Consider the following 55,656-nt stretch of genomic DNA (forward strand, 5'->3'; position numbering starts at 1 on the left):
GAGGGACCGAGCCTCCGACGCGGGCACCGCCCTGCCGCCCAAAGCCCGCCCGGTCGGTCACCGAACAGACACCCTCAGTGCCAGGCAGCAGGTGACGGATTAGAAACACAGCTTAGGAATAATAGCAAGAGAAATCGTCAGGGCCGCATTAGGATCGGACGTAGCGTGCCCGGCACGGCCTGTTCGCGAATCGGCTTTGACCGCGGGCGCCCTTCTCGGGCAGAGGGGAGCGATGCGGCCGGCGATCCCTCGAACGACCCTCGTCCTCGGAGGCGCCCGATCGGGCAAGAGCGCCTATGCCGAGCGCCTCATCCAGGCCTGCCCTGCACCCTGGCTCTACCTCGCGACGGCGCAGGCCTTCGACGACGAGATGCGCGAGCGGATCGCCATCCACCGCGAGCGGCGACCTGCCGGTTGGGAAACCAGCGACGTGCCCTTCGACCTGCCCCAGGCCGTGGCGGCCGCGCGGGGGCCCGTCCTCGTCGACTGCCTGACCCTCTGGCTCACGAATCTGATCCTGGCCGAAGCCGACATCGAGGCGGCCGCGCGCGCGCTCGCCGAGGCCTGCGCCGCGGCGGCCGGTCCCCTCGTCCTCGTCTCGAACGAGGTCGGCCTCGGCATCGTGCCCGACAACGCGCTCGCCCGCCGCTTCCGCGACGAGGCGGGCCGCCTGCATCAGCGCCTCGCCACCGCGAGCGACCGTGTGGTGTTCATGGTCGCGGGCCTGCCCATGGTCGTGAAACCGTCCTCGGAAGGACTGCCGGATGCGCGTATCGCCGATTGACGAAACCTCCGGGCGCCTCCGCGACGCTCAGCGCAGGAGTCGCGGGTCCCCTCTCCTGCAAGGAGAGGGACAGGGTGAGGTGTGGAGGCTTTCCGGAGAGGTCACACACCTCACCCCAACCCTCTCCTTCCAGGAGAGGGAGCCCGTCGCGTTGACCGCAAAACACGAACACGCACCCTCGGAGCGAGGCACGTCCGGAGCCACGGCATGAGCGACGACGAAGCGCGCCACCGCGAGAAGATGGCCAAGCGCAAGGCGGTGCAGGACGCGGAGGTGGCGGCCAAGACGATCGAGAAGGGACTCCTCATCGTCAATACCGGCCCCGGCAAGGGCAAGACCACGGCGGCGCTCGGCCTGATGCTGCGGGCGCTGGGCCACGGCTGGCGGGTCGGCGTGGTGCAGTTCATCAAGGGCGCCTGGGACACGGGCGAGCGCCGGGCGCTGGCTGCGTTCGGCGACCGGATCGCCTGGCACACGCTGGGCGAGGGCTTCACCTGGGAGACCCAGGACAGGGCCCGCGACATCGCGGCGGCCGAGCAGGCCTGGGCGCAGGCGCTCGCCCTGATGGCCGATCCAGGCATCCGGCTCGTGGTGCTGGACGAGCTCAACATCGCCCTGCGCTACGACTACCTGCCCCTCGACGCCGTGGTCGGCGCCCTGCAGGCGCGCCGCCCCGATCTCCACGTCGTCGTCACCGGCCGCAACGCCAAGCCGGCACTCGTCGAGGCGGCCGACCTCGTCACCGAGATGGGCATCGTGAAGCATCACTTCGCCTCGGGCGTGAAGGCTCAGGCGGGAATCGAGTTCTGACGCGCCGCTCAGAGCCGGGCCGGGGCGAGGTCGGGCAGGGGAAGCGTGATCCGCACATGCGTGCCGGGCAAGGCGGGCAGCCACTCGATCGTCGCGCGGACCTGGCGCACCATCGCTTCGATCAGCGTGGTGCCGAAACCGCTTCGCGGGCGGTCGCCTCCCGGCATGCCGGTCCCGTCGTCGCGCACGGAGATCTCGCAGGTGCCAGGACCCCGCCTCACGTCGATGCGAAGCGCGCCGCCCCGTCCGGGCGGAAACGCGTGCTTGAGGGCGTTGGTGACGGTCTCGTTGATGACGAGCGCGACGGGGGCGGCGGCGTCCGGGCCGATCATCGCGCTCTCGACCGCGAGCACGAGGGCGATGTCCTCCCGGCCCGCGGCCGTGACGAGGTTCGTGGCGATCTCCCGGATGAGGTCGCCGATGTCCACCGAGTCGGAGTTCGTGGCGTCCTGCAGCCGCTGATGCACTAGGCCGACCGCGTCGACCCGCTCGACCATGTCCTGCAGGGCGGCCTGCACGCCGGCATCCGGGGCGCTCGCCCGCTGGATCAGCAGCATCGCGCTGATCATCTGGAGGTTGTTTTTGACCCGGTGATCGGCCTCGTGCAGGAGCAGGGTGCTTCGGCGCAGCGCCTCCTCCAGGTGCCGGGTCCGGCGCCGCACCAGGCGCTCGACGTCCGCATCCCGCCGCGATCTCTCCCTGGGCGATCCAGGGTAGACGGAGGCCTCACCCTCGGCGCATGCCCGCACAGCCTTCATCCGCCAATCCACAAGTCCGCAACAAGGCGGCGCTTCATTCAGCTCACTTTAACGTTACCAGGCTTCCCGGCACAGCAACAAGGCCACGACCCAGATCTCGCGCGATATTCCCCAACGTTTATTCGAGTCTCGTCACGCACGACTGGCATTTCCACGGGGATAAGCGAAGGGTCAGGCTTAACATTAATCAATCATTAACCCTTGTTTTACGCCAGGAGACGAACGGAGATTCTGGAGCACGTGCCTGCTACCGCATTCATGATTCAGGGAACCGGCTCCGATGTCGGCAAGTCGCTGGTCGTCGCCGGCCTTGCCCGCGCCTTCGCGCGGCGCGGGATGCGGGTGCGGCCGTTCAAGCCCCAGAACATGTCGAACAACGCCGCGGTCACGGCCGATGGCGGCGAGATCGGGCGGGCGCAGGCCCTGCAGGCGCGCGCCGCGGGCATCGCCCCCTCCGTCCACATGAACCCGGTCCTGTTGAAGCCTCAGAGCGAGACGGGCTCGCAGATCGTCGTCCAGGGCCGCGTCGCCGGCACGGCCGGTGCCCGCGACTACCAGGCCTGGAAGCCGCGCCTGATGGGACACGTGCTCGACAGCTTCGAGCGCCTGCGCGCGGAGGCCGACCTCGTCATCGTCGAGGGCGCGGGCTCGGCCTCGGAGGTCAACCTGCGGGCCGGCGACATCGCGAATATGGGCTTTGCCCGCGCCACCGGAACGCCGGTGATCCTCCTGGGCGATATCGACCGGGGCGGCGTGATCGCGAGCCTCGTGGGCACCCGCGCCGTGCTCGACGAGGACGACGCGGCGATGATCCGGGGCTTTCTCGTCAACCGCTTCCGGGGCGATCCGAGCCTGTTCGACGACGGCATGGCGCTGATCGCGGCGCGCACGGGCTGGCCGGGCTTCGGCCTGATCCCGCACTTCCCTGAGGCCGCGCAGCTGCCCGCCGAGGACATCCTGGGGCTTGCGGGCTCCCTCCCCCCGGCAGGCGGGCGCGTCGTGGCGGTGCCGATCCTGCCGAGAATCGCGAATTTCGACGACCTCGACCCGCTCCGGGCCGAGCCCGGACTCGGCGTCGTGCTGGTGCGGCCGGGCGAGCCGATCCCGGTGGCCGACCTCGTGCTCCTGCCGGGCTCGAAGACGACCATCGACGACCTCGAATTCCTTCGCGCGCAGGGGTGGGACATCGACATCCAGGCCCATGTCCGCCGGGGCGGCCGGGTGCTCGGCCTCTGCGGCGGCTATCAGATGCTGGGTCGCCGGATCGACGATCCCCACGGCGTCGAGGGTCCGCCCTGCTCGGTCCCCGGCCTCGGCCTCCTTGACGTCGAGACCGTGATGGCGCCGCTCAAGCGCCTCGAGGCGGTGCGCGGCACGAGCCTGGCCGACGGCCAGCCCTTCGCCGGCTACGAGATCCATGTCGGGGCGACGTCCGGCCCCGACGCGGACCGGCCGCTCCTGCGCCTCGCCGACGGTCGGCTCGACGGCGCGACCTCGCCGGACGGGCGGGTCTGCGGCACCTACGTCCACGGCCTCTTCGCCGACGACCGTCAGCGGGCGGCTTGGCTCGGACGCCTCGGCGCGACGGCGGGCGGCGCCGGTTACGAGGCCGGGATCGAGGCGGTGCTCGACCGCCTCGCCGACCATCTCGAGGCCCATGTCGATTGCGAGCGCCTCCTCGCCCTGCGCTGAGGCTCAGGGCAGGGCGTAGGCGCGCGGCGCGCCGTTCGGGAGGGAATCGAAGAAGACGAGCAGGCGGCCGGGCTCGACCAGGGCGATCGCCTCGGGCTTGCCCTCGTCCTCCGCCTCGCGCAGCTCCGGGAGCCGGCCGAGCCGGGTCGTCGCGCCGGTCAGCGGGTCGAGGCCGATCAGGCCGTAGCCCACCTCCTGCTCCTGCGCCGGCCCCGTCAGGACGAGGAGCCGGCCGTCCGGCAGGGGCGTCAGGTCGCGGATGCCGGTGCGCTTGCCGGTCGCGATCGGGATCAGTCTCGGCTCGGCCTGCAGGGCGGCGTGGCCGGGCGCGAACAGGGCCTCGACCGGCACCGTGACGAGGAAGGCCTCGCCGTCCAGCGTCGGCGCCCGCAGGCCGGCATGCAGGGTCCCCGCGACGACGGCGAGGCCCTCGACGTTCAACCCCCGGGAGTGCGCGCCCTTGGACCGCGACTGGAGGTCGACCGCGAAGAACTCGCGCAGCGGCGCGGGCGCGCGCAGGGCGTCGGAGAAGCGGTAGGTCGTCTCCACCGGCTCGCGGCCGGTCGGCGGGCTCGATCCGTCGAAGCGGATGCGGGCCAGGACGAAGGCCGAGAGCTTGAACGTGTTCCCGCGCCGGGAACAGCCATGCGAGCCGATGACATAGAAGTACGGGGCCGCGTAGGCGATGCCCTCCCCGTCCAGTTCCGAGAAGCGGCCCTTCCCCTCGGAGCAGCGGTGCTCAGTCGGCGCCGTCCCGAGTGTGGCCGCCGAGGGCTCCGCGCCGACGAGCCGGATCTCCGGCCCGGGCCTGATCGTCGTCCCCTCGATGGTGACGAATTGCGCGCCCGCGTTCTCGTCGTTGACGAGGAGGCAGTGCCGGGGTCCGGACGCGGCCGGCAGGCAGGCGATCCCGCTGATGTCGTTGGCGGGTTCCGATCCGCCGCCGGCGAGATCCTTGGACAGGATGTACCCGGGTCCGACCTGCGCCAAGGCGTCCTCCCGGGCCGCGGCCGATCCCGCCCCGATCGCCAGGACGGCGAGACTCACCGCAATCCCCAACCCTCTCCGGATCATCGCCCGCCCTCCCGTGAGGCCGGGCTTGTATCAGGGAATGCCCGCGCTTCCAGCGAGGGCCGCGAGGCCTACGACGAGGGCGAAGAGGAGGAGGCAGGCCGTCCGGTAGAGCGCCAGCGCCCGGTCCACGTCGCCGGCCCGGGCCTCGGGTCGCCCGTCCCCCATCCAGGCATCGTCGACGCGGACGCTCCCGTAGATGCGGGGTCCTGCCAGCCGCAGGCCGAGCGCGCCGGCCATGGCGGCCTCGGGCCACCCCGCATTCGGCGAGCGATGGGCGCCGGCGTCGCGGGCCACGGCGCGCCAGGCCCCCGTCGCCGAGGCCTTCCGGTGGAGCAGGGCCGCCGCGATGATCAGCCCGGCCGCCAGCCGGGAGGCCGGGAGGTTCACGAGGTCGTCGAGGCGGGCCGAGGCCCAGCCGAAGGCCTCGTGGCGCGGCGTGCGATGGCCGATCATGCTGTCGGCGGTGTTGATCGCCTTGTAGAGGACGCCCCCGGTCAGCCCGCCGGCCCCGATCCAGAAGGCCGGGGCCACGATCCCGTCGGAGAAGTTCTCGGCCAGGCTCTCGATCGCGGCGCGGCAGATCCCCGCCTCGTCGAGGCTGTCGGGATCGCGCCCGACGATCATCGCGACGGCGCCCCGGCCGCCTGCCAGCCCGTCGGCGCGCAGCCCCTCGGGCACGCGGGCGACGTGCTCGTGGAGGCTGCGCTGCGCCGGCAGCGTGGCGCAGAGCACGCCGGTCAGGAGGAGGCTGATGAGGGGCCCGCCGGCCCCGGCGAGGGCCGTCAGGGCGAGCGCGGCCGCGCCGGCGACGGTGAGCAGGATGAGGACGGCCGCCACACCTCCTGCCCGTCGCGCGGGGGGGCTGCCCCGGTTCAGCCCTCGGTCGAGGGCGGCGATGAGCGCCCCGATCCACGTGACAGGATGGCCGAGCGCCCTGTAGAGCCGGTCCGGATAGCCGGCCGCGGCCTCGAGGGCGAGCGCGAGGGCCAGGATGGGAAGCGTGTCGGGCGGATGGATCAGGGCGGTCCAGGGCATCGTGTCTCGCGAGGGCGCGCGCCGATCGCGCATGGCGGCGACCTCGACGCGGCCAGGCTGCTGTTTCCGGGCGCGCCCGAGCCCTGGATCGATCTCTCGACCGGCATCAACCCGGTCCCCTACCCGCTGCCGCCGATCGAGGCCAGCGCCTTCCGCCGCCTGCCTCCGGCCGGGGCGCTGAGCCGCCTGCGCGAGGCGGCGTCGGTCGCCTATGGCTGCGGCGATCCCGCCTGCCTCGTCCCCGCACCCGGCACCCAGATCCTGATCGAGGCGCTCCCGCGCCTGCGCCCTCCGGGCCGGGTGGCGGTGATCGCCCCGACCTACGAGGAGCATGAAGCGGCCTGGAGGCGCGGCGGACACCACGTCGCCGCGGTGCCGAGGCTGGAGGAGGCCGGGGATGCCGACGTCGTCGTCCTCGTCAACCCCAACAATCCCGATGGCCGGACCTGGCCCGCCGCGCGGCTTCTGGCCTTCGCCGGCGCGCGGCCTCGGGACAGCCTCCTCGTCGTCGACGAGGCCTTCGCGGATCTCGTGCCGGGCGACTCGCTCGCGCCGCACCTGCGCGGGGGAATCGTGGTGCTCCGCTCCTTCGGCAAGACCTACGGCCTTGCGGGCATCCGGCTCGGCTTCGCGCTGGCCGAGCCCGATCTCGCGGCCCGGATCGCCGCCTCGCTCGGGCCCTGGGCCGTCTCGGGGCCTGCCCTGGCGGTCGGCACCGCGGCGCTGGCGGATCACGCATGGCGCCTCGAGGCCGGCGCGGCGCGGGGTCGCGACGCGGCGCGGCTCGACCGCCTGATCGAACGGGCCGGCGGTTCCCTCGTCGGCGGCACGACGCTCTTCCGCACGGCGGATTTCCCCGACGCCGCCGGCCTGTTCCGGCGGCTCGGCGAGGCCGGGATCTACGTCCGCCGCTTCGAGGCCGCGCCCGCCCGCCTGCGCTTCGGGCTGCCGGCGGACAAGGGGGAATGGTGCCGCCTCGCCCGCATCCTCAAGTAGCGCCGGTCCGGTCGCGGAGCGCCACGAGGAGCGCCGCCCCCGCGAAGGCGCCGCCCACGGCGCAGACCCCGGACCAGCCGAAGCTGAGGAAGGCCTGCGAGCCGGCGAAGGCGCCGAGCGCCCCGAACACGAACATCACCGTGAACAGGACCGTGTTGATGCGGCCCCGCGCGCCCGGAACGAGGGCGTAGGCGCGGGTCTGGTTGGCGATGAGCGCGCCGTTGAGGCCGATGTCGACGAGGAGCACGCCGATGCCGACGGCGATCAGCGAGGCCGCGCCGGCCAGCCACAGCACGGCGAAGGCCGCCACCACGCAGAGGCTGCCCGCGACGACGACCGGCCGCGCGCCGCGCTCGTCCGTGTAGCGGCCCGACAGCGGCGCGATGAGGGCGCCGACCACGCCGATGACGCCGAACAGCCCGGCGCCCGCCGCGCTGAGGTTGAAGGGCGGCACCTCGACGAGGAGCGCGAGCGTCGCCCAGAAGGCGTTGAAGCCCGCGAAGAGAAGGGCCTGGGACAGGCTCGCCCGGCGCAGGATCGGCTGATCGCGCACGAGGTGGAGGATCGAGACCATCAGCGCGCGGTAGCGCAGGGGCCGCGTCGGCAGCCGCGGCAGGGTCGCGGCCGCGACGCCCGCCATCGCCAGCGCGATGCCGGACGCGGCCAGGAACACGGCGCGCCAGCCGAGATGCGCGCCGACGAAGCCGCTCAGCGTGCGGGCCAGCAGGATGCCGCTGAGGAGCCCCGTCATCACCTGGCCGACGACGCGTCCGCGCACGGCGTCGGGCGCGAGCTCGGCCGCGAAGGGCACGGCCTGCTGGGCTGCCGAGGACAGGAACCCCATCGCCAGGCTTGCACCCACCAGGACCGCGAGGTTCGGGCTGGCGCCGGCGACGAGGAGGGCCGCGCCGAGGCCGATCAGCTGCCCGATGATCAGGCTGCGGCGCGAGAGGCTGTCGCCCAGCGGCACGAGGCCGAGGATGCCGAGTCCGTAGCCGACGAGGCAGGCGGTCGGGACCAGGAGCGCGGCCCGCTCCCCGTACTCGGCCACGAGAAGGGCGAGCAGCGGCTGGTTGTAGTAGATGTTGGCGACCGCGCCGCCCGCGATTAGGGTCAGACCGATTCGCGCCCGCGTCGTCAGCCCGTGCGGCGCTTCGACACCGGACGCCCCATTCCCGCTCAAAGTTCAGCCATCGCGGACCTATCTCCTGGATGAGGCGGACGCGCGAAAGCGTCCGGTTTCATGTGGAACGGCAACGGATTGATAGCGACGACTCGTTCGATGGCCCCGGAAATCCGGTGTGCGGCCCTTGGAAAGCGTCCGGCATTGCGATCTGATCCGATCCGTCGTCATTTTGAGGGAAGTCCGGCATGTCGCGTTATCGCGTCAACTTCGCCAAGGAGATCCTGGGTGTGCCCTTCACGATCGGGTGCGTCGAGATCGCGAGGGCCCGGGACGCGGAGCGCGCGCTTCGTGCGGCCGAGCTGCGCTTCGCCAGGCTCTACGGCCTCGACGACTGGCGCGAGCGCGCCGACCGGGCCGTGATCGAGAGCCGGGCCGGGATCTGAGCGGATCGCGTCGGGCGGCCCCGCCGAGATCGTGGCGGGTGCGTCCGCCTCGGCGATCCCCGCGAAAGCGGCCGGGGCCTTCGTTCTTGGTCGTTCCGCTCTGGCCCTCGGCAGCGAGGCGTCATACATCTCGGCGACGCTGGTAGACCGATGGCGCCGCTTCGGGCCGGTCGGGTATGACGGCGGTGGGGCAGGCGGCGTGTCATGGCGACGATCTCGTTCTTCGGCGACCTAATTCAGACCATCAGCGATCGCGGACGCGACCTGATCGGCTTCGGGCGCGGCGATCTCGCCGCCCGCGCCAACGCCGCGGAATTGGCCAATCTCTGCGAGGACCTGATCTCCCGCCGCGGCGAGGCCTCGGGCGTGGCGCTCGCCCGCCTCATCCTCGACCGCTACGCCAGCTTCCCGACGGCGGAGCGCGCGACCTTCCTGCGCCTCGTCGCGACGGAGTTCGGCGCCGACCACGATTCCGTCGAGGCGGCCATCGCGGCCTACCGGGCCGACCCGACCCGCGCGGCGCTGGGCCTCCTGCATGGGGCGGCGGAGCCGCGCAGCCAGGAGCTGATCCGCCGGCTCAACCTCGCGCGCGACGGCACCCTCGCCCTCGTCCGGATGCGCGAGGATCTGCTGGCGCTCCGCGCTGGCCTGCGGGCGGAGACCGAGCGCGACGACGCCCTGATCGAGGCCGTCGAGAGCCTCGACCGGGACTTCGAGCACCTGTTCTCGTCCTGGTTCAACCGCGGCTTCCTGGTGCTGCGTCCCATCGCCTGGACGACGCCGGCGCATATCCTGGAGAAGATCATCCGCTACGAGGCGGTCCACGAGATCGCGGGCTGGGACGACCTGCGCCGGCGCATCGAGCCGCAGGACCGGCGCTGCTACGCCTTCTTCCACCCGGCGCTGATCGACGAGCCGCTGATCTTCGTCGAGGTCGCGCTCACCTCGGGGATCGCCTCGGCCATCGCGCCGATCCTGGCCCACCAGCGCGAGCCGCTGCCGCTGCGCGCGGCCACCACCGCGATCTTCTACTCCATCTCGAACTGCCAGAAGGGTCTGGCGGGCGTCACCTTCGGCAACTTCCTGATCAAGCAGGTCGTCGAGGACCTCGCCCGCGAGATCCCCTCGCTGAAGACCTTCGTCACGCTCTCGCCCGTCCCCGGCTTCGCCCGCTGGCTGGCGCGCGAGCGTCGCGCCGACGCGCCGCAGCGGCTGACCCGCGAGGATGTCGAGGCGCTGCGCCTCCTCGACGATGCCGACTGGCACAGCGACAAGACGAAGGTCGAGGCGGTGCGCAAGGCGATGCTGCCGGCCGCGGCCGCCTATTTCCTGCGCGCCAAGAACGAGCGCGGCCGGCCCGCCGACCCGGTGGCCCGCTTCCACCTCGGCAACGGGGCGCGGCTCGAGCGGATGAACTTCCTCGGGGACACTTCGCCGAAGGGCCTCTCCCAGTCGCATGGGCTGATGGTCAACTACCTCTACGACCTGGCGGCGATCGAGAAGAACCACGAGACCTACGCCAATCTCGGCACCGTCGCCGCCACCGGTGCCGTCAGCCGCGAGCTTCGGGCGAACCTGCCGCCCCCGCGCGCCGTCGCGCTCGCCGATGCCTGAGGGCGTCGTTCCAGGGTCAAACCGTTCATGACGAACCACCTGTTCGACCTCGTCCGCGCAAGCCTGCCGGCCGATCCTTCGACGAAGACCTTCATCGAGACCGGGGACGGCGGGCGCCTCACCTATGCGGACCTGCTCGACCGCTCGGCGGCCTATGCCCGGGCGCTGGTCGGCCTCGGCGTGAAGCCGGGCGACCGCGTCGCGGTGCAGGTCGAGAAGAGCCCGGAGGTGGTGTTCCTCTATCTCGGCGCCGTCCGCGCGGGCGCCGTCTTCCTGCCCCTGAACACGGCCTATACGGGGCCGGAGATCGCGTATTTCCTCTCGGACGCGGAGCCCGCCCTCTTCGTCTGCGATCCGGCCAAGGCCGGGGAGCTCTCCGCGGTGGCGAACGGGGCCGGGGTCCCGAAGATCGAGACGCTGGATGCGGCCGGGCGCGGCAGCCTCGCCGAGGCGGCCGACGGGGCGGCCGGCGCCTTCGAGGACGTGGCGCGGGGCGCGGACGAGCTGGCCGCGATCCTCTACACCTCGGGCACGACGGGGCGCTCGAAGGGCGCGATGCTCAGCCACGCCAACCTCGCCTCCAACGCCTGCACCCTCGCCGAGGTCTGGCGGTTCACGGCCGACGACGTGCTGATCCACGCGCTGCCGGTGTTCCACACCCACGGCCTGTTCGTCGCGACGAACGTCGTGCTGGCGAGCGGCGCGAGCATGATCTTCCTGGGCAAGTTCGACCCCAAGCAGATCCTCGCGCTGATGCCGCGCGCCACCGCCATGATGGGCGTGCCGACCTTCTACACCCGCCTCCTGAAGGAGCCTGGCCTGACGCCGGAGGCCGTGCGCGGCATCCGGCTGTTCGTCTCCGGCTCGGCGCCGCTGCTCGCCGAGACGCATCGCGAGTGGCAGGCCCGCACCGGCCACGCCATCCTCGAGCGCTACGGCATGACCGAGACCAACATGAACACCTCGAACCCCTACGAGGGCGACCGCATCGCCGGGACGGTGGGACTGCCCCTGCCGGACGTCGCGGTGCGGGTGGTCGATCCCGAGAGCGGCGCGGTGCTGCCCACCGACGCCGTCGGCATGATCGAGGTGAAGGGGCCGAACGTCTTCCAGGGCTACTGGCGCATGCCCGAGAAGACGGCGGCCGAGTTCAAGCCGGACGGGTTCTTCGTGACGGGCGACCTCGGCAAGATCGATCCGGACGGCTACGTCCACATCGTCGGGCGCGGCAAGGACCTCATCATCACGGGCGGCTACAACGTCTATCCGAAGGAGGTCGAGAACGAGATCGACGCCCTGCCCGGCGTGATCGAATCGGCCGTGATCGGCGTCGCGCATGCCGATTTCGGCGAGGGCGTCACGGCCGTGGTCGTGGCCCGCCCCGACCATCCGAGCGAGGCGGAGATGCTGCGCGCGCTCGAGGGCCGGCTCGCCCGCTACAAGTGCCCCAAGCGCATCCTGTTCGCCGACGAACTGCCCCGCAACGCGATGGGCAAGGTCCAGAAGAACGTCCTGCGCGAGACCCATGCCGGCCTCTACCAGGCGTAGGCGCTACCCTCACGGAACGCGTTGCCCGCGCTGACGTTTTCGAGGCGCCGCCCGAGCTTGCGCCGACCCTGACCCCCGGTTCCTCGATGTCCGCTTCTCGCCCGCCGACGCCCGATCCAGCCGGCTCGGTCCTGTGGACGCTCTTCCTCGGCGGCGCGCTCCTCGTTCTGGCGGCCGCGCCGAAGGGCCGGCGGCAGCCGGAGCCGATGTCCGATCCGAAGCCGGACCCGTCCGGGATCGAGGGCGCGAAATCCTATAGCGGCCGAGCCGCCGAGCAGGTCGCCGCGCGCGAGCCCGAACGCGGCCGGGCCGCGACGGGCCCGACCGAGATCACCGCGCCGGGCTGGAAGGACATCGCCTACCGGATCTACCTCGAGTTCAACAAGGACCGCGTCCTCTCGGTGGCGGGCGGCGTCACCTTCTTCACGCTGCTCTCGCTGTTTCCCGCCATCGCCGCGCTGGTCTCCTGCTACGGGCTGATCGCCGATGTCGGCGTCATCAACGAGCATCTCGCCAGCCTGCAGGGCGTCCTGCCCTCCGGGGCCGTCGAGGTCATCGGCGAGCAGGTCAAGCGCATCGCGGCCAAGGGCACCGGCTCGCTCGGGCTGACCTTCTTCACGAGCCTCCTGCTGTCGCTGTGGAGCGCCAACGCGGCGATGAAGGCGATCTTCGACGCGCTGAACGTCGTCTACGAGGAAGAGGAGAAGCGCTCCTTCCTCATGCTGAACCTGCGCTCGCTCACCTTCACGGTCGGCGCCCTCGTCTTCATCATCCTCGCGCTGATCGGGATCGTGGTGCTGCCCCTGGTCTTCAACTTCGTGGGATTGAGCGACAGCGCCTGGCTCATCGCCCTGCTGCGCTGGCCGGCGCTCCTCGTCGTGCTGCTCGGCGGCCTGGCGCTCCTCTACCGCTACGGCCCGAGCCGCGAGCGGGCGCGCTGGCGCTGGGTCGGCACCGGCAGCGTGGTCGCCGGCCTGCTCTGGCTCGTCGCCTCGATCCTCTTCTCCTGGTACGTGGCGAGCTTCGGCGACTACAACGAGACCTACGGGTCGCTGGGCGCCGTGATCGGCTTCATGACCTGGATCTGGATCTCGGCGACGATCGTGCTGCTCGGCGGCGAGATCAACGCCGAGATGGAGCACCAGACGGCCCGCGACACCACGACGGGCCCCGAGGAGCCGCTGGGCCACCGCGAGGCCCGGATGGCCGATACCGTGGGCGCGGCGGCCTGACCTCGGGCCGAGCCCGCCTCGAAGAACGCTGCCGCGGACCCCATCTATGCGAGACGCGTTCGTGAAGGAGCAGCCGATGACGTCCGATCCCGGTATGATCAGCGATCCGCGCACCCGGTCCGAGGCCGAGTGGCGCGCCATCCTGACGCCCGAGCAGTACCATGTCCTGCGCGAGCACGGCACCGAGCGGCCCGGAACGAGCTGCCTGCTGGCGGAGAAGCGGCCGGGCACCTATCACTGCGCGGGCTGCGACGCGCCGCTGTTCCAGACCGGCGCCAAGTTCGAGTCCGGCACGGGCTGGCCGAGCTTCTTCGATCCCCTCGACGGCGCCGTCGAGACCAACGTGGACCGCAGCCATTGGATGGTGCGCACCGAGGTGCATTGCGCGCGCTGCGAGGGCCATCTCGGCCACGTCTTCGACGACGGCCCGCCCCCGACGGGCCTGCGCTATTGCATGAACGGGGTCTCCCTTCGCTTCGAACCGGGGCCGGTCAACTCGGAGTGACACAGGAAATATCCTGCCGTTCTCTCCTTTGGTCTTGATTTCGACGCGTTCTTGCTTAGCGGTCGATGGGGTCGTCTTCCGGAACTGGCTCCGGCGGCGGAACGGATAGCGGAGTGTGCGTATGAGTGTCGTTCGCCGTTTCCTGGTCGCGCCCGCCCTCGTGCGCCTGCTCCGCAAGGAACGTGGCGGCTCGCGGATCTCGGAGGGCTACTTCCCGGCCCAGGCAGGCCGCACCTCCTACGTCCGGGTGGACGGGCAGCAATGCCACCTCATCCTCGTCGAGACCGGCGCCGACGGCGCGGTCAACGAGGAGCGCACGGACGTGCCGCGCGCCCACGGCGACGCCCTGATGGACGTCTGCTCCGGCAAGGCCGCCTACGACCGGACGATTGTGGCGCTCGGCGGTGGCCGCGAGGCGCAGGTCGATCGCTACACCGCGCCCGGCACCCTCGACCTCGTCAGCGTCGCCTTCGCCAATGACGGCGAGGCGCAGGGCTTCGCGCCGCCCGCCTGGTTCGGCAGCGAGGTCACCTCCGATCCCGCCTACGAGCGCCATGCCGTGGCGCTGCAGGGTCCGCCGCAGCCCGGCGAGATCGGCCTCAGCAACGCGGCCCTGGAGGCCGTCCTCGACCTGCTCGAGCCCCGGTTCGGCTTCGGCCGCTACAGCGCGCCGCAGAAGCCGGCCGAGGACGACGGCGTCGTGAACGCACTGCGCCGCATCGCCGTGCCGAGCGCGGCCCCCGCGGCGGCGCTTCCGCCCGAGCCCGTCCCCGCGCCGGAGCCCGCACCGCACCAGGCGGTGGAGCCCCCGGCCGAGGTCAGCCCGCCCACCGAGACGGCGGAGGGCGAGCCCCAGGGCGACGCGCGGATCGACGACGTCATCGAGAGCCTGTCGCAGGCGCTCGGCACCGCCATCCGCCAGCCGCAGGAGCCGGCCCGCGACGAGGACGCAGCCGGCGGCTTCGAGCGCTGGACCGTTCGTCCCCGGCGGACCCAGCAGACCTGACCCCCGTCAGGGCCGGATCAGGATCTGCGCGCCGCCCTTCGTGCGCGCGAGCTCGAACAGGATCCGCGCGTTCCCGGGGCTGAGACGGACGCAGCCGTGGCTTGCGCGGCGGCCGAGCCGGCGGATCTCGCCGGTGCCGTGGATGGCGTAGCCGCCCCGGAAGAACAGCGCGTGCGGCATCGGCGAGCCGTGATAGCGGCGCGAGTACCACATCCGTTCCATCCGCCCGACCCGGAACCGCCCGTTGGGGGTGACGTAGCCCTCGCGCGCCGTGGAGACGGGCCAATCGTGGGCGAGGCGGCCGTCGAGGTAGACGCGCATCCGCTGCACGGATTGATCGATGCGCGCCACGACGCTCGCCGAGGCGGGCGCAAGCGTCGCGAGGGACAGCGCGACGCTTGCGAGGACGGAAGTGAGCAGGAAGCGCGGGGGCACGGAAGCGGCCGTTCTCCGGGTGCGGAACGCTCGGACAGCATGTGCGCCAGCGCCGCCCGGCGACAGCGCCACGGGGGCGCCCTGCACAATTTTCGCTCGCAGGAAACTGAAGTCCGACTACCGATCCGGCGTTCAGCGCGCCGTACAACTTCGGTAGCGTCTTGCACGCGGGGGCCGAAAACGATGCACGACACCGTGCGCGGGTGAGGAAACATGGCCCAGACGACGACGCCCGGCACGGCCGCAAGCCCCTCCGCGTCCGCCGCGCGCGAGCCCTGGTACAAGGTGCTCTACATCCAGGTTCTGATCGCGATCGCGCTCGGCGTGCTCGTGGGCTACCTGGCGCCGGAGACGGGCAAGTCCTTCAAGTGGATGGGCGACGCCTTCATCGCGCTGATCAAGATGATGATCGCGCCGATCATCTTCTGCACCATCGTCCACGGCATCGCCTCGATCGGCGACCTCAAGAAGGTCGGCCGCGTCGGCCTCAAGGCGCTGATCTACTTCGAGATCGTGTCCACCCTGGCGCTGCTCATCGGCATCGCCGTGGGCGAGCTGGTGCAGCCGGGCGCCGGCTTCAACGCCGACCCGACGAAGCTCGACGGGAAGTCGGTCGAGAAATATGCCAAGGCCGCGGCCGACGACAGCGTGGTCGGCCACATCATGGCGCTGATCCCGAAGAGCTTCTTCGACGCCTTCGCCACCGGCGACCTGCTGCAGGTGCTGCTGATCTCGTTCCTCACCGGCATCGTCGTCACCGGCATGGGTCAGAAGGCGGAGGGGATCAGCCACGCCATCGACACGGCCGGACAGATCTTCTTCCGCATCATCGGGCTCATCGTGAAGCTCGCGCCCATCGGGGCGTTCGGGGCGATGGCCTTCACCATCGGCGAGTACGGCATCACGAAGGTCGTGGACCTCGCTTGGCTGGTCGGCACCTTCTACGTCACCGCGGCGCTGTTCGTGTTCGTCGTGCTGGGCGGCATCGCCCGGGTCGCCGGCTTCTCGATCGTCAAGTTCCTCGCCTACATCAAGGACGAGTTGCTCATCGTGCTCGGCACCTCGTCCTCGGAGACCGTGCTGCCGCACATCATGACCAAGATGCGCCGCCTCGGCTGCTCCGATTCGGTGGTCGGCCTCGTCGTCCCGACGGGCTACTCGTTCAACCTCGACGGCACCAACATCTACATGACCCTGGCGACCCTGTTCCTGGCGCAGGCCGTGGGCGCCGACTTGTCCTTCGGCCAGTACGCCACGATCATCCTCGTGGCGATGCTCACTTCGAAGGGCGCCTCGGGCGTCACGGGCGCCGGCTTCGTCACGCTCGCGGCGACGCTCGCCGCCATCCCGAACAACCCGGTTCCCGTCGCCGCCATGACCCTGGTGCTCGGCATCGACAAGTTCATGTCGGAGTGCCGGGCGCTGACCAACCTCATCGGAAACGGCGTCGCCACCGTCGTGGTCAGCCGCTGGGAGGGTGAGCTCGATGCGACGAAGCTCAACGAGGTGATGGCGAACCCGCTCGCCATCGGCACCGACATCTCGGACCATGCGCCCGAGCCGGTGAACACCGGCGCACCGAAGGATGCCGGCGCGCCCGGCGCCAAGGTCGCCGCGGCCGAGTGAGCCCGCCCCTTCGCCTCGGGATCGACCTCGGCGGCACGAAGATCGCCGGGATCGTCCTCGACGCGTCCGGCGCCACCCGGGCCGAGGCGCGGATCGCGACGCCGCGGGACGATTACGCGGGGACGCTCAACGCCATCGCCGGCCTGGTCTCCCGGCTCGAGGCCGACGCCGGCGGGACGGCCAGCGTCGGGATCGGCATGCCGGGCGCGATCTCGCCGCGCACCGGCCTCGTCAAGAACGCGAACTCGGTCTGGCTCAACGGCCGGCCCTTCGATGCGGATCTCGAACAGGCCATCGGCCGCAAGGTGAGGGTGGAAAACGATGCCAACTGCCTCGCGGTCTCGGAGGCGGTCGACGGGGCGGGCGCGGGCTCGAGCCTCGTCTGGGCAATCATCCTCGGCACCGGCGCCGGCTCGGGGATCGCGATCGACGGCCGGGCCCTGCCCGGACGCCAGCGCATCGCCGGCGAATGGGGCCACAATCCCCTGCCCTCGCCGCGCGCCGACGAGCGGCCGGGGCCGGCCTGCTATTGCGGCCGCCACGGCTGCATCGAGACCTGGGTCTCCGGCACCGGCCTTGCGGCCGACCACGCCCGCCGGACCGGGCAGGCGCTGCGCGCCGAGGCGGTGATCGAGGCCATGCGCGCCGGAGATCCGGCGGCGGGCGGCACCTTCGCCGCCTATCTCGACCGCCTGGGACGCGCCGTCGCCCACGTCGTCAACCTGCTCGACCCCGACGTCATCGTCATCGGCGGCGGCCTCTCGCGCGTCCCCGAGATCCTGTCAGGGCTGCCCGGGGCGACGGCGCCGCACGTGTTCTCGGACGGGTTCGACACCCCGATCCGCGAGAGCCTCCACGGCGACGCCTCGGGGGTCAGAGGTGCGGCGTGGCTGTGGGCCGATCAAGAGATCTGACCCCGCTATTGCCGCTTGCCCGGTGCCGGTTTTGGATATAAAGATATCTTTATGTCTGAAGTGAGCAGCCCCGATAGCAGCCGAACTCCCTTCGCCGATGCCCTCGGCGTGCTGCGGGCGGCTGCCGAGGAGACGCGGCTTCGCATCCTCGCCCTGCTCTCGGAGGGCGAGCTCTCGGTCTCCGATCTCACCGACATCCTGGGCCAGTCGCAGCCGCGCATCTCGCGCCACCTCAAGCTCCTCGTCGAGGCCGGGCTGGTCGAGCGTCACCGCGAGGGCGCCTGGGCCTTCTTCCGGCTGGTGGAGAGCCGGTCGGGCCTCGTCGATCCGCTGATCGCCGGCCTGGAGCGGGGCCGCCCGCCCCTGTCCGAGGACCGGGCGCGCCTCGATGCCGTGCGGACGCAGCGGGCGCAAGCCGCGCAGGCCTTCTTCGCCCGGCTCGCGCCCAAATGGGACCAGGTCCGGTCGCTCCACGTGCCCGAGGCCACCGTCGAGGCGGCGGTGCTCGACGTGCTGGGGCCGCGGCCCGTGCAGAGCCTGATCGATCTCGGCACCGGCACCGGCCGGATGCTGGGGCTGCTCGCCGGCCGCGCGGTCCGCGCCGTCGGCCTCGATTCGAACCACGCCATGCTCTCGGTCGCCCGGGCGAATCTGGAGCGCGCGGGCCTGTCCCGCGTGGATCTGCGCCAGGGCGACATCCACGCGCCGCCCTTCGGCCGCGGCAGCTTCGATCTCGTCCTCGTGCACCAAGTCCTGCACTATCTCGACGAGCCGGCCCGAGCCCTGCGCGAGGCCGCGCGGCTCGTCGCCCCGGGGGGGCGCCTCCTCGTCGTCGACTTCGCGCCGCACGACCTCGAATTCCTGCGCGAGGCGCAGGCGCATCGGCGCCTCGGCTTCTCGGCGGAGCAGGTCTCCGGCTGGCTCGCCGATGCCGGTCTCGGCGCCGTCGAGACCCGCCACCTCGTCCCGACGGGCGTCGCCGCCCACCAGCTCACCGTCACCCTCTGGCTCGCGGCCGAGACCGCGGCCGCCATCCATCCCGAGGCGGCGCGCGCCGTCGCCTGACATCGCGGCCCCGCCGCCCGTCCGATACGAACCCACCCGAGGATACCCCGATGCCCACAGCCTCCCAGCACCGCGCCAGCCGCGACGGCTACCGTCCGATCCAGGTCTCGATCGAGTTCTTCCCGCCCAAGACCGACGAGATGGAAGCGATCCTCTGGGCCTCCATCGAGCGCCTGGCGCCGCTGCAGCCCAAATTCGTCTCGGTGACCTACGGCGCCGGTGGCTCGACCCGCGAGCGCACGCACAACACCGTCGCCCGGATGATCAAGGAGACGAGCCTCAAGCCCGCCGCCCACCTCACCTGCGTCGACGCTACCCGCGAGGAGATCGACGCGGTAGTCCAGTCCTACTGGGATGCCGGCGTGCGCCACATCGTGGCCCTGCGCGGCGACCCGCAGGACGGGCTCGGCACCGCCTACCGGCCCCATCCCGGCGGCTACGCGCAGACGGCCGACCTCGTGGCCGGCATCAAGCGCATCGGGGACTTCAAGGTTTCCGTGTCCGCCTATCCCGAGAAGCATCCCGAGGCGTCCACGCTCGACGCCGACATCGACGCTCTGAAGGCCAAGGTCGATGCCGGCGCCGACCAGGCGATCACGCAGTTCTTCTTCGAGAACGACGTGTATCTGCGCTACTGCGACAAGGTTCGTGCGGCCGGCATCGACATCCCGATCATCCCGGGCATCCTGCCGGTGCAGAACTTCAAGGCGGCGACGAACTTCGCGCGCCGGGCCGGCGCCTCGGTGCCCTACTGGCTCGCCGCCCGGTTCGAGGGCCTCGACAACGACATCGAGACCCGCCGCCTCGTCGCCGCGGCGGTGGCGGCCGAGCAGGTCCTCGACCTCGTCGACGAGGGCGTCAACGACTTCCACTTCTACTCGATGAACCGTTCCGACCTCGTCTACGCGATCTGCCATCTCCTGGGGTTGCGCTCGCAGGCGCCGAAGGTGGCGGCGGCGAAGGCGGCTTGAGCCAAGTCTGACGATGAAGCGCCTCTCCTCCCCCTTGTGGGGAGGAGTGGGAGGTGGGGGTGGTTCCGGTGGCCTCGACACAGGGTCGCCCAGCCACCCCCACCCCCGACCCCTCCCCACAAGGGGGAGGGGACATCCCGGAACATACCCGAGAGACTTCATGACCGATCTCCGCCCCGTCGACGGCACCGAAATCGAAGCGGCGCTTCGCCAGCGCGCCCAAGAAAAAATCCTCGTCCTCGACGGGGCAATGGGGACTGTGATCCAGCGGCTGAAGTTCACGGAGGAAGACTTTCGCGGGTCGCGCTTCGGCGACCACGGCCATGACCAGAAGGGCAACAACGACCTCCTGATCCTGACTCAGCCCGACGCGATCCGGCAGATCCACCTCGACTACTTCCTCGCCGGCGCCGACGTCTGCGAGACGAACACGTTCTCCGGCACCACCATCGCCCAGGCCGATTACGGCATGGAATCGATCATCCACGAGCTGAACGCGGAGGGCGCGCGTCTCGCCCGCGAGGCGGCCAAGCTCGCCGAGGAGAGGGACGGCCGCCGCCGCTTCGTGGCCGGCGCCATCGGCCCGACGAACCGCACGCTCTCGATCTCGCCCGACGTGAACAATCCGGGCTACCGGGCCGTGACCTTCGATGAGGTCCGCCAAGCCTATGCCGAGCAGGTCCGCGGCCTCATGGATGGCGGCGCCGAGCTCATCCTGATCGAGACGATCTTCGATACGCTCAACGCCAAGGCCGCCGTGGCGGCGACCTGGCAGGTCTTCGACGAGCGTGGGCTGAAGCTGCCGATCATGATCTCGGGGACGATCACCGATCTCTCCGGCCGCACCCTCTCGGGCCAGACGCCGGAGGCGTTCTGGAACGCGCTGCGCCATTCGGCGCCGCTCACGATCGGCCTCAACTGCGCGCTCGGCGCCAAGGAAATGCGCGGACATATCAGCGAGCTGTCGCGCATCGCCGACACGCTGGTCTGCGCCTATCCGAATGCCGGCCTGCCCAACGAGTTCGGGCTCTACGACGAGAGTCCGGAGGCGATGGCCAAGCTCGTCGGCGAGTTCGCGCAGGGCGGCATCGTCAACATGGTCGGCGGCTGCTGCGGCACAACGCCGGACCACATCCGCGCGATCGCCGAGGCCGTGGAGGGCTGCAAGCCCCGCACGATCCCCGAGGTGCCGCGCCTAATGCGGCTCTCGGGCCTCGAGCCCTTCACGCTGACGAAGGAGATCCCCTTCGTGAACGTGGGCGAACGCACGAACGTCACCGGCTCGGCCAAGTTCCGCAAGCTCATCACCGCCGGCGACTACGCGGCGGCCCTGGACGTCGCCCGCGACCAGGTCGCGGCGGGCGCCTCGATCATCGACGTCAACATGGACGAGGGCCTGCTCGATTCCGAGAAGGCGATGGTCGAGTTCCTCAACCTCGTCGCCGCCGAGCCCGACATCGCCCGCGTGCCGGTGATGATCGATTCCTCGAAGTTCCACGTCATCGAGGCCGGCCTCAAATGCGTGCAGGGCAAGGCCATCGTGAACTCGATCTCCATGAAGGAGGGGGTCGAGAAGTTCATCGAGGACGCGCGGATCTGCCGCTCCTACGGCGCGGCCGTCGTCGTCATGGCCTTCGACGAGCAGGGCCAGGCCGACACGCTGGAGCGCAAGGTCGAGATCTGCACGAAGGCCTACAAGGTGCTGACCGAGGAGGTCGGCTTCCCGCCGGAAGACATCATCTTCGATCCGAACGTGTTCGCGGTGGCCACCGGCATCGAGGAGCATAACGGCTACGGCGTCGCCTTCATCGAGGCGACGCGCATCATCCGCGAGACGCTGCCCCACGCCCATATCTCGGGTGGCATCTCCAACCTCAGCTTCGCCTTCCGCGGCAACGAGCCGGTGCGCGAGGCGATGCACGCGGTGTTCCTCTACCATGCGATCAAGGTCGGCATGGACATGGGCATCGTGAATGCCGGCCAGCTCGCGATCTACGACGAGCTGCCGCCGGAGCTGCGCGAGCTCTGCGAGGACGTCGTCCTCAACCGTCGCGACGATTCCACCGACCGCCTGCTGGAGGCCGCCGAGCGCTTCAAGTCCGGCGGCGGCGTCCAGGCGAAGGTGGCCGACCTGGCTTGGCGAGACGCCCCTGTGGCGAAGCGCCTGGAGCACGCCCTGGTGAACGGCATCACCGAGTACGTCGTGGCCGATACCGAGGAGGCGCGGAGCCAAGCCGAGCGACCGCTCCACGTCATCGAGGGCCCTCTGATGGCCGGCATGAACGTGGTCGGCGACCTGTTCGGCTCAGGAAAGATGTTCCTGCCGCAGGTGGTGAAGTCGGCCCGCGTGATGAAGCAGGCGGTGGCCTATCTCGAGCCCTTCATGGAGGCTGAGAAGCTCGCCAATGGCGGCGACGGCAAGCGCCAGGCCGCCGGCAAGGTGCTGATGGCGACGGTGAAGGGCGACGTCCACGACATCGGCAAGAACATCGTCGGCGTCGTGCTCGCTTGCAACAACTACGAGATCATCGACCTCGGCGTGATGGTGCCGGCCGCCAAGATCCTCGACGTCGCCCGCAAGGAGAACGTCGACATCGTCGGCCTGTCGGGGCTGATCACGCCCTCCCTCGACGAGATGGTCCATGTCGCCGCCGAGATGGAGCGCGAGGGCTTCGACGTGCCGCTCCTCATCGGCGGCGCCACCACGAGCCGGGTCCACACGGCCGTGAAGATCCATCCCTCCTACGAGCGCGGCCAGGCGGTCTACGTCACCGATGCGAGCCGGGCGGTCGGCGTGGTGTCGAGCCTCCTCTCGAAGGAGACCCGGGGGCCGACGATCGAGAAGGTCCGCGCCGAGTACCGCAAGGTCGCCGACGCCCACGCCCGCGGGGAGGCCGACAAGCAGCGCCTGCCGCTCGCCAAGGCCCGCGCCAACCCGTTCCGGATCGACTGGTCGGCCTACCGGCCGACGCGCCCAAGCTTCACCGGCACGCGGGTGTTCCGCACCTACGAGGTCGCCGACCTCGTGCCCTACATCGACTGGACGCCCTTCCTGCAGACCTACGAGTTCAAGGGCCGCTACCCCGCGATCTTCGAGGATCCGGCGCAGGGACCTGCCGCCAAGGCCCTGTTCGACGACGCGCAGGCGATGCTCAAGCAGATCGTCGAGGATCGCTGGTTCAACCCGAAGGCGATCCTCGGCTTCTGGCCGGCCAACAGCGTCGGCGACGACATCGCGCTCTACACGGGCGAGAGCCGCTCGGAGACGCTCGCGACCTTCCACGGGCTGCGCCAGCAGCTCACGAAGCGCGACGGGCGCGCCAATACCTGCCTGTCGGATTTCGTGGGTCCTGAAGGGGTGCCCGACTATGTCGGCGGCTTCGTCGTGACGGCGGGGCTGGAGGAGGTCCGCATCGCCGAGCGCTTCGAGCGCGCCAACGACGATTACCGCTCGATCCTGGTCAAGGCGCTGGCCGACCGCATCGCCGAGGCGCTCGCCGAGCGCATGCACGAGCGCGTGCGCAAGGAGTTCTGGGGCTACGCGCCGGACGAGGCCTACAGCCCGGACGAGCTTGCCAAGGAGGAGTATCCCGGCATCCGTCCCGCGCCCGGCTACCCCTCGCAGCCCGACCACACCGAGAAGGTCACGCTGTTCGACCTGCTCCAGGCCGAGTCGCGGATCGGCGTGAAGCTCACCGAAAGCTACGCGATGTGGCCGGGCTCGTCGGTGTCGGGCCTCTACATCGCCCATCCGGAGGCGCATTACTTCGGCGTCGCCAAGGTCGAGCGCGATCAGGTCGAGGATTACGCCGCCCGCAAGGGCATGGACATCCCGGCCGTCGAGCGCTGGCTCGGTCCGATCCTCAATTACGATCCCGCACGATACCTCGCCGTCGCGGCCGAATGATCAGGTCCGCGCTCAGCGCAGCCAATTGGTGAACAAGTAGATGAGAAGAATGATCGGCAGCGGAATGCCGATCAGCCAAAGTAGACCACCCTTCAACATGACATGGACTCCTCGGTGACTTGTGGAGTCCAACGGAGGCCGCGCAGAGACGGTTCCGTCAGGCGCCTCTCCTCCCCCTTGTGGGGAGGAGCCGGAGGTGGGGGTGGCTGGGTGACCCTGCCGCTCACCAGGCGGAACCACCCCCACCCCTACCCCTCCCCACAAGGGGGAGGGGCGTGCTCCTCGGCCGTACCGCCTACAGGACCCGCCGCTCTCCGCGCCCGTAGCGCTCGAAGTAGAAGGGGATCGTCCGGTGGGGCGCGAAGCCGCCCTCCACCTGGGCCTCCAGGTCCTCCAGGATCACGCCGGTGATCCGCGGCAGGTCGAGGCCGCGTGCCTCCTTGAATCCGACCCAGGCGAGCTCGACCAGTTCGGCGCTCTCCCCGACGATGTCGGGCGTCTCGGCCGCCACGGCGCGGCGGTCGACGGCGAAGAAGCGGGTGTCGAAGCGGCGCGGGCGCTTCGGCGGGGTGATGGCGCGGGCCACGAAATGCACCGCCTCCAGATCCGGCAGCACGCCGGCCTCGCGGAACGCTTCCCAGATCCCCGCGGGCACCTCGTCGGGCGGGCCGTATTCCTTCGTCCCGAGCAGCAGGCCGGTCTCCTCGTAGGTCTCCCGGATCGCCGCGAGCGCCAGGGCGCGGCCGAGCCGATGCGGCGGGCGCACGACCTGCGCGCTGAGCGCCGCCTCGTCGCGGGCCGACAGGGCGCCCGTGACCGCCATGTGGCGATCGCCCGGCTCGATGCGGCCGCCGGGGAAGACGAACTTGCCGGGCATGAAGGCGAGGCTCGGATTGCGCCGGCCCATCAGGATCTTGGGCTTTCGTCCGCTACGGTCGAGGACGATCAGGGTCGCGGCGTCGCGCGGGCGGAGGCGCTTGGCCGCCGCGGCCGGGTCAGGCGCGACCGAGGCCTGGGCTTCCCGTTGGGCTTCGGTCGTCGCTCGGGTCACGCTGTGGGTCCTCGGGCCGCGCCGGAGCGGCGCCGCCCGTGCCCGGTAGCTTGGCGAAGCCGTTCATGCCAAGCGCGTATTGCAGCCCGACTACGGCACCCTTCACCGGCTGCAGCAGGGCGAGCGCCGAGCCGAGGGTCGCCAACGGCCAGAAGGTGAGCTGGAACCAGAGCGGCACGTCGTAATTCATCTCCATCTCGAGGATGACGTAGCCGACGACGTGCCCGACGATAAAGATGACCGCGTAGGGCGGCAGGTCGTCGGCGCGATGATGGTGCAGTTCGAGCCCGCAGGCCGTGCAGTCCGGCGCCACCTTGAGGAAGCGGCCGAAGACGCGGCCCTCGCCGCAATGCGGGCAGCGGCCGAGGAAGCCGCGGGCCATCGACCGGACGATGCCGGTGCGCGGGGCCGGTAGGGTGTGTGTCGCCGTCACCGCGATAGCCTCATTCTTCCTTCCCGTAGCGCGCGTCCCTCCCCCTTGTGGGGAGGGATTGAGGGTGGGGGTGGCTGGGCGACCCTGCCGGTCACCAAGCAGAATCACCCCCACCTCCAGGTCCTCCCCACAGGAGGAGGAGAGGCGCCAAATTCTACCGCCGCGCGCCGCGATGGCGCGAGCCACTGTTGCGGATGCCGGGCGGGCGGCCCGGAACGCCGCGCCGGGGCCCGGGCCTCCCCTTGTCGCGACCGCCAGCCTGCTGGGGCCGCGACTGCCCCTCGGAGAGCAGCTCGAAGCGAAGCGCCCCGGCCACCGCCGCGGCCTCGACGAGCTTGACCTCGACCCGGTCGCCGAGGCGGTGGGTCTCGCCGCTACGCTCGCCGACGAGCGCGTGCCGGCTCTCGTCGTGCCGGTAGTACTCGGCGCCGAGCGTCGAGATCGGCACGAAGCCGTCGGCGCCGGTCTCGTCGAGCTTGATGAAGAGGCCCGAGCGCGTCACGCCCGAGATCTGGCCGTTGAAGGTCGCGCCGACGCGGTCGGCGAGGTGATGGGCGATGAGCCGGTCGATAGTCTCGCGCTCGGCCGCCATGGCCCGGCGCTCGGCCGCCGAGATCTGCTCGCCGATCCCGTCCAGCATGCCCACGGTGACGTCGGACGAGAGGCCGTCCTTGCCGAGCCGGCAGGCGCTGATCAGCGCGCGGTGCACGATCAGGTCGGCGTAGCGGCGGATCGGCGAGGTGAAATGCGCGTAGCGGCGCAGGTTCAGCCCGAAATGCCCGAGGTTCTGCGCCGCGTAGACGGCCTGCGCCTGGCTGCGCAGCACGACCTCGTTGATGAAGGTCGCGTGCTCGGTCTCGGCCACCGAGCCGAGGATGCGGTTGAACAGGGCCGGCCGCAGCGCGCCCTCCTTCGGCAGCTTGATGCCGATGGAGGCGAGGACCTCGCCGAGGGCGCGCATCTTCTCCAGCGCCGGCTCGTCGTGAACCCGGTAGATCAGCGGCTGCTTGGCGGCCTCCAAGGTCTCGGCGGCGGCGACGTTCGCCTGGATCATGAACTCCTCGATGAGCCGGTGCGCGTCGAGGCGGGCGGGCACGATCACCCGATCGACGGCGCCGTCGGGCGTCAGCAGCACCTTGCGCTCGGGCAGGTCGAGGGCGAGCGGCCCGCGCTTGTCGCGCGCGGCCTTGAGCGCCGCGTAGGCCGCCCAGAGCGGGCGCAGCACGGGCTCCAGGAGCGGGCCGGTCTTTTCGTCCGGGTGCCCGTCGATGGCGGCTTGCGCCTGCGCATAGGCGAGCTTGGCGCGCGAGCGCATCACGACGCGGTGGAAGCTGTGACGGCGCTTCACGCCGTCGGCGCCGATGGTCAGGCGCACCGCGAGCGCCGGCCGATCCTCGCCCTCGCGGAGCGAGCAGAGGTCGTTCGAGATGCGCTCGGGCAGCATCGGCACGACGCGGTCGGGGAAGTAGACCGAGTTGCCGCGCATCAAGGCCTCGCGGTCCAGGCCTGAGCCGGGGCGGACATAGGCCGCGACATCGGCGATCGCCACGGTGACGACGAAGCCGCCGGGGTTCTCCGGGTCGGCGTCGGGCAGCGCCATCACCGCGTCGTCGTGGTCCTTGGCGTCGGGCGGGTCGATGGTGAGCAGCGGCTCGTCGCGCCAATCCTCGCGGCCCTTCGCGCCCGCCGGCTTCACGGCATCGGCCTCGGCCAGGGTGTCGGCGGAAAAGACGTGCGGGATGTGGTGGAGGTGAAGCGCGATCAGGCTCACCGCCTTCTCCGAGCCGAGCGAGCCCAGCCGCTGGGAGACCCGGCCCTGCGGCAGCCCGAACCGGGTCTCGCGTTGGACCGTGACGCTGACGAGATCGCCGTCGCGCGCCTCGCCTTCCTCGCCCGCAGGGATCTCGATCTCGCGCCCCTGCGCCCGCTTCTCCACGGGAATGATGCGGCCGCCCTTCGGACCGGCGCGGTAGATGCCGATGGCCTCGGCCTTGTTCTTGCCGATCACCTTGATGACGCGGCCGGCATAGCGCCCACCGTCAGTCGGCTCGACGCGCAGCAGCACGCGATCGTTGAGGCCCGGCGCCGGTCGGCCGGACTTGCGGCCCGCCCGCGGGGACGAGACGTGGATCTTCGGCGCCGGGCCCTTCGCGGCATCCCATTCGGCCGGGACCGCCAGGAACTCGCCGTCGCGGTCGCGCCCGTTGATGTCGGCCAGCACGACGGGCGGCAGCCGCCCGGACGGCGCCAGGCCGCCGCGGCCGCGCTCGATTGCGCCCTCGGCCTCGATCTCCTTGAGGATGCGCTTGAGCTCGATCTTGTCCGAGCCCTTCAGGCCGAAGGCCTGCGCGATCTCGCGCTTGCCGACCTTGTCGGTGGACTCGGCGATGAAGGCGAGGATCTGCTCGCGGGACGGAAGCGCGGGTTCGCGGACAGGCTTTGCGATGCGTTTGGCCAAGGGGTGGGCTCGTTGCGCCGGCAGGGGCGCCGACAATGACGGCCTCTCGGCCCATGCCCACAAGATGGGACCGATGGCCGGCGCGGGCAATGTCCGCGCGACGATGTCGTGACCAGGTATGTCGGCTCCGCGGGACGCCCACGACTCGCCACCACCCCCGTCATTCCGGGGGGCGGCCCCGGAATGACAGAGCGACCTCTCAATACGGCACACCCTCGGCCCGCTTCGCCTTCAGCGCCTCGGCGTACCAGACCAGTTCGCCGATGAACTTCGCTGCCGACCGGCCGAGCCAGTCCTCCTGCGGCCGCCCGTTCGCGTCGAGCATCTTGCCCACCCGCGGGATCGGCAGGAGCGAGGGGATGCTGGGCGTGCCGAGCTCGCACAGCATGGCCCGCAGCTGCATGGCCGCGCGCACGCCGCCGTATTGGCCGGCCGAGTAGCAGACGATGCCCGAGGGCCGCCAGAAATACTCTTCGAGGAAATGGTCGAGGGTGTTGGAGAGCGCCGGCGGGATCGAATGGTTGTACTCGGCCGAGACCACGACGAAGGCATCGGCCCGGCGATAGAGCACCGCGAGATCCTCCAGCACCCGCGGCGCCTCGCCCTTCGGGTATTCCTTGTACATCCGGTCGAGGAGCGGGAGCTTCAGCTCGGCCGGATCGACCAGCGGTGCCTCGTGTCCGAGCGCTTCCAGCTGCGCGATGAGGAAGCGGGCCGCGCGCAGGCCCTGGCGGTCGGAGCGGACCGAGCCGAGGATGACAGGGGTGACGAGGGACATGGAGGTCTCCCACCGGCGGAATCACGCGATCCTCCGACGAGGTTACCAGATTACGGCCGAGGTTTCCCCCGGCGCATGACGGTGCGGAGGCTCCCGCGTCCGCCCGGTTAGCTAGCGCTTCGATACGTTGTCGTGATGCATTCGCCGCAGATTTCCAAAGACTCTGTCACGACGGAAAATGCTTCTGCGGCTCGGGTCCAACATTCTTTAAGATTCGGATGCGCTCATCCGTGACCATGGAATTTGGCGCGGATCGATGTACCGGACCCTTGTCTGCCTGACCGTGGAGCATAAGGCCTGGGTCATCCCGCTCTCGGCCTTCATCTGCTGGTTGTCGTGCCAGATCACCTTCTATCTTCTCGGCCAGGCGCGCCAGAGCCGTGAATGGTCCGTCCTCGTCTGAATGGTCGCGGCGGGCATCGCCGCCGGGGCCGGCACCTGGAGCACGCATTTCATCGCGATGCTGGGCTACGATCCGGGTCTCGGCGTCGGCTACGATCCTTTCCTGACCCTCGTGTCGTTCGGCGTCGCCATCGCCGCGTCCTGCTGCGCCTTCGCGCTGCTCGGCAGCTCGAACCGACTCCCCATCGTCCTCGGCAGCGGCGTGCTCCTCGGCCTCGGCGTGGCGGGGATGCACTTCACGGGCATGTCCGGCGTGAGGATCCCGGGCCGCTTCGCGTGGGACGAGGCGCTGGTCGCCTTCGCGATCACGGCCGGCATCGCCCTGACCTGCCTGTCCCTCCTCGTGTTCACGCGCGACCTGACGCGCCATCCGGCGGCGGTCGCGGCGATCCTCCTGACCGGTGGCATCGCGGTCCTGCACTTCGTGGCCATGGGCGCGGCGCAGGCGGTTCCGGACCCGAGCGCGAGCCGGCCCGACGAGAGCCTCGATCGCGGCGCCCTAGCCATCGGCATCGCGGTCGTGATGCTCGCTGTCTTCGCGTTCTGCGTGCTCGGCCTGTTCGCCGAACATCTTCGCCGCGTGAACCAGGCCCTCGCCGCCCAGGGCAGCGTGCTGCGCGCGAGCGAGGAGCGCCTGGCCCGCGCGCTCGATGCCGGCAGCGACGGGCTCTGGGACTGGAACATCGCGACGGGGGAGACGTGGTTCTCGGATCGATGGTTCACGCTGCTCGGCTACGAGCCCGGCGCCTTCGAGAGCCATATCGGAACCTGGCAGCGCCTGGTCCACCCGGAGGACATGCCGCGCGCCCAGGAGAACCTGGCGGCGCATTTCGAGGGGCGCTCCCCGGCTTACGAATGCGAGCACCGGCTCCGGTGCAAGGATGGCGGGTGGGGCTGGGTGCTGGCGCGCGGCAAGGTCGTCGAGCGCGATGCGCAGGAGCGTCCGATCCGCATCGTCGGAACGCATATCGACATCGCCGCGCGCAAGGCCGTCGAGAGCCAGGTCGCCCACATGGCCCGGCACGACGGGCTGACGGGCCTGACCAACCGCACGCATTTCCACGAGCTCCTCGACGGCGCCCTGGCGGAGGTCGCGCGGGCGGGCGGGCGCTGCGCCGTGCTCTGCCTGGACCTCGACCGCTTCAAGGCCGTCAACGACACGCTGGGCCACCTCGCGGGCGACAAGCTTCTCAAGCAGATCGCCGAACGCCTTCGCACGCGCATCCGCTCCATCGACGCCGTGGCGCGCCTCGGCGGCGACGAGTTCGCCATCCTGATCGGCGGCGATCCGACGAGCGCGTTCCTCGACCGCGTCGCGGGCGATCTGATCGCGGCCGTCGGCGAGCCCGTGGCCTGCGACGGCCAGGTCGTCGATGTCGGGCTCAGCATCGCCCCGGATCACGGCCTCGACGAGGAGCTCCTGTTCCGGCGCGCCGACCTCGCGCTCTATCGCGCCAAGGCCGAGGGCCGGAACACCCATCGCATCTTCGACCCCGCCATGGACGAGGCCGAGGCCGGGCGCCGGGACATCGGGCGCGAACTTCGCCGCGCCATCGCCGAAGGGGGCCTCGACCTGCACTTCCAGCCGCAGGTGCGGGCGACGACCGGCGCGGTGCTGGGCTTCGAGGCCCTGGTGCGCTGGACGCATCCCTCCCGCGGCTCGATCCCGCCCTCGACCTTCATCCCGCTCGCCGAGGAGACCGGCACGATCGTGACCCTCGGCGAATGGGTCCTGCGCACCGCCTGCAGCGAGGCGGCGCGCTGGGCCAACCCCCTCAAGATCGCCGTCAACCTCTCGCCCCGCCAGTTCCAGCAGGAGGATCTTCCCGACCTCATCCTCGGCATCCTGACGGAGACGGGGTTGTCCCCCGCCCGGCTCGAGATCGAGGTGACCGAGACCGCGATCTTCGCCGACATGAGCCGGGCGCTGAGCCTGATCCGCCGCCTGAAGGCGCTCGGCATCAGCATCGCCATGGACGATTTCGGCACCGGCTACTCGTCGCTCGCGACCCTGCAGGCCTTCCCCTTCGACAAGATCAAGATCGACCGGTCCTTCGTAGGCCAGGTCGGATCGAGCCCGCAGGCGGCCGTGATCGTGCGCACCGTGCTCGGCCTCGGCCGCAACCTCGGCATCGGCGTCGTCGCGGAGGGCGTCGAGACGGCCGATCAGAGGGACTTCCTCATCGCCGAGGCCTGCGACGAGCTGCAGGGCTACTTCTTCGGCCGGCCCCAGCCTATCGAGCGCTTCGCGAGCCTCGTCCACGGCGCGGCCGCGGAGGCCCTCCCGCGGAACGACGCGCGCGCTGAGGCTGCCTTGCCGCCGCTGGAACGCGTCGCCTGACGGTTGAACGGCGCTGCCGCAACACGTCCGGCATGGGAAGGACGCATCTAGGACAGGATGCGGATGCCAGTCGGCGTCTCGACGACGGCCTCGTAGCGGAACCGTGGCCCCGCCCGGATTGTGATCGCGCCCGTCAGGCCGAGGTCGCCGTAGCGACGTTCGACCTCGGCGGGGTCCGGATGCTCCACCACCAAGGAGGCCAGCCGGGCTCCGAGATCGGGCATGGCGGGAGCGGGGCAGCCGCGCTCGCCCCAGTCGATGAGGCAAGGCGCAAGTCCGTCGAGGGGCAGCGCACCGTCGTCCCGCACGCCGAAGGACCAGACGCGGTCGCCCCGCGAGACGCGCCGGCTCCGTCCGAGGAGCGGGCACGTCCGGCCGAGGATCGCGTCGAGCTCCGGGGTCTGGGCCACCCAGGTCCGGAGCCGGCGTCCCGCATCCCAGTCGCGCCGCACCTGCGCTGCCTCGTCGAGGCCGAACCAGCGCGGATGGACCGGCTGCGCCGCCTCGGGATCGACGGCGATCACCTCCAGGAAGACGTCGCCGCCGAGGCGGAGCAGGTGGTTGTAGGTCCCCATCTCCGGATGGCGGCCGCCGAAGGGCATGTCGAGGCCGAGGCAGTCGCGGACGTGGTCCACGCCCTCGCGCAGGGTCGGGGCGATGACGGTGAGGTGGTCGAGATGGGGCATGGCAGCGTCCGTGGGGGTTTCAGCCGGACGGCGGTCTTACCTTCTATCTGCGGCCGATCACGTCCAAGCCGTTCCAAGCAAGCAAGAGCGCAAGGGCGACGGGGATCAGGGTATCAATCGCGTTCGCGTAGATGGACCTGCGAATAGTCTCGCCCGCCATGCCGCGCAAAGCATTCTCACGGATTTTGGGCGTTGCCTCATCCACGACCACAGCACGGAATGCCGCCAGGGTGCTTTCGGCTTCATGCCTTAAAGTGAGAGGGTCCGGCTGTCCAAGGGGCGGCAACCGGCTGACCCGCCTCGGAGGGTAGGTCAAAAGTCTCGACGAGGTGCGGAAACACCGCGGCTCCACCCCTCGGTCACGCGGCGCTCCATGGACCCGCACGTCAAAGCCGGTCGCGCGCGCCCCGCAGCAATCCCCGCAGGTTCTGGACGGTCGGGAAGTAGATATCGGAATCGACCGAATCCCAGAGCCGCATCAACCCGTCGTCGGGCACGTCGTCCTGAAGCGCACGATCGATGAATTCACGCAGACGAGCGCGTTCTTTGCCGATAAGATCGCTTAGAACGAAGTCGTACATCTCCTCCTCGGTCGGTGCGATCCAATCTATATCCTGTATGAACCGACGACCGAACTTATGAAACTCTGGCGAAGCCTGCATCTCAATCTCCGTCGTTTCGAGGATAGGCTGTGTGGACGCGATAGCCGTTCCTGCTCGCGGAATCACGCAAGATAAGGACTCCGACGCCATAGGTGTTGCGCATGTATGGGTCCAACCGTCCGGCCGTAAACTCAACGCTGATCTATGCCGGCCCAAGAAACGGAAAGCGCCGGGGTCTCGATGACCCCGGCGCTCACGCCTCACCACATTTCCGATGCGACCGGTTCGAACTCGACCGGCTGCCGGCTCACTGCGAGTAGTACATCGTGAACTCGACCGGGTGCGGGGTCATCTCGTAGCGCATCACTTCCGTCATCTTCAGCTCGATGAAGGAATCGATGAGGTCGTCCGAGAAGACGCCGCCGGTCTTGAGGAAGGCGCGGTCCTTGTCGAGGTTGGTCAGGGCCTCACGCAGGCTGCCGCAGACGGTCGGGATCTTGCGCAGCTCCCGCGGGGGCAGGTCGTAGAGGTCCTTGTCCATGGCCTGGCCAGGATCGATCTTGTTCAGGATGCCGTCCAGCCCGGCCATGAGCAGGGCGGAAAAGGCGAGGTAGGGGTTCGCCATCGGATCGGGGAAGCGGACCTCGACGCGCTTGGCCTTCGGGTTGTTGGTCCAGGGGATGCGGCAGGAGGCCGAGCGGTTGCGCGCCGAATAGGCGAGCAGCACGGGAGCCTCGTAGCCCGGCACCAGGCGCTTGTAGGAGTTCGTGGAGGGGTTGGTGAAGGCGTTGAGCGCCTTGGCGTGGCGGATGATGCCGCCGATGTACCAGAGGCATTCCTGGGAGAGGTCCGCGTACTTGTTGCCGGCGAACAAGGGCTTGCCGCCCTTCCAGATCGACTGGTGCACGTGCATGCCGGAGCCGTTGTCGCCGTAGACGGGCTTGGGCATGAAGGTCGCGGTCTTGCCGTAGCTCTGGGCCACGTTGTGGATGCAGTACTTGTAGACCTGCATGTGGTCGGCGAGCAGCGTCAGCGTGTCGAACTTCATGCCGAGCTCGTGCTGAGCGCTCGCCACCTCGTGGTGGTGCTTCTCGACCTTGACGCCCATGGACTGCATCGCGGCCAGCATCTCGCCGCGCATGTCCTGCGCCGAATCCTGCGGCGGAACGGGGAAGTAGCCGCCCTTGGTCTGGACGCGGTGGCCGAGATTGCCGCCCTCGTAATCGGTCATGCCGTTGATCGGCAGCTCGACCGAATCGAGCTTGAAGCCGGTCTCGTAGGGATCGGAGGCGAACTTGACGTCGTCGAACACGAAGAACTCGGCCTCGGGGCCGACATAGATCGTGTCGCCGATGCCGGACGCCTTGAGGAAGGCCTCGGCCTTCTTGGCGGTGCCGCGCGGGTCGCGGGAATAGGGCTCGCCGGTCGCAGGCTCGAGCACGTCGCAGACGATCGACATGGTCGAGGCCGAGTAGAACGGGTCCATGCAGGCCGTGGCCGGGTCGGGCATCAGCAGCATGTCGGACTCGTTGATCGCCTTCCAGCCGGCGATCGAGGAGCCGTCGAACATCGTGCCTTCCTGGAAGATCTCGTCGTCGACGAGGCTGACGTCGAAGGTGACGTGCTGCCACTTGCCCCTCGGGTCCGTGAACCGGAAGTCCACGTACTTGACGTCGTTGTCCTTGATCTCTTGCAGGACCTGCGAAGCGGTCTTAGCCATCCCGGAGCCTCTCCCTGGAGTCGCGGCGTTCAGCCGTGGTTGCGCCGCGGGTCGGCGAACGCCCGCAGTCGAAAGCGCGCCCTTATTGCAGGGAATCGCCCGTAGATGAAGCGGCGAAGCTGGGGCCCGGCGCGCCGGGCATGATGGCGAAACCGATGGGGGCCCGACAGGCCGCCCGGAGGTTTGGGATCATCTCCCGCGGCAAGCGGTTTTCCCCTCGTGCGCCCTCCTCCAGGCCGGCCGACGGGGCGGCCGAGGCGCTCACAGGCGCGCGATGCGATCACAGGAGAAAACCGACGATGGCAGACATCCGCTCACATGATCCGCTCGGACGGTCCGACGGCCGGTCTGGTTCGAGCTACAATGGCGGCTCGTCCGGCAGCGGTGCAGGCCTCGCAGACCAGGCGAAATCCGTGCTGCGGGACGCGACCGATCGGGCCTCGGAGACCTGGGACAACGCCTCGGATTACGGTGCCCGCACCTACCGCCAGGGCACGCGCGCGGTCGGCGAGGTGGACGCCACCACGATGACGGGCCTCGTCATCGCCGGAGCCATCGGCTTCGGCCTCGCCTGGCTCATCTTCGGCCAGCAATCCCGCTCGGGCAGCTATGTTGCAAGGGGAATGAGCGAGGGCAGCGAACGCCGCTACTAGGCGGAGCGCCGGCGGCGGGCCGAGCTCGATCGAGCCTGATCCGGCCTGCTGCCGGCAGGGGGTCGATCCCGGTCCGCCATGTCCTCGTTGCCACATTCGGTTGGGCCACCTGCCGCGAGGTGGCCGCCGCGAGACATCTCCGCTGCGTTCGGAACGTTCCGGCGCCTGCGCGCCGCGGCTCCGGCACTTGCAAGGCTTAAATCGCGTCCGTCCCCGTCTCACCCGTCCGGATGCGGATCGCTTCCTCGATCGTCGAGACGAAGATCTTGCCGTCGCCGATGCGGCCGGTCTGGGCCGATTTGCGGATCGCGTCGACCGCGCCCTCCACGAGGGCGTCCGCGAGCACGATCTCGAGCTTCACCTTGGGCAGGAAGTCGACCACGTATTCGGCGCCCCGGTAGAGCTCGGTATGGCCCTTCTGGCGGCCGAAGCCCTTCGCCTCGATCACGGTGATGCCCTGGAGGCCGACCTCCTGGAGGGCCTCCTTCACCTCGTCAAGCTTGAACGGCTTGATGATCGCTTCGATCTTCTTCATCCCGAATGGGCCTGACCTGATGTTGCATCCAAGCTATTTCCTAGCATCGCGAGTGCCTATCCGCCACGTTGTTTCGGAGCGGCCCGCGCGGAAACGGCCCAAGGCCTGTGCAGCCCCTGCAAATCGTTTCGGCAGGCGGCGGCGGGCAGGCCGGTTTCGAGGCAGGGCCTGAGCGGGCGGCAGGCAGACCGGCGAGAGAAGGAAGACGCCCATGCGGCTGCTCACGGTGGAGGCTATGCGCCGGGTCGACGCGACGGCGATCGCGGGCGGGACCGCCGGCCTCGACCTCATGCGGCGGGCCGGGCGGGCCGTGGCCGAGCGCGCCGAGGCGCTGGCCCCGCCCGATGCGCCGATCCTGATCCTGTGCGGGCCGGGCAACAACGGCGGCGACGGCTTCGTCGCGGCCCGGGTGCTGGCGGATGCAGGCCGCAAGGTGGAACTGCACCTGCTCGGCGAGGTCTCGGACTTGAAGGGCGACGCCGCCGGCGCCGCTGCGGAATGGACCGGCTCGGTCGTCCCGGCCTCGCCCGCGGATATCGGCCGGTTCGAGCTCGTCGTCGACGCGCTCTTCGGGGCTGGGCTCGCGCGGGACATCGAGGGCGCGGCCCGGGTGCTCCTCGAGGGGGTCGCGGCCTCCGGCGTCCCGGTGCTCGCGGTCGACGTGCCGAGCGGCGTCGACGGGGATACCGGCGCGATCCGCGGCTTCGCCCTCCAGGCCGTCGAGACCGTCACCTTCGTGGCCCTCAAGCCCGGGCACCTGCTCCAGCCTGGCCGGTCGCGCTGCGGGCACCTCCACGTCGCCAGGATCGGCACCGGGACGGCGGCGCTGGAGGCAGGCTACGCGGCGGCCGAGCCGCCCGTCTTCCGCAACGGGCCCGATCTGTGGGGGCCCGCCTTTCCGCGCCTCGATGCAGGAAGCCACAAATACACCCGCGGCCACGCCCTCGTCCTCTCAGGGCCCGCCTACCGCACCGGCGCCGCCCGGCTCGGCGCCCGCGCCGCGCTGCGGGTCGGAGCCGGGCTCGTCACCCTCGCCTCGCCGGCCTCGGCGCTGCCTGAGAACGCCGCCCAGCTCACCGCGATCATGCTGCGCCCCTGCGAAACCCCGGACGACCTCGACGACCTCCTCACCGACGAGCGCCTCAACGTCGTCCTCGCCGGGCCCGGCCTCGGGGTCTCGGCGGGAACCCGCGACCTCGTCGCGGTGGCGGCCGCCGCCGGACGCGGCCTCGTCCTCGACGCCGACGCGCTGACGAGCTTTCGGGGCCAGGCGCCTCTCCTCGCGAGCCACCTCGCGGAAGGGGACGCCAGCGCCGTGCTGACGCCCCACGAGGGCGAGTTCGCCCGGCTCTTCTCCGGCACCGAGGCGGTCGCAGCGGACGCAAGCAAGCTGGAGCGGGCGCGTCGGGCGGCTGCGCTCATCGGTGCGACCCTTGTCCTGAAAGGCGCCGACACCATCGTCGCGACCCCCGACGGCCGGGCCGCGATCAACGACCACAGCACGCCCTATCTCGGCACGGCCGGCTCCGGCGACGTGCTGGCCGGGCTGATCGCCGGGCTGCTGTCCCAGGGCATGCTGCCCTTCGAGGCCGCCTGCGCGGCGGTCTGGCTCCACGGCGACGCCGGGCTGCGCCACGGGCCGGGCCTCATCGCGGAGGATCTGCCGGAGCTGATGCCCACGGTCCTGCGGGATTTTCTAGGGAGCTAAGTGCCTTTGCTGGTCCTCTCGATCGCAGTTTCACGCGGAGCCGGCAGAACGAGCCCTTCCACCCGCAACGTTTGTCATTCCGGGGCGCCGCAGGGGAGCCCTGAATGGCATCCCTATCCGCAGTTGCCGACGATGGAGAAAGGCGTCGAGGAGAGAGGAATCCCTACCCCTCCACCCGCGCCGGCGTCCCGAGCCGCAGCAGCACGGCCACCGGGATCAGCCCGACGAGCACGATGAGCAGCGCCGCCACCGTCCCATCCTCGTAGGTCCCCCGCGCCGCCTCGCCGTAGAGATGCGTCGCCAGGGTCTCGACGTTGAGCGGGCGCAGGAGCAGCGTCGCCGGCAGCTCCTTCACACAATCCACGAAGACGAGGAGCGCTCCGCTGAGCAGCGCCGGCCAAGTCAGCGGCAGCTGCACCTGCCGCAGGGTCTCGCTGGGGCCGCGGCCCAGCATCCGCGCGGCGTCCGGCAGAGAGGCGGGCACCCGCGCCAACCCCGCCTCGCAGGTGCCGATGCTGACGGCGAGGAAGCGCACCAGATAGGCGATGACCAGCGCCCCGCCGGTCCCGAGGCCGATCAGCGCCGGGGCCGCGCCGAACAGGCTCTTGCTCGCGGCGGCGAGCGCCGAATCGGCGAAGGCCAGCGGCGAGAGCAGGCCGATGGCGAGGATGGTACCGGGCAGCGCGTAGCCGAGGCTCGCCACCCGGATCAGCACCTGGCCGAACCGCCGCGCGACGAGGCGCGGCCCCGCGGCGACGAGGAAGCCGATCGCCGCCGCGATCAGCGTCGCGATGCCCGCGTAGAGGACCGTGTTCACCACCTCCCGCCCCAGCGTGTCCGGCAGGCCCGAGCGGCCGATGCGCAGGGCGGCAGAATGCGCGAGATAGGCGGCCGGGATCAGGAAGCCGATGGCGATGGGCAGGAGCCCGAGGAGGAGCGCGGCGAGCGCTCCCCAGCCGCGGAGCCGCTGGCGGACCATGGCGCGCGGGCGCTGCGCCGTCGCGGCGTAGCCCTTCCGGCGCCGCGCCCAGCGCTCGGCCGCCACGAGCGCGATCACCACGACGAGCATCACCAGCGCGATCTGCGCGGCGCCGGGGAGGTCGGAGCGGTTCACCCAGGTCGCGTAGACCTGGACCGTGAGCGTGCGCACGCCGAGGAATTCGGCCGCGCCGATGTCGTTGAGCGCCTCCATCAGCGCGAGACTGGCGCCGAGCGCGATCGCCGGCCGGGCCATCGGCAGGGCGACGCGCCGGAACACCGCGGCCGGCGAGCCGCCGAGCGCGCGGGCCGCCTCGATCAGGTTGCCCGCCTGCATCAGGAAGAGCGCCCGGGTCGGCAGGTAGACGTAGGGGTAGAGCACGAAGCCGAGCAGCAGGATGCAGCCCGGCAGGGAGCGCAGCTCCGGCAGGGACAGGTCGCGCGGGCTCGTCAGGCCGAGGATGCCGCGCAGGGTCGTCTGGACCGGCCCGATCGGGTGGAGGACGTCGAGATAGGCGTAGGCGATGATGTAGGTCGGCACCGCCAGCGGCAGCAGCAGCCCCGCATCGAGCAGCCGACGCCCCGGGAAGTCGTAGGCCGAGACCAGCCAGGCCGCGCCCGTGCCGAGCACGATCACCATCAGCCCGACGCCGAGCAGCAGCAGGGCCGTGTCGGCGATCGCCTGCGGCAGGACATGGGCGGCGAGGTGCGGCCAGAGCTCGCCCGAGCCCTGCGCCGCCGAGAGGGCGAGGGAGGCGAGCGGGCTGAGCACCACGAGGGCGATGGCGGCCGCGCCCACCCCCCAGGCCGCAGCGCGCAGGCGGGGACCCGCGCGGCGGAAGCCAGCAGCCGGCCGCGCGGCCCCGTCGATCAGGTCCTCGATGCGCGGCGCATGCGCGGTGGCTGGCATCGCGGGTTCGATCAGTTGTCGAAGCCGACCTTGTCGACGAGCAGGCTCGCCGCCTTGCGGTTGCGGGCGATCTCGGCGAGCGACACGGTGTCGATCTTGAGGGTCCCGAGCTCGGCGAGGAGCGGGTCGATCGGGGCGCCGGCCTTCACGGGATACTCGAAATTGGCCTTGGCATAGAGGCCCTGGGCCTCGTCGGAGACGAGGTATTCGAGGAGCTTCACGGCCTCGTCGCGGTTCGGCGCGTTCTTGGCGACCACGGCGCCCGAGATGTTCACGTGCGTGCCGCCCTCCTGGAAGCTCGGCAGCACGACCTTGATCGCCTCACCCCACTTCACCTGCTCCGGGCCGCCCTTCCCCGAGCGCATCAGGCCGACATAGTAGGAATTGGCCAGCCCGATCTCGCAGATGTCGGCGAGGATGTCCTTGGCCACGTCGCGGTCGCCGCCGGCGGGCTTGCGGGCGAGGTTGGCCTTGACCGCGCGCAGCCAGGCCTCCGCCTTCTCGGGGCCGTGCTTGACGAGGTAGTGGGCGATCAGCGCCGTGTTGTAGGGGTGCTGGCCGGCGCGCAGGCAGATCTTGCCCTTCCAGGCCGGGTCGGCGAGGTCCTCGTAGGAGATCGCCTTGAGGTCGTTGAGGCCGCGGTCGGCGTAGAGCACGCGGGCCCGGGTCGAGAGCGCGAACCAGCGCCCGTCGGCGCCGCGCAGGGCGGCGGGCACGGCCGCCTCGAGCGCCGCCGAGCGCACCGGCTGGGCAAGGTCGCGGTCGACGAGCTCGATCAGGTTGCCGATGTCGACGGTCATCAGCACGTCGGCGGTGGCGCGCTCGCCCTCGGCGGCCACGCGCTCGGCCAGACCCTTTTCGACGAAGACGGTGTTGACCGTGACGCCGCTCTTGGCCTTGTAGGCGTCGAGCAGCGGCTTGATCAGGCCGGGCTCGCGGGTCGTGTAGAGGTTGACCTCGGCCGCTTGAGCATGTCCGAGCGCCGCGAGCGCGAAGACACCACAGGCACCGACCCTTGCAACCCAACCGAGCATGATGTGCGACCCTTCTCCAAAAGAGGGCCGTTGCAAAGCATCGGGCGCGGCAAAGAGCAAGCAGGATGTATTTGATTTAAAACAGTTAAAAACTGAGTTGAAATTCCCAGTCTAGTATTGATCTAAAGTAGGCGCTCCAGATCACGCCTCCTCCGCCCGGAAGATGAACCGGCCGTGGCCGTCGAGTTCGAGACCGACCCGGTCGCCCGGTGCGCGCATGTCGGAATGCGGGACGGCGACCTGCACCGGTTCGGGCAATCCCTCGGCCGCGACCTCGAAGAGGGCGCTCGCGCCGAGGAAGCGCCGGCTCAGGATGCGGCCGGCGAGGCCCCGCCCCGGGCTCGTCAGACGAATCGCCTCGGGGCGCAGGCAGGTCAGCACCGCCGCGCCGCGCGCGAAGCCGGGCGCCGGCACGGGTCCGAACGGCGTCGCGACGTGGCCGCCCTCGCAGCGGCCGGGCACCTCGATCAGCTCGCCGAAGAAGCGCGCCACGAAGCGCGAGGCGGGGCGCAGGTAGAGATCCTCGCCGCTGCCCACCTGGACCACCTGGCCCGCCCGCATCAGCGCGATGCGGTCGCACAGGCCCAGCGCCTCCTCCGGGTCGTGGGTGACGAGGAGCGTCGTCGTTCGCGTCGTCCGCAGCACGGAGAGAGTGTCGGCCCGGACCCGGTCGCGAGTGCGCCGATCGAGGTTCGAGAAGGGCTCGTCGAGGAGCAGGATGCGCGGCCCCGGCGCCAGGGCGCGGGCGAGCGCCACCCGCTGGCCCTCGCCGCCCGACAGCGTGCCCGGGTAGCTCTCGGCCCGGTGCGCCAGCCCGACCTGTTCGAGCCGCGCCTGCGCCACGCTCCGCGCCTCGGCACCCGGCCGGCGGTCGAGCCCGAAGCGCACGTTCTCGGCCACCGTGAGGTGCGGGAACAGGGCGTAGTCCTGGAACATCAGCCCGACCCCGCGCGCCTCGGGCGGCACGCTCCCCGCCGACCCGCAGATGAGGCGGCCGTCGAGGAGGATCTCCCCGGAATCCGGTCGCTCCAGCCCGGCGACGGCCCGCAGCAGCGTGCTCTTGCCGCAGCCGGAATCGCCGAGCAGCGCCACGGTCTCGCCGGCGCGGATCGACAGCGAGACGCTGTCGAGGGCCGCCACGTCGCCGAAACGGCGGCTGATCGCGCGGATCTCGAGCCGGGGCGGCGGCTCCCTGCGGGACTGGCCTTCCGCCGCGATCATGATGTCGCTCACGGGTCCGATGCTCCGTTCCGGCTCGAAAACCCGTCCTTTCGCACGAAGAACGGCGTTTCGGCGATGGTCCTGCCGCGGCTCTTGATCGGGCCCGAGACAGCGGGGGCAGGATCATCGATGGCTGCCCTTAATGACGCCCGCGCCCCGGCATGCAAGATATTCAGGCGCGCGACCCATCCGCGATGCCGCGGGAGCATGTCAGCCATGACGGGGCCGATCGGCGGAACGGCTCCCGGAGCGGCGGGACCGAGCGCCCTCCCTCCCTACCTCCTGCTCTACGCGGCCCTCTACGGCGCCTACGGCAGCATCTCGCCCTTCCTGCCCAACGTGCTGGCGGGGGGCGGATTGAGCGCGCAAGAGATCGGCGTCGCGCTCGCGGCCGCGACGACCGTCCGGCTCATCGCCGCGCCCCTCGCCGGGCGCTTCGCCGACCGAAGCGGGGCCACCCGCCCGCTGCTCGCGGGTGCCGCCGGGTTCGCGGGCGCCGCGGCCCTCCTGCATCTCGCCGGGCAAGGCTTCTGGCCGCTTCTCGCGATCGGGCTCGCCTACGCGGTCGCGACGGCGCCGCTCGGATCCTTCGCCGACACGCTGGCGCTCGCCGCCTCCGCGACGGGGCGGGGCTTCACCTATGGCTGGGTGCGGGGCGCAGGCTCGGCCGCCTTCATCCTGGCGACGAGCGTCGTCGGCTGGTTCGTGCGCGACCACGGCCTGTCCTTCGCGCTCATGGCGGCCGGTGCCCTGTTCGGGGCCGCCGCCCTCGTCGCCCTGACGGTTCCCGCCGGGACCCTCCGGTCGGGCGAGGATTCCCGCGAAGGGCTCTGGCAGGGCTTCCGGACGGTCTTCGCGATTTCCGGCTTCCCTCGCGTCGTCCTCGTCGGCGGGCTCGTGGTCGGCGCGCACGCGATGCACGACGCCTTCGCGATGATCCTCTGGGAGGGCGCCGGCATCACCCCGGACGTCGCCGGCCTGCTCTGGTCCGTCTCCGTCGCCGCCGAGGTCGTGGTCTTCTTCCTCGTCGGCCCCCTCCTCCTGCGCCGCCTCGGCCCGGCGGGGGCCATCGCGCTCGCCGCGGGGGCGGGCACCCTGCGCTGGGGCGTCATGGCCTCGACCGCCGCCCTGCCGGCGCTGATCGGAACGCAGCTCCTGCACGGGCTCACCTTCGCACTCCTGCACCTCGCCTGCCTGCGCCTGATCGCGCAGATCGTGCCCGCGCGCCTCGGGACGACGGCCCTTACGCTCTTCGGTGCCTTCGGCCAGGGCCTGGCTTCCGCCGTGCTGATGCTGGCCTCGGGCACGCTCTACGCCCGGTTCGGCGCGGGCGGGTTCTGGGTCATGGCCGCGATCAGCCTCCTTGCCGTGCCGATCGGCCTGTCGCTGCGGTCCGGCAAGGCCCGGCCGGTCGCTTAAGCGGGGCGGCATGCATATATTCCGCCCATGACCGACCCAGCGCCCGCACGATGCCTCGCACCGCCGAGATCCTGATCCCGCTCGCGCTCGAGAGCGCCTACAGCTACGCGGTGCCCGAGGGTCTGGAGCTCGCGGCCGGCGACGTGGTGCAGGTGCCTCTCGGGCCCCGCGAGATCGTCGGCGTCGTCTGGGAGGTCGGCGAGAGCGCGTCGGGCTCGAACCTGCGGCCGGTGACGGGCCGGGTCGAGGTGCCGCCATTGGCCCCGGGCCTGCGCGGCCTCGTCGACTGGCTCGCCCGCTACACCCTGGCACCGAAGGGCTCGGCGCTCGCCATGACCCTGCGCCTGCCCGACGAGGCCGCCGGCACAGAGACGATCCGCGTGGGGGTGCGGGCCGCGGGCAGGCCGCCGGCCCGGGCGACAGCGGCACGGACCAAGGTCCTCGCCGTCGCGGCGGACGGCGCCGTGCACGGCAAGAGCGCGCTCGCCAAGGCGGCCGGCGTCTCCTTGAGCGTCGTCGACGGGCTGATCGACGACGGCGCCCTCGAAACCGTTGCCCTTCAGCCCGAGCCCGTGGCGCTGCCCCCCGACCCCGACCACGCGCGGGTGCCGCTCTCCGAGGCGCAGGCGGAGGCGGCAGCGAAGCTGATCGCGTTCCTGAACCCTCCCCCCTCTGCGGGGGAGGGTGCCTGCGGAGCAGGCGGGAGAGGGGACCGCAACATCTCCGGAGAGGGCGGTGCTCCCCTCTCCCGACCCTCGCTGAGGCGAGGGCCACCCTCCCCCACCCAAGTCGGGCCTGCCCGACTTGGGCACCAAGATGCCGATCTCGGGCAAGCCCGAGATCGAGTGGGGGGAGGGTCGAGTGCGCCGGCCGCGATCCTGCTCGAAGGCGTCACCGGATCGGGCAAGACCGAGGTCTATTTCGAGGCCATCGCCGAATGCATCCGGCGCGGGCGCCAGGCCCTGATCCTGATGCCCGAGATCGCCCTGACGGCGCAGTTCCTCGACCGCTTCGCCGATCGCTTCGGGGTGCGGCCCGCCACCTGGCATTCCGGTATCGGCGGAAAGCGCCGCGAGCGGCTGCGGGCCGGCGTCGCGGCGGGCGAGGTCGCCGTGGTGGTGGGCGCGCGCTCGGCCCTGTTCCTGCCCTTCGCCGAGCTCGGCCTCATCGTCGTCGACGAGGAGCACGAGGCCGCCTACAAGCAGGAGGACGGCGTCCATTACCACGCCCGCGACATGGCCGTGGTCCGCGGCCGGATCGAGGGCTGCACCATCGTGCTCGCCTCGGCGACCCCCTCCATCGAGACGCGGGTCAATGCGATGCGCGGGCGCTACGCCCACATCGGCCTGCCCGAGCGCTTCGGCGGGCGCCGCCTGCCCGACATCGCGGCGATCGACATGCGCCTCGACAAGCCGGAGCGCGGGCGCTTCCTGGCGCCGCCCCTCGTCGCCGCGGTCCGGAGCAACCTCGCGGCCGGCGAGCAGGCGCTCCTCTTCCTGAACCGGCGCGGCTACGCGCCCCTGACCCTCTGCCGGGCCTGCGGCCATCGCTACCGCTGCCGCAACTGCTCGACCTGGCTCGTCGAGCACCGCTTCCGCCGAGCGCTGGTCTGCCACCAATGCGGCTATGCCGAGCGCCGGCCGGAATCCTGCAGCGAATGCGGCACCTTCGACAACCTCACGGCCTGCGGGCCGGGCGTGGAGCGCATCGCCGAGGAGGTGGCCGAGCTCTTCCCCGACAAGCGCGTCATCGTGCTGTCGAGCGACTTTCCCGGTGGCGCCGAGCGGCTGCGGAGCGAATTGCAGACCGTGGCGGAGGGCGGCTGCGACATCGTCATCGGCACGCAGCTGGTCGCCAAGGGCCACAACTTCCCGCACCTCACCCTCGTCGGCGTGCTCGACGCGGATGTCGGGCTGACCTCCGGCGATCCCCGCGCGGCGGAGCGCACCTTCCAGCTCCTGCAGCAGGTGACCGGCCGGGCGGGGCGCGGCGACAGGCCGGGGCGGGCCTTCGTCCAGACCTACCAGCCCGAGCACCCCGTGATCGCGGCGCTGCTGTCGGGCGATGCCGAGCGCTTCTACGCGGAGGAGATTGCGGCCCGCGAGGAGGCCGGCCTGCCGCCCTTCGGACGGCTCGCCGCGCTCATCGTCTCCGCCAACGAGCGGGAGGCGGCGGAGAAGCATGGGCAGGCGCTGGCGCGGGCCGCCGACCCGCCCGCGGGCGTGATGGTGCTCGGCCCCGCCGAGGCGCCGCTCGCGCTCATCCGCGGCCGCTACCGCTTCCGGCTGCTCGTCAAGACCGAGCGGTCGATCAACCTGCAGAGCTACCTGCGCGACTGGCTGGCGCAGGGGCCGAAGATCCGCGGGAACGTCCGGGTGTCGGTCGACGTCGACCCGCAGAGTTTTCTGTGAGGCGTGCTAGTCTCGCCCTCGTCCGAGGACGCACAAGGAGTGGACGCGGTGCTGAGCTACACGAAGAAGCCGGATTCCAACGTCGCGGAGATCGTGGTCGACGGGAAGATCACCGACGCGGAAATGGATGCCGCGATCACCGCCCTGAAGGCCGATCTCGACAAGGGCAAGCTGCGCCTGCTCGAGGACATCCGCGCCTTCGAGGGCATGGAACCGGCGGCCTTCTTCAAGGACCCGCGCCTCGGCCTGGCCATGATGAAGGGCATCAGCCACGTCGCCGTGGTGTCGGACGCACAGTGGCTGCGCCTCCTCGCCGAGACCGTCGGCCGGCTGTCGCCGGCGCAGATTAGGGTCTACGAGCGCGCACGGATCGAGGAGGCGCGCGCCTGGCTTGCCGCCGGGTAGCTCTGGTCAGTCGGCCTGCGCGGTCCGCATCGCCTGACGGCGGGCCGTCCAGCGCCCGGAGCAGAGAGGCGACACCTTCCAGGTGCCGCCGCCCGAGCTCGCCTGCAGCCGGCCGGAGACCGCGCCACTTGCGGCGCCGTTCGAGACCGAGAGGCCGACGGTGCCGTCGGGGCCGACCCGGCCGCTCATTGTGGCGCGGTCGGCCGAGGCGACGAGACGAACTTGGCCGTCGTTGACGGCGACGGAGTAGCGGTAGCGGCTGTCGCAGAGGCCGCTCTCGGTGACGAGCTCGACGGACCAGGTGCCGTTGTAGTCGCCACCCGCTCCGGCCGCGGCCGGCAGCGCCAGAGGAGAAACCAGACCGGCTCCGATCGCCAGCACCGCCAAGACCTTCGACATGCCCCATTCCGAATCAAGAGAACACTCGACCTCGTCCGCACCGCGAGAGCAGCGGGGGAAGCGTTCCGAAACATCGGGAGATCGAGAATGCGGTCAGCATAGCGCAAGAAGCGGCGAGAATATGACGCCGGCAAGCTGAGCCGTGCGAATGGCATGCGGCGTCGAGGTTTATAGCCAAGTTTGTTTCGACGAATACTTGCATGATCGTTGCCGCGCGACGCGGCGCGTGGCGGGCGCCCCGCTTCGTGGACTCACGCCCGGCCGCGCTCTATTCGCTTGACCCCGATGAACGCCCCCCTCCCCGTCACGGCCCGGACCGGGCGCGCCGCCTCATGCGCGCGCTGATCGACCTCGTCCGGATCCTGCGGCCGCGGGACCGTCGGCGGCTGGCGCTGATCGCACTGGGCCTGGCGCTCGCGGCCCTGTTCGAGGTCGTGGGCATCGCCTCGGTGGTGCCCTTCCTGACCCTCGTCGGCGACCCGGGCGCGGCCGCCCGGGTGCCCTACCTGGCCTCCATCCGCGCCGAACTCGGCCTGGTCGACGACCGCACCTTCCTGATGGCGACCGGATTCGCCGCGCTCCTCGCGATCCTGACCGTGAGCCTCGTCAATGCCGGGCTCACCTTTGCGACGCTGCTCTTCACGAACCTGACCGGCTACGGCCTCGCGAGGCGGCTGCTCGCCGCCTATGTCGGGCGCGAGCGGCTGTTCTTCGCCCGCGCCAACAGCGCCGAGCTCGCCAAGAACGTGCTCAGCGAGACGGATCGCCTCGTCGTCGGCGTGCTGACCCCGAGCACCGTCATCGCCTCCCGCTCGTTCTCGGCCCTGGCGATCGTCGGCTTCCTGTTCTTCTACGCGCCGCGCCTCGCGCTGATCCTCGGCGGCGGCTTCGGCTCCCTCTATGTCGGCCTGTACCTCGTCATGCGGGCGCGCCTCGCCCGGCTGGGCGCCCGCGCGGTCGCCAACAACGAGCGGCGCTTCCGGGTCGTGCAGGAGACCTTCGGCGCGCTGACCGAGCTGAAGCTCTACGGCCGCGCCGACGCCTTCGCCGAGCGCTTCGACGCCCCTGCCCGGGGCTATGCGAGGGCGACCGCGCTCAGCCTGCTGACGGGGCAGATCCCGCGCTTCGTCATGGAGGCGCTCGCCTTCGGCGGGGTCATCGCGGTGGTGCTGTTCGCGCTCTCGCAGGGGCTCGATACGGCCGGCCTGCTGCCGCTGCTCGGCCTGTTCGCCTTCGCCGGCTACCGCATGCTGCCGGCCTTCCAGAACATCTATCTCTCCCTGTCGCTGCTGCGCTTCTACCTGCCGGCCGTGCGGGTCGTGGTGGACGAGCTCGCAGGCGAGCGCCCCACCGTGGCGCGAAGCGCGGAGCGCCTGCCGTTTCGCGAGGCCATCCGAATGGAGGGCGTCGGGTTCGATTACGAGCCGGGCCGGCCGACGTTGCGCGACATCGAGCTCACGATTCCGGCGGGCTCGACCATCGGCCTCGTCGGCCGGACGGGCTCGGGCAAGACCACCCTCGTCGGGCTCCTGCTCGGCATCCTGACGCCGGACACGGGTACGATCCGCATCGACGGCACGGCGCTGGATGCGACGAACCTCGCGGCCTGGCAGAACCGCATCGGCTACGTGCCGCAGGACGTGTTCCTGATCGACGGCACCGTCGCCGAGAACATCGCGCTCGGCGTCGACCCTGCGAGGGTCGATCGCGGCGCCGTCGAGCGCGCCGCCCGGCTCGCGGGAGTGCACGAGGTGGTGGCCGCCCTGCCCGGCGGCTACGATGCGGGCGTCGGCGAGCGGGGCGCCCGGCTCAGCGGCGGGCAGCGCCAGCGGATCGGCATCGCCCGCGCCCTCTACCACGACCCCGACGTGATCGTGTTCGACGAGGCGACGAGCGCGCTCGACGGCGAGACCGAAGGCGTCGTCATGGAGGCGCTGTCCACCCTTGCGGGCGGCCGCACGATCATCTTGATCGCGCATCGCCTCACCAGCCTCGCCCGCGCCGACACCGTGCACGTCCTCGATGCCGGCCGCCTCGTCGCCTCGGGGCCGCTGGCCGCCGTGACCCCGTATCTCACCGGCGTCGCAGGCGGGAACCCGCCGCCTTGAAACGCCGCGCCGGGAGCGGTATCGGCGGGTCGCCCGACGGTGCGAGGACGACGCCATGACCGAGATCCGCCCCCGTCGCAGCGTGCTCTCCCTGCCCGGCTCGAACGCGCGGGCCCTGGAGAAGGCCCGCACGCTTCCCGCCGACGTCGTCATGATCGATCTGGAGGACGCGGTCGCGCCCGAGCGCAAGGCCGAGGCGCGGGGGGCCGTGGCCGACGCCGTGCGGGCGCAGAGTTTCGGCCCACGCGAGGTCGTCGTCCGCATCAATCCCCTCGACGGTCCCCACGGCGACGAGGACCTCGTCGCGCTCGCGGCCGCCGGTCCGGACGCGATCCTGGTGCCGAAGGTGACCGGACCCGACGGGCTCGTCACGGTCGGCTCGCGGCTGCGGCGGCTCGGTGCGCCGGAGCGGACGCGCCTCTGGGCGATGATCGAGAGCCCGATGGCGATCCTTCAGGTCGGGGACATCGCCAGCGCGGCGCGGGACGTCGACAGCCGCCTCGGCTGCCTCGTGCTCGGACCGAACGACCTGATCAAGGCCACGCGCGTCCGCCCGGGGGGACCGGGCCGGGCCGCCCTGATGCCCTGGCTGATGGCGACGATCGTCGCCGCCCGCGCCTACGAGATCGACGTCATCGACGGCATCTACAACGCCTTTCGCGATGCGGAAGGCTTCGCCGCGGAATGCGCGCACGGCCGCGAATGCGGCTTCGACGGCAAGATGCTGATCCACCCCGACCAGATCGCGACCGCGAACGCGGTGTTCGGCCCGAGCGAGGCGGAGGTCGCCGAGGCCCGGGCGATCCAGGCCGCCTACGCGGCGCCCGAGAATGCCGGCCGCGGCGCCATCGCCTTCGAGGGCCGGATGATCGAGCAGCTGCACGTCGAGGCCGCCGCCCGGACGCTCGCCATGGCCGAGGCCATCGCGGCGCGCGCGGCGTGAGCGGGGACGGTCCCCCTGCGATCGGGATCAGGCTTCTCGACCCGCGCCTGCGGGGATGGGGATTTCCGCGCTGGGGCTCGGCGGCCGCGGCCGGGCTCGACCTTCATGCCTGTCTCGATGCGCCCCTGACCCTGGCGCCGCAGGCGCCGCCGGTGCTGATCGCGGCCGGGTTCTGCGTGCGGATCGGCGATCCGGATTGGTGCGGGCTGATCTTCCCCCGGTCCGGCCTGGGCCACTGTGACGGCTTGGTCCTCGGCAACACCGTCGGGGTGATCGATGCGGATTACGAGGGACCGGTGATGATCTCGGCCTGGAACCGCAACCCGATCGCGGGGGACGCGCCGGCCGTCACGATCGAGCCCGGCGATCGCATCGCCCAGCTCGTCCTCACGCGGGTGACCCGTCCAGCCCTCACTGTGACCGAGGCGTTCGGGGAGGCCGAAGCTCCGCCCGAGGGCGGGAGCGGTCGCGGGCGGGGCGGCTTCGGGTCGACGGGAGTTCGTTAGGTCTCTCGATGTCTCCAGCGATCAGGCCGGATCAATCCAGGTAATCGCCGTACTTCTCGACATGCTGCGCGAGGCCGAGACCGTGCTCGCGGACGAGGCGCTCGCTGAGGTCCGCATTGCGATCCTCGAGCGCCTTGATGATCGCGACGTGCTCCTTGATCGAGTTTGCGGCGCGATCCCCCTGCCGGAGCGCCGTGTTCCGGATGCCCCTGACATGGATCAGGAGGTTGCTGGTCAGGTCCTCGATCACGTCCGACTGGCCGAGCGAGATGATCTTCTGGTGGAAGCGCATGTTGGCGTCCGAGTACTCGTCGAGGTGATCGGACGGACGGCCCTCGTAGAACTCGGGGAAGCGCTCGCGCAGGCACCGGAGCTGCTCGTCCGTCGCGCGCTCGCAGGCCAGCCGCGCCGCCATGCTCTCGAGGGCTGCCCAGGCCTCGATCATGCTCACGATCTCCCGCTTCGTCTTGCGGACGACGAAGACGCCGCGCCGCGCCTCGAACCGGATGAAACCCTCCTGCTCCAGCACGGTCAAAGCCTCCCGCACCGGTGTGCGGCTGACCCCGAGATTGAGCGAGAGCTTGCGTTCGTCGAGCCGGACTTCCTCGCGCTGTCCGTAGATATCCATGTTGGTGATCGCTTCCTTGAGCGCGTCATAGGCAAGCGCCCGCAAGCTCGAAGTCGCGGCAATAGGCTTTATCTCGAACATCTCGGACTTAACCATCGACACACCTGAAATTTTCGCGCGGGGTTCGCAGTCGAGCGGAGGTGATACGAGACATGACAAACTCGACCTTGAAATACAAGGAATGACATCGGGCGGAGTTGGGGATGCGCGGCAGCCCCAATGATGCTCCTCGTTCGACGGCGCCGATGCGATTCGCCTCCCGCATCGGCCGCAGGTTCCGGCGAGGTGTGGCCCGCGGCGGCGCAGGTCTCGCGGCTCCCGGAAGTTTGACATCTGGTATTTGGTATGCCAACAATTTCGTCACATTGACGGTTGGCTTTACCGTGGTGGCGCGGGATGATCGGCGGCGGCGTCGCAGCCAGATCTGACCGTTACCGTCGCACCATGACTGGTCCTGTGCTTGCAGGATCCGTTCGATCCGAGAATTTGCCCGCGCCGACATTACAGGGCGCGGAGGAGTTGTTGGTCGGGCCCGCTGGAACGGGCTTGATCGTTCGACAGACAACAAGACGCTGATCACCAAAAACAAGCGTCATGCCGTGGAGGAAAGCAAGATGGATAAAAGTGCGGTTTCCGAACAGGCGCTCGCGTCGTCCGACGTCACCACGAGCACGTCGCCGGACAATCCGGCCGTGACGACCCCCGCTCCGATCGCGGCCGACACGGCCGCCGAGCGCGAAATGACGGACGGGTTCCACCTCGTCATCGACGCGCTCAAGCTCAACGGCATCGAGACGATCTACGGCGTGCCCGGCATTCCGATCACCGATCTGGGCCGCCTTGCGCAGGCCGAGGGCATGCGGGTCATCTCGTTCCGTCACGAGCAGCATGCGGGCAATGCCGCGGCCATCGCCGGCTTCCTCACGAAGAAGCCCGGCATCTGCCTCACCGTTTCGGCGCCCGGCTTCCTCAACGGCCTGACCGCACTCGCCAACGCCACGACGAACTGCTTCCCGATGATCCTGATCTCGGGTTCCTCCGAGCGCGAGATCGTCGACCTGCAGCAGGGCGACTACGAGGAGATGGACCAGCTCGCCATCGCCAAGCCGCTCTGCAAGGCGGCCTTCCGCGTGCTCCACGCGGCCGATATCGGCATCGCCGTGGCCCGCGCCATCCGCGCCGCCGTGTCGGGCCGCCCGGGCGGCGTCTATCTCGACCTGCCCGCCAAGCTGTTCTCGCAGGTGATGGATGCCGAGGCCGGCGCCAAGTCCCTGGTGAAGGTGATCGACGCGGCGCCCGCGCAGATCCCGGCCCCCGAGGCCGTGGAGCGCGCCCTCGGCCTGCTCAAGAACGCCAAGCGCCCGCTGATCATCCTCGGCAAGGGCGCGGCCTACGCGCAGGCCGACGAGGCGATCCGGAATCTGGTCGAGAAGAGCGGCATTCCCTACCTGCCCATGAGCATGGCCAAGGGGCTCCTGCCCGACACCCACCCGCAATCGGCCGGCGCGGCGCGCTCGCTCGCGCTCAAGAAGGCCGACGTCGTGATGCTGGTGGGCGCCCGCCTCAACTGGCTGCTCTCGCACGGCAAGGGCAAGACCTGGGGCGAGCCTGGAACCCAGAAGTTCATCCAGATCGACATCGAGCCGCGGGAGATGGACAGCAACATCGAGATCGCTGCCCCGCTCGTCGGCGATATCGGCTCCTGCGTCTCCGCGCTCCTGAAGGGGATGGGCGAGAACCCCTCGCCCCCGCCGGCGGAATGGACCGGAGCCCTTCGGACGAAGAAGGAGGAAAACCTCGGAAAGATGGCCTCCAAGCTCCGCAAGAACTCGACGCCCATGGACTTCCACGGCGCGCTCGGGGCGCTCAGGACCATCATCAAGGAGCGGCCGGACGCGATCCTGGTCAACGAGGGCGCCAACACCCTCGACCTCGCCCGCGGCGTCATCGACATGTACCAGCCGCGCAAGCGTCTGGATGTCGGCACCTGGGGCATCATGGGCATCGGCATGGGCTTCGCCGTCGCGGCGGCCATCGAGACGGGCAAGCCCGTGCTCGCGGTCGAGGGCGACTCGGCCTTCGGCTTCTCCGGTATGGAGGTCGAGACGATCTGCCGGTACAACCTGCCGATCTGCATCGTTGTCTTCAACAACAACGGCATCTATCGCGGAACCGACACCGACCCGACGGGCCGCGATCCCGGCACGACCGTGTTCGTCAAGGACTCGCGCTACGACAAGATGATGGAGGCCTTCGGCGGCGTCGGCGTGCAAGCGACGACGCCCGACGAGCTCAGTCGCGCGGTCAACGAGGCCATGGATTCCGGCCGGCCGACGCTCATCAACGCGGTGATCGACCCGCAGGCCGGCACCGAGAGCGGCAACATCGGCAGCCTCAACCCGCAGAGCATGGTGAAGAAGAAGTAGGACTCAAGAACTGAGGCTGAGGCCTGCGAAGCGCAGACGCACCCCTCTCCCCGCGAACGGGAGAGGGGCTCTGCCGTCGACACTACCGAACGCGAGACCGTCCTATGAACAAGGCTCTCGAAGGCGTGAAGATCCTGGACTTCACGCATGTCCAGTCCGGGCCCACCTGCACGCAGCTTCTCGCCTGGTTCGGCGCCGACGTGATCAAGGTGGAGCGGCCGGGGGCGGGCGACGCGACGCGCCAGCAGCTGCAGGACCTGCCCGGCGTGGACAGCCTGTACTTCACCATGCTGAACCACAACAAGCGCTCGATCGCCCTCGACACCAAGAACCCGAAGGGCGTGGAAGTGCTCTGGCGTCTGGTGAGCGAGTGCGACGTCCTCGTCGAGAACTTTGCGCCCGGGGCGCTCGCCCGGATGGGGCTGACCTGGGAGAAGATCCACGCGGTGAACCCCCGCATGATCCTCGCCTCCGTGAAGGGCTTCGGACCGGGGCCCTACGAGGATTGCAAGGTCTACGAGAACGTCGCGCAATGCGTCGGCGGCGCGGCTTCGACCACGGGCTTCCGCACCGACATCCCGATGGTCAGCGGTGCCCAGATCGGCGATTCCGGCACGGGCCTCCACCTGGCGCTCGGCATCGTGACGGCGCTCTATCACCGGACCCATTCCGGTCTCGGGCAACGCGTCGACTGCGCCATGCAGGACGGGGTGCTGAACCTCTGCCGCGTGAAGCTGCGCGACCAGCAGCGCCTCGCGCACGGTCCCCTGAAGGAATACAGCCAGTACGGCGAGGGCTTCCCATTCGGCGACACGGTCCCGCGCGCGGGCAACGATTCCGGCGGCGGGCAGCCCGGCCGCATCCTGAAGTGCAAGGGCTGGGAGACGGACCCGAACGCCTACATCTACTTCATCACGCAGAACACGGCCTGGGAGAAGATCTGCGACGTGATTGGCGAGCCGACCTGGAAGACCCACGCGGATTACGCGACGCCGAAGGCCCGCCTGCCGCATCTGAACGAGATCTTCACGCGCATTGAGGCGTGGACGATGGCCAAGACCAAGTTCGAGGCCATGGAGATCCTGAACGGCTTCGACATCCCCTGCGGACCGATCCTCTCGATGAAGGAGATCGCGGAGGATGAGTCGCTGCGCCGCTCAGGCACGTTGGTGGAGGTCGATCATCCGACGCGAGGCCGGTATCTCACCGTCGGCAATCCGATCAAGCTCTCGGCGAGCCCCGCGGAGGTGACGCGCTCGCCGCTTCTCGGCGAGCACACGGAGGAGATTCTCCGGGACGTGCTCGGCTACAGCGAGAGCGAGCGCGTCAAGATCGCCGAGTCCGGCGCCCTCGGCGCCGTCCAGAGAATCGCCGCGGAGTAGTGCGGCGCGGTGCGGGTGCCGGCATGATACCCGCCCGTCCGTGATCGGACCGCAAGCCCTTCGGCGCAGCCGACGGAGACCTCAGGCAAGGCGCGCGTAGCGATCAGCCGAGAGACTCACGAAGGTGCCCTCGCGACCGGTACCCTCAGCGAGAGACTCCGCGACGGTGGTGGCAAGGAAGACCTGAATGGCGATGAGCGCGGGAACCGACGCGACCAGGCAGGCGATGAGGAAGATGGCGGATGCGAACATAGGAAGCTCCTCACGGCGTTGATGCAGCGCCGTTATGCCATGTTGCACCGCAATCTAGTATATCACATTCCAGCAGAGCGGCATGCCACAGACGCATGCCTCGGCGCCTTGCGGAGTCCACGTCCCACTCCACGCATTGCAGGTAGGCCTCCAATGTCTTTGCAGAAGTGAAGAGTTGAGAGCGGTCGCATCCGCGACGCGCCTCGTGCCGTCGCGGCGTCCTCGGATACGCGAATGGGGTGCGCGTGATGGTCGAGCGACCGCTCTCCAAGGGCGGACCGGCGACGATGTCGCTCGCCGAGCCGGGAATGCAACCCGTGCTCGGTTGAGCGAGGCAAGCGCCGAACGCCGGAAGGATCACCCCGGCAGCGCTTCCTCCCATCAGTTCGATCGTGGGACGGGCTTCTAAGCCGGCAGGCTATGCGACCTGGGATTCCTCGATCGGCTCCAGGCGGAGCCGGTAGCGATCGCCCCAGAGGACGCCGGCCTTCTCGTACCAGTCCGCATCGAAGTAGGCCTGGCTGAAGCGCTCGTCCTCCCAGATGCAGACGGCGATGATCGTCGCATCGAGCACCTTCACGTGACGGCTGACCAGGCCGCGCGTCACGCCCACGGACGGGCACATGTCGATGCTGGTCATCGAGTAGGTGTTCTCCCCGCTGAAGATCACGGGACATTCGAGAATTGCCAGAAATCTCATGGGACGCCGTCCTCCTGGCGCATTGCGGGCGGTCGACGAGGCGTTCGTCGGCAGATGGGCGGATTTTGTATGCAAGGGGCGCCCGCGTCAACGGCAGCGGTCTAGCTTAAAGTTCGAGGCAAATGAATTACAGATGCGCCGTACGTCCGCTGCAATATTGTCAAGCACTCGCATCAGGCTGCAATTTCCGCCGAAGACGAACTTGGCCGTACCACTGCGAGGTGCTGCCAGTGAGGCTGGTGGATCATTCTGAAGGGCGACCCGGAAAAGTGAGAAGGCTTGTCGCCGCCTCGCGAGCAGATGAATCCTACAGATATAATGCATGCAACAGGGCGCGCCGCCAAACTGCGCCGCTCGGCGCACCGGCCCGACTTCACTTTCCGCGTCTTTCCAACTGGACCTTGGTATTCAAAATACCTAATGTCAACGCGGCGGCTGGAAATATCGTGCCATGCCGACCAGAAGCCGGTGCGTGTTACAGGCCCTTTCCGGATTAACGGGAGATGGGCGGCTGGTGAGGTGTGTCCTTCGTTACGGCACGGATGCGCGAGTTATCCACGGTACAGATACAAAGAATGACCGGAGACATGTGACTGGGAAGCGACGGCGCGGGTAGTCGCCGTGCCGATTTCGCCTCGCTCAGCCAAAAATTCACACACGGGTATTTGTTGTCCACGAACTTTCCTTGCGCGCTCTGCTGCGGCGGCTCGCGAGGGGTGCGCTAACCCTCGACACAGCGTTCTTATGTTGCAGTGCAAGATGAAGTCCTCTGACTTTTACTCTTGACGTGCAAAGCCACACAGGAGAGGCTGGTATTCCAAATACCAGACGGGCATTCGAATCGGTGATCGCCGTTCGACACCCGCACGACGGCGCTTCTGATAGAGGAAGCCGACGACCTTCCCGTCGCGAGTTACGGGGTTAGCGAAAACAAAAAATTCTTGATTCGAGGAGAAACGTCCATGTCGAATGCCCAGGAAGGCATAACAACTCTGTCGTCCTATCCGCCCACACCAGCAACGGCAC

The 55,656-nt window shown here is 70.1% G+C and carries 47 protein-coding genes; 27 read left to right on the forward strand and 20 right to left on the reverse strand.

Annotation, left to right across the window (positions count from 1 at the left end):
* Positions 1-232 precede the first annotated feature (232 nt).
* Both cobU and cobO read left to right on the forward strand, forming a co-directional pair.
* Positions 233-784, forward strand: a complete 552-nt coding sequence (gene cobU, locus MFF55_RS21090; RefSeq protein ID WP_238246078.1) for a bifunctional adenosylcobinamide kinase/adenosylcobinamide-phosphate guanylyltransferase — start codon at positions 233-235, stop codon at positions 782-784.
* Between the two features lie 207 nt (positions 785-991).
* Positions 992-1,594 carry a cob(I)yrinic acid a,c-diamide adenosyltransferase gene (gene cobO, locus MFF55_RS21095; RefSeq protein WP_238246079.1) on the forward strand — a complete coding sequence of 201 codons (603 nt, stop codon included), beginning with the start codon at positions 992-994 and terminating at the stop codon, positions 1,592-1,594.
* Positions 1,595-1,602: 8 nt separating this feature from the next.
* On the opposite strand, the gene MFF55_RS21100 is transcribed toward cobO, so the two are convergent.
* Complete coding sequence (locus MFF55_RS21100) at positions 1,603-2,256, reverse strand: sensor histidine kinase (RefSeq protein WP_238246080.1); 654 nt, start codon at positions 2,254-2,256, stop codon at positions 1,603-1,605.
* A 354-nt stretch (positions 2,257-2,610) separates the two neighbouring features.
* Between MFF55_RS21100 and MFF55_RS21105 the strand changes: the two genes are divergently transcribed.
* Positions 2,611-4,044, forward strand: a complete 1,434-nt coding sequence (locus MFF55_RS21105; protein ID WP_238246081.1) for a cobyric acid synthase — start codon at positions 2,611-2,613, stop codon at positions 4,042-4,044.
* Positions 4,045-4,047: 3 nt separating this feature from the next.
* Here the strand turns inward: MFF55_RS21105 and MFF55_RS21110 are convergent, their stop codons facing one another.
* Both MFF55_RS21110 and cbiB read right to left on the reverse strand, forming a co-directional pair.
* A complete protein-coding gene (locus MFF55_RS21110; protein WP_238246082.1) occupies positions 4,048-5,091 on the reverse strand; it encodes a DUF3616 domain-containing protein in 1,044 nt (347 codons plus the stop codon).
* A gap of 57 nt (positions 5,092-5,148) precedes the next feature.
* The gene (cbiB, locus tag MFF55_RS21115; RefSeq protein ID WP_238246083.1) at positions 5,149-6,153 is read right to left on the reverse strand and encodes an adenosylcobinamide-phosphate synthase CbiB; all 1,005 of its coding nucleotides are present in this window, start codon (positions 6,151-6,153) and stop codon (positions 5,149-5,151) included.
* Here cbiB and cobD point away from each other — a divergent pair.
* Positions 6,130-7,149 (forward strand): threonine-phosphate decarboxylase CobD, encoded by a 1,020-nt coding sequence (gene cobD / locus MFF55_RS21120; protein WP_238246084.1) that lies wholly within the window; start codon positions 6,130-6,132, stop codon positions 7,147-7,149. The two genes, cbiB and cobD, sit on opposite strands and share 24 nt — an antisense overlap.
* On the opposite strand, the gene MFF55_RS21125 is transcribed toward cobD, so the two are convergent.
* Entirely contained in the window at positions 7,142-8,332 is a 1,191-nt protein-coding gene (locus tag MFF55_RS21125) for an MFS transporter (protein WP_238246085.1), read from the reverse strand. The genes cobD and MFF55_RS21125 overlap by 8 nt on opposite strands.
* Before the next feature lie 188 nt (positions 8,333-8,520).
* Here MFF55_RS21125 and MFF55_RS21130 point away from each other — a divergent pair, with 188 nt between their 5' ends.
* The 6 genes from MFF55_RS21130 (at position 8,521) to MFF55_RS21155 (ending at position 14,623) form a co-directional block, all read left to right on the forward strand.
* Complete coding sequence (locus MFF55_RS21130) at positions 8,521-8,718, forward strand: hypothetical protein (protein ID WP_238246086.1); 198 nt, start codon at positions 8,521-8,523, stop codon at positions 8,716-8,718.
* Positions 8,719-8,922: 204 nt separating this feature from the next.
* Complete coding sequence (locus MFF55_RS21135; protein WP_238246087.1) at positions 8,923-10,332, forward strand: malonyl-CoA decarboxylase; 1,410 nt, start codon at positions 8,923-8,925, stop codon at positions 10,330-10,332.
* Positions 10,333-10,359: 27 nt separating this feature from the next.
* On the forward strand, positions 10,360-11,880 hold the full coding sequence (locus MFF55_RS21140; RefSeq protein ID WP_238246088.1) for a malonate--CoA ligase: 1,521 nt from the start codon (positions 10,360-10,362) through the stop codon (positions 11,878-11,880).
* An 86-nt stretch (positions 11,881-11,966) separates the two neighbouring features.
* On the forward strand, positions 11,967-13,112 hold the full coding sequence (locus MFF55_RS21145; protein ID WP_238246089.1) for a YihY/virulence factor BrkB family protein: 1,146 nt from the start codon (positions 11,967-11,969) through the stop codon (positions 13,110-13,112).
* A gap of 76 nt (positions 13,113-13,188) precedes the next feature.
* A complete protein-coding gene (gene msrB / locus MFF55_RS21150; RefSeq protein WP_238246090.1) occupies positions 13,189-13,617 on the forward strand; it encodes a peptide-methionine (R)-S-oxide reductase MsrB in 429 nt (142 codons plus the stop codon).
* A gap of 121 nt (positions 13,618-13,738) precedes the next feature.
* Positions 13,739-14,623: a CYTH domain-containing protein gene (locus tag MFF55_RS21155; RefSeq protein ID WP_238246091.1), complete on the forward strand. Its 885-nt coding sequence runs from the start codon at positions 13,739-13,741 to the stop codon at positions 14,621-14,623.
* Between the two features lie 6 nt (positions 14,624-14,629).
* Here MFF55_RS21155 and MFF55_RS21160 read toward each other — a convergent pair whose 3' ends face one another.
* Positions 14,630-15,058, reverse strand: coding sequence for a L,D-transpeptidase (locus MFF55_RS21160; RefSeq protein ID WP_238246092.1), 429 nt, complete (start codon positions 15,056-15,058; stop codon positions 14,630-14,632).
* A 213-nt stretch (positions 15,059-15,271) separates the two neighbouring features.
* Here MFF55_RS21160 and MFF55_RS21165 point away from each other — a divergent pair, with 213 nt between their 5' ends.
* The 5 genes from MFF55_RS21165 (at position 15,272) to metH (ending at position 23,541) form a co-directional block, all read left to right on the forward strand.
* The gene (locus MFF55_RS21165; RefSeq protein ID WP_238246093.1) at positions 15,272-16,684 is read left to right on the forward strand and encodes a dicarboxylate/amino acid:cation symporter; all 1,413 of its coding nucleotides are present in this window, start codon (positions 15,272-15,274) and stop codon (positions 16,682-16,684) included.
* On the forward strand, positions 16,681-17,598 hold the full coding sequence (locus tag MFF55_RS21170) for an ROK family protein (protein ID WP_238246094.1): 918 nt from the start codon (positions 16,681-16,683) through the stop codon (positions 17,596-17,598). The genes MFF55_RS21165 and MFF55_RS21170 overlap by 4 nt, the downstream gene beginning before the upstream one ends.
* 51 nt (positions 17,599-17,649) lie before the next feature.
* Positions 17,650-18,663 carry an ArsR/SmtB family transcription factor gene (locus tag MFF55_RS21175; RefSeq protein WP_238246095.1) on the forward strand — a complete coding sequence of 338 codons (1,014 nt, stop codon included), beginning with the start codon at positions 17,650-17,652 and terminating at the stop codon, positions 18,661-18,663.
* Positions 18,664-18,713: 50 nt separating this feature from the next.
* Positions 18,714-19,634: a methylenetetrahydrofolate reductase [NAD(P)H] gene (metF, locus tag MFF55_RS21180; RefSeq protein ID WP_238246096.1), complete on the forward strand. Its 921-nt coding sequence runs from the start codon at positions 18,714-18,716 to the stop codon at positions 19,632-19,634.
* Positions 19,635-19,794: 160 nt separating this feature from the next.
* Complete coding sequence (gene metH, locus MFF55_RS21185; RefSeq protein WP_238246097.1) at positions 19,795-23,541, forward strand: methionine synthase; 3,747 nt, start codon at positions 19,795-19,797, stop codon at positions 23,539-23,541.
* Between the two features lie 295 nt (positions 23,542-23,836).
* On the opposite strand, the gene MFF55_RS21190 is transcribed toward metH, so the two are convergent.
* From MFF55_RS21190 to MFF55_RS21205, 4 genes are all read right to left on the reverse strand, one after another.
* Complete coding sequence (locus MFF55_RS21190) at positions 23,837-24,592, reverse strand: NUDIX hydrolase (protein ID WP_238246098.1); 756 nt, start codon at positions 24,590-24,592, stop codon at positions 23,837-23,839.
* On the reverse strand, positions 24,537-24,974 hold the full coding sequence (locus MFF55_RS21195; RefSeq protein WP_238246121.1) for a DUF983 domain-containing protein: 438 nt from the start codon (positions 24,972-24,974) through the stop codon (positions 24,537-24,539). The genes MFF55_RS21190 and MFF55_RS21195 overlap by 56 nt, the downstream gene beginning before the upstream one ends.
* Before the next feature lie 205 nt (positions 24,975-25,179).
* Positions 25,180-27,483, reverse strand: coding sequence for a ribonuclease R (gene rnr / locus MFF55_RS21200; protein ID WP_238246099.1), 2,304 nt, complete (start codon positions 27,481-27,483; stop codon positions 25,180-25,182).
* Between the two features lie 199 nt (positions 27,484-27,682).
* The gene (locus tag MFF55_RS21205; protein ID WP_238246100.1) at positions 27,683-28,261 is read right to left on the reverse strand and encodes an NADPH-dependent FMN reductase; all 579 of its coding nucleotides are present in this window, start codon (positions 28,259-28,261) and stop codon (positions 27,683-27,685) included.
* Positions 28,262-28,517: 256 nt separating this feature from the next.
* Here MFF55_RS21205 and MFF55_RS21210 point away from each other — a divergent pair, with 256 nt between their 5' ends.
* Both MFF55_RS21210 and MFF55_RS21215 read left to right on the forward strand, forming a co-directional pair.
* Positions 28,518-28,664, forward strand: a complete 147-nt coding sequence (locus MFF55_RS21210) for a hypothetical protein (protein WP_238246101.1) — start codon at positions 28,518-28,520, stop codon at positions 28,662-28,664.
* Positions 28,665-31,004, forward strand: a complete 2,340-nt coding sequence (locus tag MFF55_RS21215; protein ID WP_238246102.1) for a bifunctional diguanylate cyclase/phosphodiesterase — start codon at positions 28,665-28,667, stop codon at positions 31,002-31,004.
* A 47-nt stretch (positions 31,005-31,051) separates the two neighbouring features.
* Here the strand turns inward: MFF55_RS21215 and MFF55_RS21220 are convergent, their stop codons facing one another.
* The 3 genes from MFF55_RS21220 to glnA form a co-directional block, all read right to left on the reverse strand.
* Entirely contained in the window at positions 31,052-31,690 is a 639-nt protein-coding gene (locus tag MFF55_RS21220) for a VOC family protein (RefSeq protein ID WP_238246103.1), read from the reverse strand.
* 386 nt (positions 31,691-32,076) lie between these two features.
* Positions 32,077-32,352: a hypothetical protein gene (locus tag MFF55_RS21225; RefSeq protein ID WP_238246104.1), complete on the reverse strand. Its 276-nt coding sequence runs from the start codon at positions 32,350-32,352 to the stop codon at positions 32,077-32,079.
* 247 nt (positions 32,353-32,599) lie between these two features.
* A complete protein-coding gene (gene glnA / locus MFF55_RS21230; protein ID WP_238246105.1) occupies positions 32,600-34,012 on the reverse strand; it encodes a type I glutamate--ammonia ligase in 1,413 nt (470 codons plus the stop codon).
* Positions 34,013-34,311: 299 nt separating this feature from the next.
* Here glnA and MFF55_RS21235 point away from each other — a divergent pair, with 299 nt between their 5' ends.
* The gene (locus MFF55_RS21235; RefSeq protein ID WP_238246106.1) at positions 34,312-34,665 is read left to right on the forward strand and encodes a hypothetical protein; all 354 of its coding nucleotides are present in this window, start codon (positions 34,312-34,314) and stop codon (positions 34,663-34,665) included.
* A gap of 196 nt (positions 34,666-34,861) precedes the next feature.
* On the opposite strand, the gene MFF55_RS21240 is transcribed toward MFF55_RS21235, so the two are convergent.
* Positions 34,862-35,200: a P-II family nitrogen regulator gene (locus tag MFF55_RS21240; RefSeq protein ID WP_238246107.1), complete on the reverse strand. Its 339-nt coding sequence runs from the start codon at positions 35,198-35,200 to the stop codon at positions 34,862-34,864.
* Positions 35,201-35,411: 211 nt separating this feature from the next.
* Between MFF55_RS21240 and MFF55_RS21245 the strand changes: the two genes are divergently transcribed.
* Positions 35,412-36,908, forward strand: a complete 1,497-nt coding sequence (locus MFF55_RS21245; protein WP_238246108.1) for an NAD(P)H-hydrate dehydratase — start codon at positions 35,412-35,414, stop codon at positions 36,906-36,908.
* Between the two features lie 163 nt (positions 36,909-37,071).
* Here MFF55_RS21245 and MFF55_RS21250 read toward each other — a convergent pair whose 3' ends face one another.
* The 3 genes from MFF55_RS21250 to MFF55_RS21260 form a co-directional block, all read right to left on the reverse strand.
* Positions 37,072-38,796, reverse strand: a complete 1,725-nt coding sequence (locus MFF55_RS21250; protein ID WP_238246109.1) for an ABC transporter permease — start codon at positions 38,794-38,796, stop codon at positions 37,072-37,074.
* Between the two features lie 11 nt (positions 38,797-38,807).
* Positions 38,808-39,830, reverse strand: a complete 1,023-nt coding sequence (locus tag MFF55_RS21255) for an extracellular solute-binding protein (protein WP_238246110.1) — start codon at positions 39,828-39,830, stop codon at positions 38,808-38,810.
* Between the two features lie 141 nt (positions 39,831-39,971).
* A complete protein-coding gene (locus MFF55_RS21260) occupies positions 39,972-41,051 on the reverse strand; it encodes an ABC transporter ATP-binding protein (RefSeq protein ID WP_238246122.1) in 1,080 nt (359 codons plus the stop codon).
* A 216-nt stretch (positions 41,052-41,267) separates the two neighbouring features.
* On the opposite strand from MFF55_RS21260, the gene MFF55_RS21265 reads away from it, so the two are divergent.
* The 3 genes from MFF55_RS21265 to MFF55_RS21275 are packed head-to-tail and all read left to right on the forward strand — an operon-like array spanning position 41,268 to position 45,286.
* Positions 41,268-42,470 (forward strand): MFS transporter, encoded by a 1,203-nt coding sequence (locus MFF55_RS21265; RefSeq protein ID WP_238246111.1) that lies wholly within the window; start codon positions 41,268-41,270, stop codon positions 42,468-42,470.
* A gap of 50 nt (positions 42,471-42,520) precedes the next feature.
* On the forward strand, positions 42,521-44,881 hold the full coding sequence (locus MFF55_RS21270; protein WP_238246112.1) for a primosomal protein N': 2,361 nt from the start codon (positions 42,521-42,523) through the stop codon (positions 44,879-44,881).
* Between the two features lie 48 nt (positions 44,882-44,929).
* Positions 44,930-45,286 carry a SpoIIAA family protein gene (locus MFF55_RS21275; RefSeq protein ID WP_238246113.1) on the forward strand — a complete coding sequence of 119 codons (357 nt, stop codon included), beginning with the start codon at positions 44,930-44,932 and terminating at the stop codon, positions 45,284-45,286.
* Positions 45,287-45,292: 6 nt separating this feature from the next.
* On the opposite strand, the gene MFF55_RS21280 is transcribed toward MFF55_RS21275, so the two are convergent.
* Entirely contained in the window at positions 45,293-45,685 is a 393-nt protein-coding gene (locus MFF55_RS21280; RefSeq protein WP_238246114.1) for a hypothetical protein, read from the reverse strand.
* 332 nt (positions 45,686-46,017) lie between these two features.
* On the opposite strand from MFF55_RS21280, the gene MFF55_RS21285 reads away from it, so the two are divergent.
* Genes MFF55_RS21285 through dut form a run of 3 tightly spaced genes read left to right on the forward strand, consistent with a single transcriptional unit; the run spans position 46,018 to position 49,242 of the window.
* Complete coding sequence (locus MFF55_RS21285; RefSeq protein ID WP_238246123.1) at positions 46,018-47,793, forward strand: ABC transporter ATP-binding protein; 1,776 nt, start codon at positions 46,018-46,020, stop codon at positions 47,791-47,793.
* A gap of 55 nt (positions 47,794-47,848) precedes the next feature.
* Positions 47,849-48,736 (forward strand): HpcH/HpaI aldolase/citrate lyase family protein, encoded by an 888-nt coding sequence (locus MFF55_RS21290; protein WP_238246115.1) that lies wholly within the window; start codon positions 47,849-47,851, stop codon positions 48,734-48,736.
* Complete coding sequence (gene dut / locus MFF55_RS21295) at positions 48,733-49,242, forward strand: dUTP diphosphatase (protein ID WP_238246116.1); 510 nt, start codon at positions 48,733-48,735, stop codon at positions 49,240-49,242. The genes MFF55_RS21290 and dut overlap by 4 nt, the downstream gene beginning before the upstream one ends.
* Before the next feature lie 31 nt (positions 49,243-49,273).
* On the opposite strand, the gene MFF55_RS21300 is transcribed toward dut, so the two are convergent.
* Positions 49,274-49,951 (reverse strand): GntR family transcriptional regulator, encoded by a 678-nt coding sequence (locus MFF55_RS21300; RefSeq protein ID WP_238246117.1) that lies wholly within the window; start codon positions 49,949-49,951, stop codon positions 49,274-49,276.
* Between the two features lie 533 nt (positions 49,952-50,484).
* Here MFF55_RS21300 and oxc point away from each other — a divergent pair.
* Together oxc and frc are read left to right on the forward strand one after the other, a co-directional pair.
* Positions 50,485-52,296, forward strand: a complete 1,812-nt coding sequence (oxc, locus tag MFF55_RS21305) for an oxalyl-CoA decarboxylase (protein ID WP_283206779.1) — start codon at positions 50,485-50,487, stop codon at positions 52,294-52,296.
* Between the two features lie 104 nt (positions 52,297-52,400).
* The gene (gene frc, locus MFF55_RS21310; RefSeq protein WP_238246118.1) at positions 52,401-53,678 is read left to right on the forward strand and encodes a formyl-CoA transferase; all 1,278 of its coding nucleotides are present in this window, start codon (positions 52,401-52,403) and stop codon (positions 53,676-53,678) included.
* Between the two features lie 81 nt (positions 53,679-53,759).
* On the opposite strand, the gene MFF55_RS21315 is transcribed toward frc, so the two are convergent.
* Positions 53,760-53,930 carry a hypothetical protein gene (locus MFF55_RS21315; protein ID WP_238246119.1) on the reverse strand — a complete coding sequence of 57 codons (171 nt, stop codon included), beginning with the start codon at positions 53,928-53,930 and terminating at the stop codon, positions 53,760-53,762.
* A 418-nt stretch (positions 53,931-54,348) separates the two neighbouring features.
* A complete protein-coding gene (locus MFF55_RS21320) occupies positions 54,349-54,630 on the reverse strand; it encodes a hypothetical protein (RefSeq protein ID WP_238246120.1) in 282 nt (93 codons plus the stop codon).
* Positions 54,631-55,656: the final 1,026 nt, after the last annotated feature.

The sequence above is a fragment of the Methylobacterium iners genome (assembly GCF_022179305.1).
Taxonomy (GTDB): domain Bacteria; phylum Pseudomonadota; class Alphaproteobacteria; order Rhizobiales; family Beijerinckiaceae; genus Methylobacterium; species Methylobacterium iners.

What these genes read in the sequence shown, in the direction of transcription:
- cobU (WP_238246078.1), top strand. Translation starts at nt 233, where the DNA reads ATGCGGCCGGCGATCCCTCGAACGACCCTCGTCCTCGGAGGCGCCCGA.
- cobO (WP_238246079.1), top strand. Translation starts at nt 992, where the DNA reads ATGAGCGACGACGAAGCGCGCCACCGCGAGAAGATGGCCAAGCGCAAG.
- MFF55_RS21105 (WP_238246081.1), top strand. Translation starts at nt 2,611, where the DNA reads ATGATTCAGGGAACCGGCTCCGATGTCGGCAAGTCGCTGGTCGTCGCC.
- cobD (WP_238246084.1), top strand. Translation starts at nt 6,130, where the DNA reads ATGGATCAGGGCGGTCCAGGGCATCGTGTCTCGCGAGGGCGCGCGCCG.
- cbiB (WP_238246083.1), bottom strand. Translation starts at nt 6,153, where the DNA reads ATGCCCTGGACCGCCCTGATCCATCCGCCCGACACGCTTCCCATCCTG.
- MFF55_RS21130 (WP_238246086.1), top strand. Translation starts at nt 8,521, where the DNA reads ATGTCGCGTTATCGCGTCAACTTCGCCAAGGAGATCCTGGGTGTGCCC.
- MFF55_RS21135 (WP_238246087.1), top strand. Translation starts at nt 8,923, where the DNA reads ATGGCGACGATCTCGTTCTTCGGCGACCTAATTCAGACCATCAGCGAT.
- MFF55_RS21140 (WP_238246088.1), top strand. Translation starts at nt 10,360, where the DNA reads ATGACGAACCACCTGTTCGACCTCGTCCGCGCAAGCCTGCCGGCCGAT.
- MFF55_RS21145 (WP_238246089.1), top strand. Translation starts at nt 11,967, where the DNA reads ATGTCCGCTTCTCGCCCGCCGACGCCCGATCCAGCCGGCTCGGTCCTG.
- msrB (WP_238246090.1), top strand. Translation starts at nt 13,189, where the DNA reads ATGACGTCCGATCCCGGTATGATCAGCGATCCGCGCACCCGGTCCGAG.
- MFF55_RS21155 (WP_238246091.1), top strand. Translation starts at nt 13,739, where the DNA reads ATGAGTGTCGTTCGCCGTTTCCTGGTCGCGCCCGCCCTCGTGCGCCTG.
- MFF55_RS21165 (WP_238246093.1), top strand. Translation starts at nt 15,272, where the DNA reads ATGGCCCAGACGACGACGCCCGGCACGGCCGCAAGCCCCTCCGCGTCC.
- MFF55_RS21175 (WP_238246095.1), top strand. Translation starts at nt 17,650, where the DNA reads ATGTCTGAAGTGAGCAGCCCCGATAGCAGCCGAACTCCCTTCGCCGAT.
- metF (WP_238246096.1), top strand. Translation starts at nt 18,714, where the DNA reads ATGCCCACAGCCTCCCAGCACCGCGCCAGCCGCGACGGCTACCGTCCG.
- metH (WP_238246097.1), top strand. Translation starts at nt 19,795, where the DNA reads ATGACCGATCTCCGCCCCGTCGACGGCACCGAAATCGAAGCGGCGCTT.
- MFF55_RS21195 (WP_238246121.1), bottom strand. Translation starts at nt 24,974, where the DNA reads ATGGCCCGCGGCTTCCTCGGCCGCTGCCCGCATTGCGGCGAGGGCCGC.
- MFF55_RS21205 (WP_238246100.1), bottom strand. Translation starts at nt 28,261, where the DNA reads ATGTCCCTCGTCACCCCTGTCATCCTCGGCTCGGTCCGCTCCGACCGC.
- MFF55_RS21210 (WP_238246101.1), top strand. Translation starts at nt 28,518, where the DNA reads ATGTACCGGACCCTTGTCTGCCTGACCGTGGAGCATAAGGCCTGGGTC.
- MFF55_RS21215 (WP_238246102.1), top strand. Translation starts at nt 28,665, where the DNA reads ATGGTCGCGGCGGGCATCGCCGCCGGGGCCGGCACCTGGAGCACGCAT.
- MFF55_RS21220 (WP_238246103.1), bottom strand. Translation starts at nt 31,690, where the DNA reads ATGCCCCATCTCGACCACCTCACCGTCATCGCCCCGACCCTGCGCGAG.
- MFF55_RS21225 (WP_238246104.1), bottom strand. Translation starts at nt 32,352, where the DNA reads ATGCAGGCTTCGCCAGAGTTTCATAAGTTCGGTCGTCGGTTCATACAG.
- glnA (WP_238246105.1), bottom strand. Translation starts at nt 34,012, where the DNA reads ATGGCTAAGACCGCTTCGCAGGTCCTGCAAGAGATCAAGGACAACGAC.
- MFF55_RS21235 (WP_238246106.1), top strand. Translation starts at nt 34,312, where the DNA reads ATGGCAGACATCCGCTCACATGATCCGCTCGGACGGTCCGACGGCCGG.
- MFF55_RS21240 (WP_238246107.1), bottom strand. Translation starts at nt 35,200, where the DNA reads ATGAAGAAGATCGAAGCGATCATCAAGCCGTTCAAGCTTGACGAGGTG.
- MFF55_RS21245 (WP_238246108.1), top strand. Translation starts at nt 35,412, where the DNA reads ATGCGGCTGCTCACGGTGGAGGCTATGCGCCGGGTCGACGCGACGGCG.
- MFF55_RS21250 (WP_238246109.1), bottom strand. Translation starts at nt 38,796, where the DNA reads ATGCCAGCCACCGCGCATGCGCCGCGCATCGAGGACCTGATCGACGGG.
- MFF55_RS21255 (WP_238246110.1), bottom strand. Translation starts at nt 39,830, where the DNA reads ATGCTCGGTTGGGTTGCAAGGGTCGGTGCCTGTGGTGTCTTCGCGCTC.
- MFF55_RS21260 (WP_238246122.1), bottom strand. Translation starts at nt 41,051, where the DNA reads ATGATCGCGGCGGAAGGCCAGTCCCGCAGGGAGCCGCCGCCCCGGCTC.
- MFF55_RS21265 (WP_238246111.1), top strand. Translation starts at nt 41,268, where the DNA reads ATGACGGGGCCGATCGGCGGAACGGCTCCCGGAGCGGCGGGACCGAGC.
- MFF55_RS21270 (WP_238246112.1), top strand. Translation starts at nt 42,521, where the DNA reads ATGCCTCGCACCGCCGAGATCCTGATCCCGCTCGCGCTCGAGAGCGCC.
- MFF55_RS21280 (WP_238246114.1), bottom strand. Translation starts at nt 45,685, where the DNA reads ATGTCGAAGGTCTTGGCGGTGCTGGCGATCGGAGCCGGTCTGGTTTCT.
- MFF55_RS21285 (WP_238246123.1), top strand. Translation starts at nt 46,018, where the DNA reads ATGCGCGCGCTGATCGACCTCGTCCGGATCCTGCGGCCGCGGGACCGT.
- MFF55_RS21290 (WP_238246115.1), top strand. Translation starts at nt 47,849, where the DNA reads ATGACCGAGATCCGCCCCCGTCGCAGCGTGCTCTCCCTGCCCGGCTCG.
- MFF55_RS21300 (WP_238246117.1), bottom strand. Translation starts at nt 49,951, where the DNA reads ATGTTCGAGATAAAGCCTATTGCCGCGACTTCGAGCTTGCGGGCGCTT.
- oxc (WP_283206779.1), top strand. Translation starts at nt 50,485, where the DNA reads ATGGATAAAAGTGCGGTTTCCGAACAGGCGCTCGCGTCGTCCGACGTC.
- frc (WP_238246118.1), top strand. Translation starts at nt 52,401, where the DNA reads ATGAACAAGGCTCTCGAAGGCGTGAAGATCCTGGACTTCACGCATGTC.
- MFF55_RS21315 (WP_238246119.1), bottom strand. Translation starts at nt 53,930, where the DNA reads ATGTTCGCATCCGCCATCTTCCTCATCGCCTGCCTGGTCGCGTCGGTT.
- MFF55_RS21320 (WP_238246120.1), bottom strand. Translation starts at nt 54,630, where the DNA reads ATGAGATTTCTGGCAATTCTCGAATGTCCCGTGATCTTCAGCGGGGAG.